Below are 56844 nucleotides of genomic sequence, written 5' to 3'. Positions count from 1 at the left end.
AGAACCGGACATTCAACCGGACATCCACCCTCCGCCCGGCGTTGTCAGTGCCTCTCGCTAGTCTCCCGGCATACCGCAGCTCAGGGGGGCTTTGACCCCGCTGTCAGGGCTGCGCGCGAACAGTCGGGACATTCGGGGAAAGGGTGCGGGCCGATGGCATGGCTGGCGGCGGGCGAGGGGTACGAGATCGCCCTGATCGAGGGGCGGGTGGCGGCGCGGTCCACCACCGGCCGGGCGGCGGGACGGCAGTTGAAGACCCTGCCCAAGGGACTGAAGGACCATCCCGAGGTGGACCGGCTGCGCCGGCTCTCCGCATGGCTCGACCGGCACGCCGCGGCCTGCGTCGCACAGGTGGACACCTGGATGGTCTCCTCGCTGCCGGTGCCGACCGCGCTGCTCGCCCGGCTCTGGCCGGACGAGGCCTGGCAGAGCGCCCTGCGCGACCTGGCCGTCGTCGGCGAGGACCCCGACGAGGTGGGCTTCCTGCGGGACGCCACCGAGACCGGTGAGCTGAAGGTGGTCAACCTCGACGGCGAGACCGTACGGCTCTCCCCGCGCACGGTGACCCTGCCGCACCCGGTGCTGCTGCCCGACCTCGACGACGTACGGGACTTCGCGGCCGAACTGGGCATCACCCAGCGCGTCGAGCAGATCCACCGTGCCACCTGGCACAAGCCCGACGGGCTGACCGCCACCGCCACCGAGGTGCGCGACTACGCCGGCGGGGTCTTCCCCACCCGCTTCAGCCTCGCGGCCCGGGCCACGGGCCTCGGCTACCGGGTCTCCGGCGGCTACGCCACCTGCAAGGTCCGCGACGGAGGCCGCGGGACGGAGGCGGCGGTGTGGATCGGCGAGCCCTACTACGAGGACGAGGCGACCACCGGCGCCCTGAACTGGCAGGACGAGGAAGGCCGGGTGGTGCGGCTGGCCGAGGTCGGACCGGTGGCCTGGTCCGAGGGAATGCGGATGGCCGCGGCGCTGTACGCCGGGCGCAAGATCGAGGAGGGCAAGGACGCATGAGCACGGACCTGGACACGAACGGCGCGGCGACGGCCGACACGAACGGCACCGGCACCGGCGGCGCGCACGGGGCCGGCGAGTCTTCCACTGGCACCGGTGAGGCCGGCGTGCACGGGGTCGGCGTGCAGGGGACCGGCGAGTCTGCCGCCGGCACCGGCACCGGCGAGGGCGCGGGCGGCGTTAAGGGCATCGGAGGGTCCGCGACCGGTATCGGCCGGCCCGCCGGCCGTGAGGCCGAACTGCTGCTCAAGGCGGGCGCGGTACTTCCGCTCGGCACCCCGGGTGCCGGGCCCCATGCCGTCGACCTGACCGCCCGCTCCTACCGACACCCCGCCCTCGGCGACGACCGCGTCGTCGTCCGGCTCGCCGCCGCCGAACTGGGCGCGGCCGAGGACCTCGCCGCCGGCTTCCTCGGACTCGTCCTCGACGAGGGGGAGCCGCCCGTGGTCGGCCTCGGGCAGCGCCAGGCCCTCGGATTCCCCGAATGGGTCCTCGTGCACCACCCCGAGGACGGCCACCACGCCCTCGCCGTGGTCCCCGAGCTCGATCGGATCGCCCACCAGGCCAAGACCAAGCCCAAGGCCGCCCTCGACGCCTGCCTCGAACTGGCCGGCCGACTCGCCGCCTCCGTCCCGCACTTCCTGCCCGTCTTCCACGAGCAGGCCGCCCGCACCTTCCTCTCCGTCGAGAACACCACCTACGCCGCCCAGCTGTTCGGCCGGGCCCGCACCGCCGAGGCCCAGCACGGACTGGCCGTCGACGAGGACCGCCTCGACGCCGTCTTCCTCGAATTCGCCCTGGCCGGCGCCCTGCCGGTGAAGGTGCTCACCGGCTACGGCAAGCAGCTGGCGCTCCGCGTCACCCCCGCCGAGGCCTACGCGCGCTTCCGCCGCCTGTGCGTGCGCCGCACCGCGGGCGGACTGCCGCCCTCCGCGCAGGCCGCCACCGAACTGCGCCGCCTCGCCCGCGCCGCGGGCCTGACGGGCAGCGAACCCGAGCAGGACTACCTCGCCGAACTGCTGCCCTTGCCCGCCACCCTGCGCGCCGCGACCGGCTGGTGGAAGGCCCACCGCGGTGCACTTGTCGCGCTCGCCCGGCGCGTGCCCGCCGTACGCGGCACTCTCCTCACCCTGACCCCGCCCGGCGGCGGCGACAGCGCCGAGCTCACCGCCCTGTGGCTGGAGCTCCTGGAGGAGTCCGGCGCCACCGCCGGACTGGAATCCGAGGACCTGCCCGCCGAGGAGCGGTGCGCCGACGGCGTCGCCGGCTGGCTCGAACGCTTCCACGCCGCCCGCCACGCCGGCTGGAGCCTGCGCCCCACACCGCCGGGCCTGCTCGGCCTCGTCACCCGCTGCGCGCCCCGCCTGCGTGCCGAACTCGCGCGTCCCGGCCGCGAAGCGGCCCTGCGCGTGGGCGTCGAGGACGCCGACCTCCTCGACCTGCTGCTCACCCTGGACATCCCCGTCGCCGACCCCGATCCGGCGGACCGGCGCCACCGCCACGACCAGCTGAACCTGCGCGACTGGGCCCGCGCCGACCAGCGCCGTGACCTGCTCGCCCTCGGCGCCGACGAGCGCTTCCACCCCGCCTTCCAGCGCGCGCTGAACGCCCTCGGGGACGCCACCAGCGGCACCGACATCATCCGGGCGGTCGCCGCCTCGGCCGGCGGCCGGCCGCTGCTGACCGAGTGGATGCGCGGCGTCGCCCGCGCCTCCCGGTCCGCCGGGCTGCCCGGAATCCCCGACGCCATCCAGCGACTGACCTGGCTGCCCGCCGAAGCCCTCACCCTCGCACCCGAGGAGGTCGCCGACGCGGCCGCCCTCGACCTCGCCGAAACCCTCGCCCGCACCCTGCGCGGCGGCCTCTTCGAGGAACTGGCCTGGCCCGCCTGGGAGAGCGCCGTCGCCGAACTCGGCGGCCATCGCCACCAGCGCCACCAGGGCCTGACCGTGGTGGAGGCCTGGCCGTACCTGATCGTCGCCAACCAGGCCCAGGTCCGGGTCATCGACGCCGACGCCACCGTCCTCACCCACGACCTGCGCGTGCCGACCGGCTCCGGGCACCGCCTCGGATTCCACTACGTAGACGGCGAACTGCTGGTCTTCTGGCACGACTGGAAAACCCGCGAAACCCAGGGCTACTGGCACACCTCGCCCGGCACCGTGCTCACCCTGGACTCCGACGCCAACCACTGGTCGCTGCGGTCCGAGGACATCACCCTGCCGCTGCCCGACGGCGGCCGCGCCACCGGCGCCGGCGTCCTGCACCGCGGCGACACCAAGCTGCCGGCCGAGCGGGCGATGCTGTCCGACGGCACCTCGTACTGGGTGTGGCAGCAGCGGGACGCCGACACCGAGCGCGGCTGGCGCGAGTACGACCCCGCGAGCTCCACCTACGGCCGGCTCTCCCAGCCCGCCTTCCTCACCGACGCCCTGCGCGGCCACGCCGATACGGCCGTGCTCCCCGCGCACAGCGCGTGGCTGCGGCCGGCGCCCACGGTGCCGGGCTCGGTGCTCGGAGCACCCGTCGACGGCTTGCTGGGGTGGCGTACCGTACGCCTCCCCGGGCACGGCTGGCACGGCTGCGACACCGCGGGCCGCAGTGTCACCGTGCCCGAGGGCGGCCACATGCCGGTCGCGGCTCTGGTCTTCCCCGGCGACGACCGGCCGCGAGCCCTGACCACGCAGTGGCGCGAGCTGAGCATCGGCGACCCGGAGGGGGTGGTCACCGCCCGGTCGAGCCGCGACCACCACCAGCTCGCGGCCACCGGCAGCGTGGACCTGCCGCCGCTCTCCCACTGGTACGCCCTGCGTCCCCGCGACCCCGAGGGCTCGGCCGCGCTGCGCACCGCCGACCGGGAGACCGTCGCCGCCCTGCTCAAGGCGGCAGCGGCCACCGAGAAGGCCGCGGACCTGCCCGGTGTGGTGAGTGCGGCGCTGCCGCGGGTCACCGCCCCGAAGCTGATCGGCGGCATCATCGAGGTGCTCCGCTTCACCCTCACCCAGCAGAAGGCCCTCGACGCGGTCGCCGCCCGGCTCCGGCCGGACACCGGCCCCGTCGAGGAGACCGAACAGGGGCCCACCGACCGGCTGCTCGGCGACGCCCTTTCCGGCATCATCGACGACGGCTACTACCGCTGGGGCAGCGACACCGACGCCGCCCACCGGATGCTGCGCGACCTCGCCGCCGCCCGCGCGGACTCGGGTGCCGCCGCGGTGCCCGGGCGACTCCACTTCGACGTCCCGGCCCCGACGTTCTCCACCCTGCCCTGGTCGCCGCTGATCGACCAGGCCGCCGCCGTCGCCTACCGCGCCGCCGGCCCGGTCCCCTCGGACGAGGAGCGGACGGCCCTGTTCACCCTGCTCGCCGCCGTGGACGAACTCGGCATGGACTCGGCCGAGGGATACGCCGGGCACTGGCGCCGGGTCCTGCTCCACCTCGACCGGAGCCACCTGAGCACCCCCGACGGCCGCATGAGGATGCTCCCGCACCAGTGCGTGTTCCCGCTCGGCGGCGGGGCCGTCGTAGCCCTGACCGAGCACAGCCAAACCGTCCCCGACGGGCACGAGTTCGGCGCCCTGCTCCACGACCCCACCGGACGCTTCACCGTCCCCGGCCCCTACACCGTGCGCGGCGAAGCCCCGCTCGGCGACCGCGGGCGCGGCCCCGGCTGGCTGTCCGCCTTCCTCGGCGCGGCCGCCGAGCACGACGGGCCGGCCCCCTTCCGCCCCGAGGCCGCCGAGGAGTTCTCCCGCCTCACCGGAGTCTCCGGCGCCCTCGCCCGGCTGGTCGTCGCGGGGCTCCCGTACCTCGACTCCTGGCAGCGCAACTTCCTGCCCACCGAGCTGCGGACCGCCCTCGGGCTCAAGGCCGCCGACGCGGCCTCGGCCCGCGACGAGCTCAGGAACCTCGACGCCTCGGTGCGCCGGGCCGTGCTCGCCGCCCTGCTGCCCGCCGACCCGGCCCGGCTGTGGAGCGAGGGCCCCGACGCGGCCGCCGCCGCGGAGGTGTGGAACCGGCACGTGGGCCGCCGTACGCCGGTACCCGACTGGCTGGCCACCGAGGCCGCCCGCGCCGTCCGCGGCCACTGGCCCGCCCACCGCTCCCTGGCCGCGCTGCTCGACCCGGCGGCCTCGCGCACCCTCTCCACCGACGTGGCCTGGACGGTGAACGGCGACCACGCGGAACCCCGCGAACCCGCCGAGGAGCCCTTCACCTCGTCCGCCCTGTGCGGGATCCTCGCCACGGCGGCCTGGCTGGCCCACCGGCTGCCCGCGGGCGATCCCGTACGCGCCGCCCTGCCGCCCGCGCTCACCGCCGTACGGCAGCGGCTCGCCGCGCCCGAACTGCTGCTCAGCACCCTCAACCACATCAGCCTGCCCGAATTCCGGAAGGCGGCGGGCAACCCCACCGAGACCGGCGAGGGCTACGAGCGGTACGGCGCGGTCGTCCTGCCCACCCACGACGACCGGCCCCGGCCCGCCCTGCGCCCCACCCTGCTGGACTCCACGGGCTCCGACCCGTACCTGCCGCTGCTGCGCGGCGCCGACCAGGGTCCCCTGGGCGTCGAGGAGGCGCTGCGGGCCGCGCACGACCCGGGCTTCGCCGCCCTGCTGGCCGACCCGGGTGCCCCGGCGGCGGGTGCCGCGGACGCGGACGGCACCTGGTGGCCGCAGGACCCGAGCCGCTCGGTACCGGAGGTCGTGGCGGAGGTCTGCGCCGCCCACGGCCTCGGCGCCGACGCGGCCGCCCTCTACCTCGGGTTGCTCGCCATGCCCGACCCCACCGACCGCAACACCGCGCGGTGGACCGGCTGGAAGCCGGCCCGCCTCAAGGCGGCCCGCGCCGAACTGGCCGCCACTGACCTCGTGGTGACGGCCGACCGGAGCCGGGCCGGGCGCTCGCTGTTCCTGCCCGGCGGGTGGGCCGACATGGCCGCGCCGACGCTGCCCGTGGAGCAGTGGAAGCTCCCGATGTACGGCCGCCTCGGCGTCCTGGTGCCCGGGGAGCCGGCCGCCGAACTCTACCGGCGGGCCTGGCAGCGGGTCCGCGAGGGGGACGCACCGCGCTTCGAGGAGCTCAAGGTGAAGCGCACCCGCCCGCGCCGCCGCTGACCACCACACCACACCCGTACCGCAAAGGACCCGTCATGACCGTCACAGAACCAGCGGCCGCCCCCTCCGCAGCCCGGCAGGTACTCCCCGCCGAGGAGCGCCACGCCGTCGAACTCGCCTTCCTCGCCGCCCAGGACCCCGGCCCCCGCCCGCCCGGCTGGGCGCTCACCCCGCGCGCCGTCGTCACCTTCGTCTGCGGCAGCGACGGCGCCGAACTCGCCCTGCCGGGTCGCCGCCGGGCCGGACTGCCGGCCAAGCTGGCCATCGCCCCCAAGTTCGTCGGCGAACGCGCCCTCGTGGAGCGGTGCGTGGTCACCCTCGCCGGAGAGCGCGGCCTGCTGCTCACCGGTGAGCCCGGCACCGCCAAGTCGATGCTCTCCGAACTGCTGGCCGCCGCCGTCTGCGGCACCAGCGCGCTGACCGTGCAGGGCACGGCCGGCACGACGGAGGACGCCTTCCGGTACGGCTGGAACTACGCGCTGCTGCTCGCGCAGGGCCCGAGTGCGGGAGCCCTGGTCGACTCCCCGGTGCTCTCCGCCATGCGCACCGGGCGGGTGGTCCGCGTCGAGGAGATCACCCGCTGTCTGCCCGAGGTCCAGGACGCGCTGGTGTCGATCCTGTCCGACCGGCGGATCAGCGTGCCCGAACTGACCGCCACCGAGGACGCGGTGGTCTCCGCGGCCCCCGGATTCACCGTCATCGCCACCGCCAACCTGCGCGACCGCGGGGTCTCCGAGATGTCCGCCGCCCTCAAGCGGCGCTTCAACTTCGAGACGGTCGCCCCGATCGCCGACGCGGACGCCGAAGCCACGCTGATCCGCCGCCAGGCGGTGGCGGCCGTGGAGCGGGCGGGCGCGGCCTTCGGGGTCGACGACGCCGTGCTCGACGCGCTCGTCACCGTCTTCAGGGACCTGCGCTCCGGGCGCTCCGCCGAGGGCTGGGACGTGGAACGGCCGGGCACGGTCATGTCCACCGCCGAGGCCGTGCAGGTGGCGGCCTCGCTGGGAGTGTCCGCCGCGTACCTGCCGGGTGGGGACGTGCTGGACCTGCTGCCGGGCCACCTGCTGGGCGTGGTCCGCAAGGACGACCCCGCCGACCACGGCCGCCTCCTCGGCTACTGGGACGGCCCGGTCCGCCGCCGGGCCGAGGACGGCTCGGCGATGTGGCGCCGCCTGTGGGACCTGCGCGGGAGCCTGCGATGACGGCTGCGCCGGGCTCCGACCCGCGTACGGTGGTGGACGCGCTGGCCGCGTCCCGGGCCCCGTACCTCCTGGGCGTACGCCACCACAGCCCCGCGCTGGCCGCGGTGGTGCCGGCGCTGCTGGACGCCTCCGGCGCGGAGGTGGTGTGCGTCGAGCTCCCGGCCGACTTCCAGCCGTGGATCGAGCACCTGGCCGACCCCGAGACCGAGGCCCCGGTCGCCCTGGCCGGCACCGGCTCCGACGGCAGCCTCGCCTTCTACCCGTTCGCGGACTTCTCCCCGGAACTGGCCGCGATCCGCTGGGCCCACCGCTCGGGCGCGACCGTCGTCTGCTGCGACCTCCCGCTGACCGCTCCCGGCCGGACGGCCCGGCCCGGCGCGCCGGCCCCTGGCCCGGCCGCCGGCCAGGCCCCGCTCCCGGGCGCGCGCCCGGCCCAAGGTGCGGATCCTGCCGGGGAGCCGGGCCCGGGCCCGGGGCCGGAACCGCGGGGAGGTTCCTTCGCGGACGCGCTCAGCGCCGCCGGCACCGGCCGGGAGGGCGACGACCTGTGGGACCGTGCCGTCGAGGTGCTCGCACCGGGCTGCACCCCGGAAGCGGTACGCCGTGCGGCGCTCGGCGTGGGATGGGCGCTGCGCGCCGACGCCACCGCCGTTCCGGCGCGGGACCTGGCCCGCGAGGCCCACATGCGCGAGGTGATCGCGGCCGCCACCGCCGGAGGCCACCGCGTGGCGGCGGTGATCGGCGCCTTCCACGCCCCGGCACTCGCCTCCGGCGGGCCGACTGCTGCCGCTGGGGCCACGGGTACCGCCCCGGCGGGCGCCGGCGACACGCCGAAGGTGCCCGCAGCGCGTGGCGCCCACCCCGGGGGCCCGGGAGAGGCGGGCCCGGCACTCGCCGCGGGCGGAGTCTCGCCGAGCGGTCGCCGTGAGGGGGCCGGGTCGGTTTCGGCTGCGGTCGTGGCCGCCCCTGCGGGCGGTGACGGCGAGTCGGGTCCGGGACTCGTCGCAGGCGAAGGCACGGGTCTGGGTCCGGTGCCGGGTGCCGCCGCAGGCGGTGTTTCGCCGGAGCCGTCCGCCGGCGGCGGTACCCGCGCCGGGTGCGGCGGTGAGTCGGGTCCGGTACTCGCCGCGGGCAAGGGCACGGGGATGGGGCCGGCGCCGGGTGTCGCCCCCGGCGGTGGTGGCGAGCCTGGTGGGGCGGCCGGTGCCGGTGGTACCCCACCAGGGGTGCACGGACCCGGGGTTGTGCCCGCCATAGGCGAAGGGGCAGGCGAGGTGGTCACCTCGTTCGTGCCGTACTCCTTCGACCTGCTCGACTCCCGTTCCGGGTACCCCGCCGGGATCCGGGATCCGCTGTGGCAGCAGGCCGTTCTGCGCGCCGGCGGTGACCCCGAGCGGCTGCGGGAGGCGGCCTCCGTCGCCGTCACCGGGGTCTGCCGGGAGCTGCGACGGACCGGGCACACGGCCGGTACCGGCGAGGCCGCCGAGACGCTGAGGCTCGCCTGTGACCTCGCCGTCCTGCGCGGGCTCCCCGCGCCCGGCCGCGGCGAGCTCCTCGAGGCCGTCACCACCGTCCTCGGCCAGGGCGAACCGCTCGGCCGGGGACGGGCCCTGGCCCGTGCCCTGGAGGCCGTCCTCGTCGGGACCGCCCGCGGGCGGATCACCCCGCGCGCCCCCCGCTCCGGCCTCGGCCCCTCCGTCGAGGCCGAGCTGGCGGAACTGCGCCTGCCCGGCCCCGAGGACCCCGCCTCCCGCGAGGTCCGCCTCGACCCGCTGCGCTCCGCCCTCGACGCCCGCCGCGAGGTGCTGCTCCAGCGGCTCCTGGTCTGCGGGGCCTCCTACGGGGACCCCGTCACCGTGTCCGGCACCGGCGACGGCACCGCCCTCGGCACCAAGTGGCGGCTGTCCTGGACCCCTTCCGTCCCCGCCCGGCTGGACCTCGCCGGGGTCCGCGGCGTCACCGCCGCCCAGGCGGCCGCCGGGACCCTCCGCGACACCGCCCGCCGCGCCGCCGCCGAGGGCGGGCCGACCCCGGACCGGATCCTCGCCGGGCTGGCCGCCGCCGCACGGTGCGATCTGCCCGAGCTGGTCGACGTACGCCTCCACGAGGCCGCCGCCACCCTCCCGCAGACCGCGACCCTGCCCGAACTGCTCGACGCCCTCGACCTGTTGGAGGCCCTGCGGCGCGGACACCTCCCCGGGACCTCGGCCGCCGCACGGGCCACCGCCGCCACGCTCACCGGTGACCTGCTCGAAGCGGCCGTACGCTCCCTGCCCGGCCTCGCCGGCAGCGACGACCCCGCCGACGCCGCCGCCCTCGTGGCCCTCGCCGACCGCGCCACCGCCCGCCACCTGGGCCTGCGCACCGACGAGGCCCTCGCCGAACTGGCCTCCTCCGGCTCCCCGTTGATGCAGGGCGCGGCCCTGGCCGTGCGGGTCCTGCTCGACCTCGACCCGGCCGCCCGCCTCGGCGACCGGGCCGCGGGATGGGTCGACGGCGCCACCGCCCCCGACAGCCGGCGCGCCCTGGCCCGCCGGATCGGCGGGGTCCTCACCGCCGCCGGACCGCTCCTCCAGTCCTCCCCGGCCGCCCTCACCCCGCTCCTCGACCGCGTCGAGCACCTCACCGACGAGGAGTTCCTCCACCGCCTCCCCGCGCTGCGCGGCGGCTTCGACGCCCTCTCCCCGGCCGCCCGCGACCGGCTGCTCGACACCGTCGCCGAACGGCTCGGCGACCGCGTCGACCTCGCGCTCGACGCACCGCCCGCGCTGCTCGCCCTCTGGGCCGCCGCCGACGCCGCCGGCCTCGCAGCGCTCAAGGACCTCCCGCTGCCGGGCACGCAGGCACCGGCTCCGGCGCCGGACGCCCCCGATACCGCGCGCGACACGCCGCCCCGCGAGGCCGACGTACCACGACTCGCCCCCGCCGACCGCTGGCGGCTCCTGCTCGGCCGCGAGCGCGACCGGCTCCCCGCCGGCGCCCGCCGCTACGCCCACGCCCTCGACGAGCTGTACGGCGCCGGCCGCGGCGAAGGCGCCTCCGACCTCGACGGCGGCCCCGGCCAGGGCGGCGGCCAGGAGGCCTCCTTCCCCACGGCCCGGGAGTGGTCCGAGGAACTGGAAGCCCTCTTCGGCGCCGACGTACGGGAAGAGGTGCTGGCCGGAGCGGCCGAAGCGGGCCGCACCGACGTACTGGCCCAGCTCGACCCGGCGGCCGTGCGCCCCTCCGTCGAACTGCTGAGCTCCGTACTGTCCCTGGCCGGCGGCCTGCCCGAAGCCCACCTCGCCCGGCTGCGCCCCCTGGTCAGACGGCTCGTCGACGAACTCGCCAAGGAGCTCGCCACCCGGCTGCGGCCCGCCCTCTCCGGCCTCGCCACCCCGCGCCCCACGCGCCGCCCCGGCGGCCGCCTCGACCTGGCCCGCACCCTGCGCGCCAACCTGGAGCACACCCGGCGGCGGCCCGACGGCAGCGTGGTCGTCGTCCCGGAGCGCCCCGTCTTCAGCACCCGGGCGAGCCGCGAGGCCGACTGGCGGCTGATCCTCGTCGTCGACGTCTCCGGCTCCATGGAGGCCTCCGTCATCTGGTCGGCGCTGACCGCGGCCGTACTGGGGGGTGTACCGACCCTGTCCACGCACTTCCTCGCCTTCTCCACCCAGGTCGTGGACCTCACCGACCGGGTTGACGACCCGCTCTCCCTCCTCCTGGAAGTCCGTGTCGGCGGCGGTACGCACATCGCCGCCGGCCTCGCCCACGCCCGCTCCCTCATCACCGTCCCGAGCCGCACCCTCGTCGTCGTGGTCAGCGACTTCGAGGAGGGCGCCCCGATCGGCGGACTCCTCGGCGAGGTCCGCGCGCTCGCCGCCTCCGGCGCCCACCTCTTGGGCTGCGCCGCGCTCGACGACGCGGGCACGCCCCGCTACTCGGTCCCCGTGGCACGGCAACTCGTCGCGGCCGGCATGCCGGTGGCCGCCCTCAGCCCCCTCGCCCTCGCCCGCTGGGTGGGCGACCGTCTCCGTGGAGAGCCCCGTTGAGCCCGCTGCACCCCCCACTGCCGCCCGTGGCCCCCGAGGTGCTCGCCGAAGCCGTCGAGAACCTCACCGCCCGGCTGCGCAAGAAGCTGGACGCCACGACCGAGAGCTGCGCCGCGAACGCCGCCCGCGCGGCGGACGGCAGCGTCACCGTGCGCTTCGGCGAGGACGCCGTCGTCACCCTGAGCCCCGGCCCCGAGGGAACCATCGCCGGAGCCGAACAGGCCGTGTGCAGCTGCCTGTTGGCGCCGCGCTGCCTGCACCGGGCCGCCGCCCTCGGCGCGGCTCCGCTCGCGGACACCGCGCCGGCGTCGGCAGCGGCCGAGCCCGCGGCGGCCGAGCCGGTGACGGCCGAGCCCGCCGGCCCGGCCCCGCTCACAGGGGCCCAGCTCGGCGCCGCGGCCGCCCTCTGGCAGGCGGCCGCCGAGGCCCTCGCCGCCGGAGTCACCGCCGGCGGCGCCGTCGTCCAGGCCGAACTGCTGCGCGCCGCGCACACCGCCCGGCTCGCCGGACTGCCCCGCGCCGAGGCCGCCGCCCTGCGGGTGGTACGGGGCCTGCGCGCGGCCCGGGACCGGCAGGCCGCCCACCGGCTCGGCGACCTCACCACCGCGTTCCGTGAACTCCTGCACACCGCCGGGCTGCTGGCGGCCGGTTCCGCCGACCCCGCGCTGACCGGCACCGCCCGCCGCGCGTACGCGCCCGGCGGCAGCCTCCAGGTGTACGGCCTGTGCCGCGAACCGGTGCTGTCCGCCACCGGATACGGGGGAGTGGTCACCCACCTCCTCGCCCCGGACGGCGCCCGCTACTCGGTCTCCGACGTGCGCCCCGGCGGCCTGGCCCGCGCCCGCGGAGCGGGATCGGCCTCCGTGGCCCTCGGCGGCGCCACCCTCGACCATGCCGGGCTCGCCCGCGGTGGCCTGCGCATCGTCGGCGCGACCGTCTCCCCGGAGGGCCGGCTCGGGGCCGGACGCGAGGTCAGGGCGACCCCGCTGCGCGGCACGCCCTGGACCGGGGAGCCCGCCGCGGCCCTCTTCGCCCGCCCGGCGGCCGAGGCCGTCGCCGAGGCCTTCGCCCGCCGGCAGACCGACCCGGAGGGTGCCGAGGCCGGCCTGCTCGGCTGCGAGGTCACCGTCGTCGGCGCCGCCGGCGAACACCTCCTGGCCCGCGAGGCACGGCCGGGCGCGCCCCTGCTGCGGCTGCGGCCCGCGCACCCCCACCCCGAGCTCCCGCACACCGAGAACCTGCGCCGCCTCGCCTCCTACCCGGGCCTGCGGCTGCGCGTCCTCGGCCGCCCCGACCTGGACCGGGCCGCCACCCTGCGCCCCCTCGCGGTGGGCCCCGTACCGGATGCGGAATACACCCTGCGGCTGCCCGCGGAGTGGCTGGACCGCGCGGACCTCGGCTACGACCGCCTCCAGGGCGCCCACTTCCCGCCCCGGCGGGCCGATCCCGCCCCGGAGGGGGCACCGGCGGCTCCGGACCCGCTCGCCGACTCCCCGCTGTGGCGCGTACGCCGCCTCCTGGAGACCGGGGTCGCCGGCGGCCGGCGGGCCGTGGCCGAAGCGGCGCGCGGCACCGAACCCCTCGCCGCGTACGGTCCGCTGCGCCGGGCCGGGCTCACGGCGGCCGCCGAGCTCGCGGCCGCTCTCGCCGCCGAGGCCGACCGCCGCCCCCGCGATGCCTTCGGCCGCCTCGCCGACCCCTCGGCCGACGCCTACGCCTGGGCCTGGCTCGCGTCGGCCACCCACCTCGCGGCGGCGGAACGCTCCCTGGTCGCCGCCTCCTGGGACTGACGGCCGCCGCACCACGCCCACAGCGCACCGAAGTCCGCATCGGTCAGTCCCCGGCCGGCATCCACCCGGTGGAGGAGGGCCCGGCCGGGATGCCGGGCGGCCACCCACGCCCGGTCGGCGCCGGTGATCTCGTCGTCCACCCAGACGAAGTCCCGGCCCGCCGCGTGCGCGAGGAGGGCGGGGGTCTTCCAGTGGATCCCGCCCAGCACCTCCTCTTCGGAGGGCTCCGGCCAGGCCACCAGGGGCAGCTCCGGCAGGCCGAGCAGGGGCGCGACGCACTCGTTCGCCTCGTCCCCCCAGGTCGTGGCCCACACCAGCTCGCACGGCAGTGCCGCCAGCCGGGGCCCGAGCGCCGGATCGATGCGGGCGAGCAGGGGGTTGGTGTCGTCCCCGGGCGGGTACGGGCCCGCCCCGAACGGGATGAGCGGCCCGTCGACGTCGAGGAAGAGCAGCGGGCGCGCCGCGAAGGCGGTCATGACGCCACCGTAGCCCCGTGCGAGGGAACCGCGAGCGGTGAGATCCCCTCTTTGTGACCAAGGGGGATGACCATGACGAAGGCAGCGGTGTCCGGGACGGCGGGGCGCGCGGTGGTGGCGGGGCTGCTGTGCGCCCTGCTGGCGGCGTGCGGGACCACGCGTGCGGGGCAGTCGGCGGGGCCGGCTCCCGTACCGACCCTCACCCCGACGAACTGCGGACTCGACCACACGACGGACGAGACGACGGACGAGGGCGGCGGTGGCCACGCGGGCCCGCCGACGGACGAGGAGACGGGCGGCTACGCCGGACCTCCGACGGACGAGGAGACGGGCGGCTATGCCGGGCCTCCGACGGACGAGGAGACGGGCGGCTATGCCGGGCCTCCGACGGACGAGGAGACGGGCGGGTACGCCGGGCCTCCCACCGACGAGGAGACGGGCGGCTACGCGGGCCCGCCCACCGACCAGGAGACCGACGGCAACGCCGGTCCGCCCACCGACGGCGAGGTGACCAACGGCGGCGGTCCCTGCGGTCCGGCCGACTGGTTCGACATGACCCGGGACTTCACCACCTACTACGCCAAGCACCGGCGCGAGGAGGACTCCGACCTGTCCTCCGACTCGGTCAAGGAGGTACGCGTCCGCAAGGTGCACACGGTCGGAGAGGCGAGGATCACCTTCTCCACCCGAGCCGTGGGCAAGGGCCGCGGGGACGACGCCCGTCGGCTGGCCGGGATCTTCGCCGCCTGGCGGCAGGAGGTCTACGGGGACAAGGGCACGGTGACGCTGCGGACCACGGACGGCTCGGTGATCGTCACCGAGCCGTGGTGACCCCCGGCCACCGCGCGTCCCAGAGCGCGCAGTGGTGCGCGGCCCGCGCGTCCACCGTCCTGACCCCGTCCGGTCCCGGCGCCAGGGACAGCACCGAGCCCGGCGCCCCGTAGCGCGGCCAGTCGGGGGCGCCCGCCGCCCCCGGGACACCGGTCCGGGCGAAGCGCGTCCAGTAGCCGGTCATCCGCTCCGCGAGCCCGCGCTGAGGGTCCGTCAGGGGCGCCAGCGCGAAGAGGTAGGGCAGTTCGAAGCCGTGCGAGGCGCCGTACGGCAGCCCGGCCACCTGAGGCAGACCGGTGAAGTTGGGCGCGTCACCGTCGCTGAACAGGTAGGCGTACGTCGGCACGTGCCGGGCCAGCGCGTCGCTGTCCCGCAGCGTCGGGCAGGTGAACGAGGCGTCGGACAGCACGGCCGACCACGCCGCCGCCGGAGTCGGGTACCCGGACACCGGATAGGCCGTCTCGACGGCCCGCGCGGTCCCGGCTCCGAACGACCCCTCCAGCCGGGCCCGATAGGCGGCCGCGTCGCGGATCGGGTCCTGCGCCAGGGTCTGCCCGACGAAGATCCGCATCTCGTCCCGGGTGGTGCCCTGCATCACCGGCACCCGGTGGAACCGCCCGGCCTCCAGCGCCCGCCGGGGATCCAGCGGCAGCAGGGCGGTGCCGTAGGAGAGGGCGGAGAAGGTCTGGGTCAGCTCCCGGGTGGCCAGCGTCCGCGCGTCCAGCCGGCGCAGGCAGTCCAGTACGCCCGCGGTGTCGCCGCAGCCGAGCCGGGCCGCCGCCGCGATCCCGTCGGCGACGGTCCGCGACTGCGGCGCGAAGGGCTCGTAGGCGCCGCTCCCGGGCAGCACGGACCGGGGCGGCATCGTGGTCGAGCACGATCCGCTCTGCACGATCGCCCGCTGGAAGAGGCCCGCCGACGAGGGGGAAGTGAGGTGCGCGCAGACGCTGAGGCCGCCCGCGGACTCGCCGAACACGGTGACGTCGTGCGGATCGCCGCCGAAGCGGCCGGCGTTCGCCCGCACCCAGCGCAGCGCCGCCTGCTGGTCGGCGAGCGCGAAATCGGGCGCCCCGCCGAGCTCCGGATGGCCGAACAGGCCGAGGACGCCCAGCCGGTAGTTGACGGTCACGACCACGGCGTCGCCCTCGGCGGCCAGCCGCTCGGGCCGGTACTGATCGCCCCAGCCGTTCACGAATCCGCCGCCGTGGAACCAGACCATGACCGGCCGTGCCCCGCTCCGGCCGATGCCGCCCGTGGGCGCGGTGACGTTCAGGTGGAGGCAGTCCTCCGAGCCGCTCGGCCCGCCCGGCCCGATCGCGGGCAGCTGCACGCAGCGCGCGCGGGGAGCCCCCGCCTCGCGCAGGCCCTCCCAGTGCGGCGCCGGTTCCGGGAGCCGCCAGCGTCGTGCGCCGACCGGGGGAGCGGCGTACGGGATGCCCTCGAAGGTGGTGTACGCGCCGTGGGTCCGCCCTCGCACCCGCCCCGCGTCGGTGTCCACGACCGGCCGGGTCGGCCCGGCGGCCCCGGCGACGAGCAACAGGACGACGGGCAGCGGCAGCACGCACCGGCGCCGGAACTCGCGCATCTCGGGCACGGTTGACGCCCTTTCGCCGTGGAGCCCCGGGCGGCCCCCCGTTTGCCCGCCCCGAATGGCGCAGTGGACGGAATTGGCACTAAATGTAACAAAGCGTGCGCTTCCCATGACGCACGATGACCGGCGCGCATTGTGTAGACCCGCGTGTCGGCGAACGGAGCTTTTCATGAATGACCCCATCACCCTCGCGGCGACGAAACACCCGGACCGCCAAGGGATCCCCGACACCCCCGCACCCGGCGCACTCGGCGCTCCGCGCACCCGCCCCGTACACACCCTGCTGGAAGAGGCGGCCACCTGCCGCCCGCTCGAAGAGGTCACCGCCCTGGTGAGCCTCCTCACGGAGTCCGGCCAGCTGCCCAATCCCGGACACGAGGCGCTGCGCGCGGCAGCCGTGACCCGGCCGGTGCACGAAGTGCAGCGGATGGTCGCTCTCCTGGGCGAGCCCCCGCACCGGGTGGTCGAGGCGGACATCACCCTGCGCGCCGCCGCCGTCGGACGGCCCATCGAGGACGTGGCCCTGCTGGTGACCATCCTGGGCACCGAGGAGCAGCGGCTGGAACAGAAGGAGGACGAGCGGCGGACGGCTGATTGGACGGCTGAACCGACGGCGGAGGAGCCCGAGATGGACGAGGAGCCGTACGCGCCCCCGTACCGGGAGCTGTACGACGCACCCTACGCCCCGTACGAGGAACCGCGCGGGCGCACCGACCCCGAGGCGGAACCGGCCGGCACTCCGCTGCTGCGGCACCTGCTGCGCTGGTCCGTGGTGCTGGCCCTGCTGGTCAGCGGCGCCCTGCACCTGCCCCGGGACCTGACGGTCCCGCCGACGGCGGCGCCCGCCGACCTCCTGCCCCTCCTCGCCACCGTGCTGTGCCTGGGGTTCGGCATGCTGCTGGCGGTCCGGGACACCACGATGGTGTGGCGGGCCGGGGCGGCCACGGCCGTCGGTGTCGTCGCCCTGCACGTGCTGGGCGGCGCGGTGGACTTCGACCCCCTGGCCGGGGCGGTGGGCGGTTCACAGGCCTGGGCCGGCGTCCTCGCGATCCTGTGCGCGGCGACCGGCGCCGTCCTCGCGGGCCTGGCGCTGAGGAGCCGTCAGGAGGACTCGGCCTGATCGGGCCATGACCCCGAGCGGCACCCCGCGCCCGGCGCGGGGTGCCGCCGCATGTGACGGTCAGGTACCCGCGAGGAGGTTCACCGCCCCCGTGAAGACCCGCGGGAGCCCGGCGGCCAGGGGCACGATCCGCCGGGCGAGCGGGGGCCGGTGACGCGCCCACAGCAGGGACGCGGTGAGCGCGCGGTAGCTGCGCGACAGCTCGCGCCAGGCCCGCTCGTACGCCTCCGGCCGGTCCGCCCGTACGCAGCGCACCAGCTCGCCCGCCGCCGTCACGGCCAGGGTCAGGCCCTCCCCGGTCAGCGCGTCCACGTACCCCGCCGCGTCCCCGACGAACAGCACCCGCCCCGCCACCCGTACGCGAGCCCCTTGCCGCAGCGGCCCGGCCCCGCGCACCGCCGCACCGGCGGACGCGGGCAGCCGGGCCGCCAGCAGCGGGAAGCGGGCGAGCAGTACGTCGAAGGGGGCCTGCTCCGAGGTCAGGACGGCCACGCCGATCCGGTCGGGCCCGAGCGGGGTGATGTAGGCCTCGCAGCGGGCCGACCAGTGGACCTCGACCAGGTCGCTCCACGGCCCGACGGCGTAGTGGCGGCGCAGGCCGTAGCGCGCCGGCCGGCCGGGCGGGGCCGGCACGGACAGGCCGAGGCCGCGGCGGACGGGGGAGTGCAGGCCGTCCGCGGCGACGAGGTAGCGCGCGGTGAGACCGGCGGCGTGGACGCGCAGTTCGTCCTGGCGGACCTCCTCGACGCGCCGGCGGACCACCCGTACGCCCAGCTGCTCGGCGCGTCCGGCCAGCGCGGCCTGGAGCGCGGTCCGCCGGACGCCGAGCCCGGGGCCGGAGCGGAACACCCCCTCCGCGCGGCGCCCGTTCGCTCCGTCGACGTAGCGGATGCCGCGGAAGGGCTGCCCGGTCACGGGCACGCCCAGCTCGGTCAGACGGCGTACCGCACCCGGCATCAGGCCCTCCCCGCAGGCCTTGTCGATCGGGGTGGGCCGGGGCTCCAGGACCACGACCTCCAGGCCGGCCAGGGCGCCGTGGATGGCGGTGGCCAGACCGGCCGGACCGCCGCCCGCGATCAGCAGGTCGATCACCGCCGGGTGCCCGACGCGTGGAAGGAGGAGGGCGCGCGCAGGCGTCCGCCGTCCGTGAGCGCGGCCTCCTCGCAGCCGATGCGTACGCGCAGCAGTGCCAGGTTGAGCACGGTGAAGCCGAGCGCGGTCAGCCAGGCGGTGTGCACCAGCGGCAGCGCCAGCCCCTCCATGACGACCGCCACGTAGTTGGGGTGGCGCAGCAGCCGGTACGGGCCCCGCTCCACCAGCGGCAGGCCGGGCACGATGAGCACCCGGGTGTTCCAGCGCGGTCCGAGGCTGGCGACGCACCACCAGCGCAGGGCCTGGGCCGCCACGACCACGGCGAGGGCCGACCAGCCGAGCACGGGCACGAACGGCCTGTCGGCGGCCAGGGGTTCCACCACACAGCCCACCAGCAGCGCGGTGTGCAGGGCGACCATGGCCGGATAGTGGCCGCGGCCGTACTCGCGGCCGCCCTGGGCCAGGCTCCACGCCCGGTGGCGGCGGGCCGTGACCAGCTCGGCGAGCCGTTCGAGCACGACGAGGCCGATCAGCAACAGGTACCAGGTCATGGAGGCGGGCAGGGCGTCGAGCCCGGAGAGGGGCACGGACACGGACAGAGGCAGGGGCACGGGCATGGACATGGACATGCGATCACCAGTCGTCGGTCACCAGCGGAGCAGGACGAGTTCGGAGGCGAAGCCCGGCCCGAAGGCGAGCATCAGCCCGACCGAACCGGGCGGCGGTGGCCCCGCGGTCTGGACGCCGCCCAGGATGTGCAGGACCGAGGCCGAGGAGAGGTTGCCGACGGCCGCCAGCGAGCGCCGGCTCGCCGCGAAGGCCGCCTCGGGCAGCCCCAGCGCGTCCGCGAGCGCGTCGAGGATCTTGGGGCCGCCCGGATGGCAGATCCACGCGTCGACGTCCGCGGGCTTGAGGTCGTGCGCGGCGAGGAAGGTCTCGACCTCCTCGGCGACGTGCAGCCGGACCAGGTCCGGGAGTTCACGGCCGAGGAGCATGCGCAGCCCCCAGTGGCCGATGTCCCAGCCGAGCAGGTGCGCGGTGCCCGGGTAGAGGCGGCTGCGCGTGGCCACCACCTCGGGTCCGGATCCGGCGCCGTGCAGGGGGTGGTCGCGGCCCACCGCCAGCAGGGCGCCCGCGCCGTCGCCGAAGAGGGCCCCGGCCACCAGGTTCGCCATCGAGGTGTCCGCGGGCTGGAGGGTGAGCGAACAGAGCTCGGTCGACAGGAGCAGCGCCGCGTGGCCGGTCCGGCCCGTCAGGTAGTCGTGGACGTGGCCGACACCGGCGGCGCCGGCCGCGCAGCCGAGGCCGAAGAGCGGCACCCGCTTCACGTCCGGGCGCAGACCGGCGCGGTCGGCGAGGCGGGCCTCCAGCGAGGGGGTCGCGAGCCCGGTCACCGTGGTCGACATGACGAGGTCCAGCTCCCGCGTGTGCAGGCCGCCGTCGGTCAGGACGAGTTCGAGGACCGCGGCGCCGAGCTCCAGCGCCCGCTCGGCGAAGAGCGCGTTCGTCGTGCCGAAGTCGTTCGACGGCCCGTACCGCTCCAGCGGGAGCGCGAGATGGCGGAACTCCACGCGGACGGAGGAGTGGACCCGGCGCAGGAGGGCCCGGTCGGCGTCCGACGGGAGGAAGCGGGCCATCGCCGCCGTGATCTCGGACTGGGGGTGGCGATGGGGCGGGAACACGCTGCGCACTGCCAGGACACGTGTCATTGATTCACCATAGGAAATAACTGACACATCGTTATGAATCAGGAATACCGGGCGCGGCGCCGCATAGCGTGACGCCGTGCCCGCGCGAACCGCAAAGACCCGCCAGTCGCCCCGATCCGCACCCGTACCGTGCGGCAGCACGACGACGGTGGCGGGCCTGGCCGCCGCATGCCATCCGGTCCCGGCGGCCGCCGTGACCCTGCTCGCCGCCGCGCTCGCGACCGCCGCCGGGCGCGGCCTCGCGGGAGGCGCCGCCGCCGTGGGCGCGGTGGCCGCCGGTCAGCTCTCGGTGGGCTGGTGCAACGACCGGGTCGACCTGCGGCGCGACCTGACCACCGGCCGCCGGGGCAAACCCCTGGTGGCCGGTACGGTGTCACCCGCCGCCGTGTCCCGGGCGGCGGCCCTGGCCCTGCTGGTCTGCGTTCCGCTCTCGCTGGCCGGCGGGCTGCTCGCCGGCGCCGCGCACCTGACCGGCGTGGCGGCCGCCTGGGCGTACAACCTGCGCCTGAAGGCCACGGCCGTGTCCTGGCTCCCGTACGCCCTGGCCTTCGGCCTGCTGCCCGCCTTCGTCACGCTCGGCCTGCCCGGCGCGCCCTGGCCGCCGCCGTGGCTGACGGCCGCCGCGGCCCTGCTCGGCGCGGGCGCGCACTTCGCGAACGTGCTGCCCGACATCGAGGACGACCTGGCCACCGGGATCGTCGGCCTGCCGCAGCGGCTCGGCCGCCGGTGGGCGGCCGCGCTGGCGGGGCTCCTGGTCCTCGCCTCGGCCGCCACCCTGGTCGTGGGGCCGCCGGGACCGGTGACACCGTACGGCCGGCTCCTGCTGGCCGCGACGACGGCAGCGGTGCTCCTCGCGTCCCGCCGCCCCGCGGGCCGGCTCCCGTTCCTGGCGGTGCTGGCCGTCGCCGGAGCCGATGTCCTGCTCCTGCTGGTCCACATGCGCGGTTGGGCGGGCCGCGGGTCGTGATCGCTCCGCGTGCGGTCGAACGTGTCACCCGGTAGCGTCGAAATGTGCGTTCCGCCCACATCGCTGCGGCTTGACCCGGCAGGGCCGCCGCCTCTGCCGGCAGGGGAACGAGATCACATGCCAAAGCACAGCATCCACGCGGGGACCGCCGCGGCCGCCCTGGTCTGCCTGGCAGCCTTCGGCCTTACACCAGGCTCCGCGGCAGCAGCAGCCGCCCAGCCCAGCCCGGCAGCGCCGTCCCGGTTCGTACCCGGCCCCTGTCCGAAGCCGCCCGAGCCCATCGAGGCGCTGAGCAACGCACGGTGCGGCTTCCTCGAGGTCCCCGAGAACCGCTCCCGCCCCGGGAGTCGCACCATCAAGCTGGCCGTGGCGGTCGTTCCGGCCGTCTCGGCGAAGCCCGCCGCAGACCCGGTGGTGTTCATGGCGGGCGGCCCGGGTGGCGATACGTACGACGACCTTCCGTTCGTCGTCGACTCCGGCCTGAACAAGGACCGCGAACTGATCATCATGGCCCAGCGCGGCAACCTCTACGACCAGCCGAGCCTGACCTGCCCCGAGGTGGACCGGTTCAACGAGCGGTCCGTGGGCCTGGGCTACGACGCACAGCCGGCGGAGCAGGGCTTCCTGAAGGCGGTGACGGACTGCAGGGCGCGTCTCGTGGCCGACGGCGCCGACCTGGGCGCCTACAACTCCACGGAGAACGCCGCGGACTTCGCCGACCTGCGGAAGGCCCTGAACATCCCCCTGTGGAACGTCTACGGGTACTCCTACGGCAGCGACCTGGCCCTCACGTACATGCGCCTGTACCCCGAGGGGATCCGCGCGGTGGCGATCGACTCGATCACCCCTCCCCAGACCGTGAACCTGCCGTGGACGTGGGCCAGCACCAGTGAGGGCATCCGCAACATCTTCGAGGCGTGCGCGGCACAACCCGCCTGCAAGGACCGGTACCCGGACCTTCCCCAACTGCTGACGGACCAGGTGCGCAGGCTGGAGGCACAGCCCCTGACGCTCAACGTCACGCCGCCGGACGGTGGGAAGCCGGTCAAGACCGTCCTGGACGGGGGCGCGCTGCTGAACCTGATCGTCGCCTTCAACCCCCGGCCCAAGGACATCCCGGCGGCGCTGGAGGAACTGGGCAACGGAAACCCGGAGCGCTTCGCGCAGGCCCGCGCGGCCGGCTCGGTCCCCAAGAAGATCAGCCACTCCTCGCACGGCCTGACGAACTCGATCGCGTGCGCCGAGTGGGCGCCGGGGTATTCGGAACCCGACGTGCTGGCCGCCGGGCGCAAGGCCTACCCCGAATGGCCGGACTCGGTCCTGGCCCAGCCGCCGCAGCTGCCCTTCCAGTACCCGGCGTGCGGGATCTGGAACGTTCCGGACCGCGCGAAGATCCAGCGGGTGGCCACGGTCAGTTCCCTGCCGGCGCTCGTCATCTCCGGCACGTTCGACGTGAAGACCGCGGTGAGTTACGCGCAGGGCGTCATCAAGAACCTGTCGAACTCGACCGCCATACAGGTCCCCGGAATCGGCCACTGGGTGGTCCCACAGTCGCCGTGCGCGCAACGCGTGCTGGCCTCGTTCCTCGCTCGCCCGACCGCGCCCGACACCGGTTGCGTGGACGATCTCGAGCCCGAACCCTTCACGATCATCCCGAAGTAACCGGGAGAGCAGATGACACGCCATCACGCGCCCCGTCGTCGGCGCACCGTACGACGACTCCTGGCCCCATCGGCCGGCATGGCCGCGGGCCTCCTGGCCACCGGCCTGCTCGCGGCGCCCGCCCATGCGCAGCCGAGCCCCGACACCACGTCCGGGGCGCCGATCGGCACGGTCGCCGGGACGGCGGGCGACGCCCGCTACGAGCCGGGCCCCTGCCCCAAGACGGCGGAACCGATCGAGGCGCTGAAGGAGGCCCGCTGCGGAACGCTCACGGTGCCGGAGAACCGCACCAAACCGAGGGGCAAGACGATAGAACTCGGTGTCGCGATCGTGCCCGCCGCGGCCGCCACACCGAAACCCGACCCCATCGTGTGGCTCGCGGGCGGACCCGGAGACGACTCCGTGGGCGAGGCGAAGATGGCGATCGACGGCGGCCTGAACCGCGACCGTGACGTGATCTTCATGTCCCAGCGCGGAACGTACTCGGCCGACCCGGCGCTCCTCTGCCCCAACATCGACGAGTTCAACGCACGCGTGGGCCTCGCCTTCGACGCTCCGTCCACCGGGCGCCTGAGCGCCGAGGCCACGAAGGCCTGCCGCGACAAGCTGGCGGGCACCGGGGCCGACCTCAGTGCGTACAACGACACCGAGAGCGCCGCCGACTACGCGGACCTGCGCACGGCGCTGGGCGTCGAGCAGTGGAACGTGTTCGGCATCTCCTACGGCACCGACCTGGCGCTCATCTACATGCGCCTGCACCCGGAGGGGCTCCGCTCGGTGGGCATCGACGGCATACTCCCGCCGTCCAAGGCCGGGTCCGCCGTGGCCTGGTCCGGCTTCCGGCAGGGCGTCAACGGCCTGTTCAAGGCCTGCGCGGCCCAGCCGGCGTGCAACGAGCGCTATCCGAACCTGCCGGCCACCTTCGAGAAACTCGTCAGGGACCTCGAAGCCAAACCGGTCACCACCACCGTCACCGTTCCCGGCGACGACAAGCCGGTGAAGGTCGTACTGGACGGCGGAGCCCTGGTGACCTGGCTGGCCACCGCGACCCACGTGGCGGAGGGCGTACCCCGCTCCCTCGACGAGCTGGCGAACGGCAACCCGCAGCGGATCGCCCAGCAGTGGGCGGGCTGGAGGACCAACCCCAAGGCCATCGGGGTGGCGTCGCACGGTCTCGCCCACGGCATCTTCTGCAGCGAGTGGACACCGTACGAGAGCAAGGACGCGGCGATCCAGGGCGGACAGGCAGCGTACCCGTCGTTCCCCCGCTCGGTGCAGGCCCAGGCTCCGCAGCTCCCCTTCCTCCATGAGGCCTGCGACGTCTGGAAGGTCCCCCCGGCCGCACCCTCGATCCGGGACGTCACGCGCAGCGACCTCCCCACCCTCGTCGTGTCCGGTGCGTTCGACGCCCAGACCGGGGCGGACAACGGAACGTACGTCGCCCGTACGCTGAGCAAGGCCAAGGTCGTCACGGTCCCCTACGAGCCGCACGTCGTGTTCGCCACGTCGAAGTGCGCCCAGGAGATCACCGTCTCGTTCTTCGACACCCCGGACGCACCGAAGACCGAATGCCTGAAGAGCCTCGAGGCGCCCGAGTTCGAGATCGGGTCCTGACCCCGTGGCCCCGACCTGGGACCCACCTCCCCAACGCCGCTCCGGGCCCTCGCTCCTGCCGGTCCTGCTCCCCATCGCGCTCCTGATCGTGGTGGCGGTGGCCGTGGGGTCGTGGCTGCAGTTCAGCGAGCGGCAGGCGCTCGACACGGTCCACACGGTCGGATCCGGGGCCCCCGACCGGGTGGACGTGGAGGCCACCGTCCAACGCGTGGACGCCGCGGCCAGAGAACTGCTCCTGCGGGTCCGGGTCACCCCGCGCGGGACCCTCGGCGAGGAGGAGGGGACCGCGCCGGTGGCCGATCTCAGCCTCCAGACCTCCAAGGCGACCCTCGGCGACCTCGCGTTCAAGGCGCACGAGCGGCTCACGATCAGGGACGTGCAGGTCGCGATCACGGGTGGATCGATCAGCGACTACCCGTTCGACACCTACGAGACCGACATCGAGTTCTCGGCACTGCTGGACGGCAAGCAGGTGCCGGTGCGGATGTGGTTCTCCAACAACGACACCCTCTTCTCGGTCTCGTCGACACCCGCGGCCTCCCCGCAAGAGGCCGCCCTGGAGCTGGCGCTGGCCCGATCGGGCAGCCTGCTCGTCTTCGTGGTCTTCATGATGCTCGTGATGTGGGCGCTGGCGGCGTCCGTGCTCATCGCGACCTGGTACCTGACGACCCGCCGTCAGGGCCTGGTCTGGCCCGCGCTGGCCTGGATGGCCGCCACCCTGTTCGCCCTCTCGGCGTTCCGCAACAACGCCCCCGGCACACCCCCGATCGGCTGCGTGCTGGACTGGTTCGCCTTCCTGTGGGCGGAGACCGTCATCGCCCTGTGCCTGATCGCCGTGGTCGTCATCGGCGTCCGCACCGCCCTCCGATCGGACGACCCGTAGGCTCTACGGCGTACGCCGGGTGCGGGTCCAGGTCAGGAGCTGCTGCGCCGGCCAGGTGTTCACGATGCGTTCCGGGGGCACGCCGCATTCCACGGCCCGCTCGCAGCCGAGGATCTGCCAGTCCAGCTGCCCCGGAGCGTGCGCGTCCGTGTCGATCGAGAACAGGGTTCCGGCCGCCACGGCCAGGCGCAGCAGCCGCCGGGGCGGGTCCAGCCGTTCCGGCCGGCTGTTGATCTCCACCGCGGTCCCGGCACGCGCGCACGCCGCGAAGACGGCCTCGGCGTCGAATTCCGACTCGGGCCGGGTCCGCCCGGTCACCAGCCGCCCCGTGCAGTGGCCCAGGACGTCCATGAGGGGGTTGGACACGGCCGCCAGCATCCGCCGGGTCATCGCGCGGGACTCCATGCGCAGCTTCGAATGGACGGAGCCGACGACGAGGTCCAGCTGTTGCAGCAGCTCCGGTTCCTGGTCCAGCGATCCGTCGTCCAGGATGTCGCACTCGATGCCGGTGAGGAGCCGGAAGGGCGCCCAGGTCTCGTTGAGCTCGGCCACCACCCGCAGCTGTTCCCGCAGCCGCTCCGGGGGAAGGCCCCTGGCGACCGTCAGCCTCGGGGAGTGGTCGGTGAGTACGGCGTACTCGTGCCCCAGCGCGGCCGCCGCCCGCCCCATCACGTCGATCGGGGAGCCGCCGTCCGACCAGTCCGAGTGGACGTGGCAGTCCCCGCGCAGCGCGGCCCGCAGCGCGGTGGCGGCGGGTGTGGCGGCCGGGCCCTCGGGGAGGGCCGCGGCCTCGTCCTCCAGTGTCCGCAGATAGGCCGGCACCGACCCGGCCAGGGCTTCGCGTACCACCTGGGCGGTTTTCGGGCCGATGCCCTTGACGGCTTCCAGGGATCCCGCACCGGCCCGTTCGGCCGTCTCGCGCTCACCCATCCGTACGAGGGCGGCCGCCGCCGTGCGGAAGGCCCGCACCCGGTACGTGGGCGCCTGCGCGCGCTCCAGCAGGAAGGCGATCCGGTCCAGCGCCGCCACCGGGTCCATCGCGTACCTCCTGGTCCCAGTGTGGCAAGGGGGCCGGGCGGCGTCCTGTCAGGCGGCGTCCTGCGGAACGGCGGCGTCGAGGGCGGCGGTGAGGCGGTTCAGGCGGGCCTGGAGATCCAGGATCTCGGCCAGGTCGAAGCCGGTCGCGGTGGCGATCCGCCGCGGCACCTCGACCGCGCGGGCGCGCAGCGCCGCACCCTCCTCGGTGAGGTGGGCGTGCACGGACCGCTCGTCCGCGGTGCTGCGCTCGCGGCGCACCAGGCCGGCCGCCTCCAGCCGCTTGAGCAGCGGGGACAGCGTTCCCGAGTCCAGCCGCAGGTGCTGCCCGATCTCCTTGACCGGCAGCTCGCCGTGCTCCCACAGCACCAGCATCACCAGGTACTGCGGGTAGGTGAGCCCGAGGTCCTTGAGGATCACGCGGTACAGGCCGCCGAAGGCGCGGCTCGCGGCGTTCAGCGCGAAGCAGATCTGGCCGTCCAGGCGCAGGAAGTCCTGGTCGGGGTGGGTGGCGGTCGGCTGCTCGGTCATGACGGCCAGTGTACCCGGGGTGGACTTGCGAGGCATTGAATTGTGCACAACTGAATTGCGTGCTCTACTGGTGGGGCGCGGTCGACCACCGGCCGCCGCACCGGTTCATTTCTGCGAGAGGACCTCCCATGGACGCGCTGTACACCGCTGTCGCCACCGCCAACGGCCGCGAGGGCCGCACCGTCAGCTCCGACGGCCAGCTCGACCTCGCCCTCGCCATGCCCCCGGCGCTCGGCGGCAACGGACAGGGCACCAACCCCGAGCAGCTCTTCGCCGCCGGCTACGCGGCCTGCTTCGCCAGCGCCCTCGGCCTCGTCGGCCGCCAGGCCAAGGCCGACACCAGCGAGGTCTCGGTCACCGCGGAGGTCTCCATCGGCAAGGACGGTGCCGGCTTCGGCCTGGGCGTCGTCCTGCGCGTCGAGCTCCCGGAGTCCCTGGCGGGCGAGACCGGCACCCTGCTGGTCAAGCAGGCGCACGAGGTCTGCCCGTACTCCCGCGCCACGCGCGGCAACATCGAGGTCGACCTCGTCATCGAGTAGGGCGCGAGCAGGCCCGGCGTGCCCCTCCGAAGGTGCCGGACGCCGGGCCGGCGGCCACGATGGAGGAACACCGACCCGTTCGGGGGCCGCACGCCGGGCGGCGCCCATGGCGCACGCCTACGCAACGGACGTACTGATCGCCGGCGCCGGCTCGGTCGGGCTGACCGCGGCCGCCGAGCTGCGCAGGCGCGGCGTCTCCTGCCGGATCGTCGACCGCCTGCCCGCCCGGCTCCCGTTCGCGAAGGCCGTGGGCATCCAGCCGCGCACCCTGGAGATCTGGGACCGCATGGGACTGGTCCGCGCCGCCCTCGACGCGGCCGTCCCGCTGCGCGGGCAGCTGACGTACGTCAACGGCGCCGAACAGCCCCGCCTCGACCTCGTCCTGCCGCCCGAGGTCCCGTACGGGTTCGCGGCCCTGCCGCAGTACGAGACCGAACGCATCCTCGGCGAGTTCCTGGCCCGCTTCGGGACCGAGGTCGAACGCGGCACCGAGCTGGTGTCGTTCGTCCAGGACGCCGACGGCGTGACCATCCGGGTCCGTACCCCCTCCGGAGCGGAGGAGGAGGTACGGACCCGGTTCCTCGTCGGCTGCGACGGCGCGCACAGCATCGTCCGCAAGGGGCTCGGGCTCGGCTTCGAAGGAGGGGCCTTCCCCGACGAGTTCATGCTCGCCGACGTGCGGGTCGACTGGGACCTCCCGCACGAGTACGGCGTGCGCTCCATGCACCGCGACGCCTCCGGCACCGTCGACGACACCCTGGTGTGCATCCCGCTGCCCGGACCGGGCCGCTACCGGGTCTCGACGACGGTGCCGCCCGGACTCTCCGCCGCCCGGGAGGGCGAAGTGGCCCCCGAGGGCGTCAGCCACGGGCTGCAGAGCACCCGCGCCCCCGAACTGCCCGACATCCAGACCGTCCTGGACCGGCTGTCGCCGCGCCCGGCCACCGCCTCCGACATCCGGTGGGCCTCGGTGTTCCGCATCAGCCACCGCATCGTCGACCGGTACGGGGACGGCCGGGTCTTCGTCGCAGGGGACGCGGCGCACATCCACCCACCGACGGGCGCCCAGGGCATGAACACCGGCATCCAGGACGCCTGGAACCTGGCGTGGAAACTCGCCCTGGCGGTCGAGGGGGCCGCCCACCCCGCCCTGCTCGCCAGCTACGACGCCGAACGCCGACCCGTCGGCGAGGAGGTCGTCGGCCGCACCGTGCGCCACGCCGCCCAGGGAGTCCAGGCCGACACGGACGACCCGGCGACCCTGCTCCTGCGCGAGGCCCAACTGCTCGTCGGCTACCGGGGCGGCCCGATCACCGACCCGCCCGGCGAGGGCCCGGGACCCCGGCCCGGCGACCGCGCACCCGACTGCGCCGGCCTCACCCGGCCGATCACCGCCTACCCGCTGCGGCTGTACGACCTCCTGCGCGACCGCGGACCCCTGCTGCTGCTCTACGGGGACGGCCAGGGCGTACACGAACTCGCCGAAACGGTACGGGAGTGCTCCGGAGGCCGGATGGAGGCCTGCGCCCTGCTCGCCGCCGACGCCCCGCCGGCCCCCGACGGGCTGCCGGCCTACCGCGACAGCGCCGGCGAGTTCGCCCGCCTCTACGCGGCCCGCGGGCCCACGGCGTTCGTCATACGCCCGGACGGCCACCTCGGCGCCCGCCTCTCCCCGCCGACCCCACAGGCGCTGCGGGCGCACCTCGCGGGCACCTTCGCCGCGCCCGGTCAGGGCCCGTCATGAGCGGCCGTCGCCCCGGGCGGCCTTGGCGGCCTGCTCGCGGCGCTGCCGCTTGCCCAGCGGAGCCATCGACAGGTCCTCCGCCTGGGACTTGAGCTGCTTGAACCCGTAGCCGCGCTCCGTCAGCCAGCCCTCCGCGGCCAGCTCGGCACGGGCCGTCGCGTCGAGGATGTCCTCCTCGGCCTCGCCCGAATCCAGGAAGCGGAAGGTGAAGAAGGGCCGGGTCGCGAGGTCGTACGACAGGTTCCCCTCGGCGGTGAAGGTCGCGTGCAGCATGTCGTGCTCGGGCGCGGCGGCCAGCAGCTCGGCCCGCTGGGCGGGCGTGAGCCCGTCGAAGGAACCGCGGACGGTGATGCGAAAAGTACGGGAACTCATCCCGGCACCCTAGATCGCACCCTTCGTCCCCGCACCCGGTTATCGGGCCCCACGAGCCCCCGAGCCCCGGGTGGAGGGCGCGGGGACCGTCCGAAAGCCGGTGCTCCGAGCCCGTTTTGGATTGGCGGACGATCCTCAATACGATCCGGCGATGATCACAAGAAAACGGCTGGCGGCCCGGGCGTGCGGCCTGCTCGTCGCCCTGGCCGTCGGGCTCCTCCCGGCGAGCGCCACCGCCGCCGACGGACCGACGGCGAAGGAACCCCCGAAGGTCGACCTCGTCCTCGACGTCAGCGGCTCCATGCGCGCCACCGACATCGACGGCCAGTCCCGGATGGCCGCCGCGAAGCAGGCCTTCAACGAGGTCATCGACGCGGTACCCGACGAGGTCCGGCTCGGCATACGGACCCTCGGGGCCACCTACCCCGGCGAGGACAAGGCACTCGGCTGCAAGGACACCAAGCAGCTGTACCCGGTCGGGCCGCTGAACCGGACGGAGGCGAAGACCGCCGTCGCGACCCTCGCCCCCACCGGCTGGACGCCGATCGGTCCCGCCCTGCTAGCCGCCGCCCAGGACCTCGACGGCGGTGACGCCACCAAGCGGATCGTGCTCATCACCGACGGCGAGGACACCTGTGCCCCGCTCGACCCCTGCGAGGTGGCGCGCGACATCGCCGCCAAGGGCATCCACCTGGTCATCGACACCCTGGGCCTGGTCCCGGACGCCAAGACCCGCGCCCAGCTCACCTGCATCGCCGAGGCCACCGGCGGCACGTACACCTCCGTGCAGCACAAGGACCAGCTCTCCAGCAGGGTCCGCCAACTGGTCGACCGGGCCGCCGACCCCGTCGTCAACCCGGTGGCCACCGAGGGCGCGAAGCAGTGCGCGAACGCGCCCCAGCTCAAGCCCGGCCTGTACAGCGACCGCGAGACCTTCGGCGAACACCGCTGGTACCGCGTCGACGTCCTCCCCGGCCAGGAGCTGCGCGCCTCGGTGAGCATCGCCGCCGACCGCGCCGTCAACAACGACTACGGCGTCCTGCTGCGCGCCACGACCGTGCACGGCCGCGAGATCGTCCGCGGTTCGGAGGCCGGTGACGGACGTACCGACGTCCTCTCCACGGGCCTGCGCTACCCGAAGGCCGAGAATGACGGCGTGGATCAGGACGGGGACGCGAAGCCGGCGCCGGAGACCGTCTGCATCCAGGTCAGCAACTCCTTCTCCGCGCCCGCCTCCGTCAAGACCACCCCGGGCATGCCCGTCGAGCTGACCATCGAGCTGGTGGACGGCCCCGACGAGGCCTCCGACGCCGCCGCCTTCGGCCTCGGGCGCGGCTGGTGGCTGCTGGCCGCCCTGGCGCTCGTCGGACTGCTGGCCGGTCTGGTGTGGGGCTGGATCTCGCGCTGGCGCATCTCCGTCTGGAGGACCAACTGATGCGTACCGTACGCACCCTGACCGCCGCCCTGCTGGCCGCGACCGCCGCCCTCGCGGTGGCCGGCACGGCCGCGGCGGCCGGCTCGTCGGCGAGCTCCACCCCCAGCACGGGCCAGAGCTCCGGCAAGGGCGATCCCGCTCCGACCGAGGCGGGCACAGGCTTCCGCACCGCCACCCCGTTCCGACCGGGCCAGCAGGCCACGGCCGGCGCGTCCACCGGCGACTACCTGTACTGGGTGCTCCCCGTCGACGCGCAGCAGCGCGTCACCGTCAACGCCAAGGTCACGCTGCCCGAATCCGCCTTGCGGCACGGCGCCGCGACCTGGCGCCTCGACGTGTACGACGGCCTGCGCCGCCGCCAGGCCTGCGCCTACGGCACCCAGAACCGGGCGGCCGCCAAGGAAGCCGCCTCGGTCGAACTGTCCTGCACCCTGCGCACGGTCCGTGCCGCGGCCGAGCCCTGGGCCAACGATCCGCTGCCGGGCAGCTACTACGTCCGCCTGACGGTCACCGACCTTCCGGAAGAGGACCTGGGCCTGCCGGTGCGCGCCGCCGTCGAGGCCGCGGTGAAGGAGACCGGCGGCGCCCACGCCGTGGACGGCTCCCTCTCCGCGCCGCTGGTCCCGGCCACCGTCACCGGATCCCTGCGCGAGCCGGAGGACGGCTGGTCCGGCGGCTGGTGGTCGGACCGCTGGCTCTGGACCGCGGCCGGCGGGGTGCTCGGCGCCCTCGCGGGCATCCTCGGCTACTCCCTGACGCGCGGCTCGGGCCGCCCGTCGCGGGTGCCGCCCCGCGGCTGAACCGGCAGGCGGGCACGGCCGCGGGACGATTCCCGACCGGTTGTGCCCGCCCCGGCGCGGACCCGGCCCCGGACCTGTAGCCCGTACGGGTGGATCTGAGAGGAGCCGGTGGGGGCGCGGCGTACGTCTTGCGGCGGAGAGGGGCAATCCTTTCTGCGGTCGGTACGACCGACCGCAGACCGGGACGTCCGGCGTTGGGCCATGTGACGGTGGCCCCTCAAGTCGCGCCCGCGGCGGACCCGATGGAGAGGGTGGCCGCGCCCGGCGCACCTGAGAAGGGGGCGGCCGCCTCGTGAAGACCGACCCTCTCCCAGGGAGTTCCTCCATGCGCATGCTCGCCCGCCTGACCACCGCGGCCCTGATCGTGATGACGCCCGCACTCGCCGGGGCGGCGTTCGCGGTGGGGCCGGAGCCGACCCCGGTCCCGCTGTACGTATCGCCCAACGCCCTTCCCGGCAAGTACATCGTGACCCTCGACAAGGGCGTGGACGCGGCCAAGCTGGCGGGGCGGCTGAAGCTGAAGCCGACGTTCGTCTACGGGTCCGCGATGAACGGGTTCGCGGCGCCGCTGACCCAGCAGCAGCTGGACGGCGTCCGCCTGAGCCCCGGGGTGAAGTCGGTGGAGTCCGACGCGCAGGTCTTCGCCCCACCGATGAAGCCGGCCACCCCCACCACGGTCAAGGCGCCCGCCTCGACCTGGGGTGTCGACCGCATCGACCAGGAGGATCTGCCGCTCGACGGCAACTTCACCCCACGGGGCAACGGCGCCGGGGTGACCGCCTACATCCTGGATACCGGGATCGACTACTACCACACGGAGTTCGGCGGGCGTGCCACCTTCGGGTTCGACGCCATCAAGGACGGCCGCAACGGGGCGGACTGCCAGGGCCACGGCACGCACGTCGCGGGGACGGTCGGCGGGAAGACGTACGGGGTGGCCCGCAAGGCCAACCTGGTCAGCGTCCGGGTGCTCGGCTGTGACGGCAGGGGCGAGTTCTCGGGGATCATCGCCGGGCTGGACTGGGTGGCCAAGAACGCCAAGCAGCCGGCCGTCCTGAACGCCTCCTTGGGCGGGGACCGGTCGGAAGCCCTGAACAACGCCGCGGACGCCCTGACGGACGCCGGCGTCCTCCCGGTCATCGCCGCGGGCAACTCCTCCAAGGACGCCTGCAACGTCTCCCCGGCCTCCGCCACGCGGGTGGTCACGGTCGCGGCGAGCAACCACTGGGACGAGGAGACCGACTTCTCCAACTACGGCCCGTGCGTCGCCCTCTACGCACCGGGCGAGCAGATCGACTCCGCCAGGATGGGCGGCGGCGCGGTGGCCCTGAACGGCACCTCCATGGCCGCCCCGCACGTCACCGGCGTCGCCGCCCTCTACAAGGCGGAACATCCGACCGCGGCCCCGGCGGAGGTCGCCGCCTTCCTCGACGGGCAGTCGACCAAGGACGTCATGACCAGCGTCAGCCCGGGCACGCCCAACAAGCTGCTGAACACCGGGGGCCTCTGACCGGTCGGGGCCGGGCAGGGCCGGGTCTCCCGGTCCTGCCCGGACGTCCTCAGCCGAGGCGGGTGAGCCTGGCCCCGAACGAGGGCTCGATCAGCTCCCCGCCCACCGCGACCGGCACGCTCTTCGCCCCGTCCCCGTCGCCCACCGTCACCACGCCGACCTCGGCGCCGGCCTTCGCGGTGTGCGGCAGCCCCTTTGTTCCGGGGGCGAGGGAGATCCGCAGCGGCTGGCCCGGTACGCCGACCGTGTTCAGGTCCTTCGTGGCCACGAGGGGGGTCCGGCCGCCGAGTCCGTCGTCCACGTACCCCACCGTCTGGCCCTTGCGGACGACCGGGGCCGCCGCGAGTGCCTCCCGTACCGCCTCGATGATCTTCTTGCTGTTGGCCTTCACCAGGAGCAGGCTGTTCGCGCCGTCCGGGTCCGGGCCGTCCACGTGCTGGTCCATCAGCGTGCCCAGGATCAGCGGGGTCTCGTCGCCGACGGACTTGTACGCCGCCCACATCAGGGTGCCGCCGGCGGGCGTGCTCGAACCGGTCTTGATGCCGCGGATGCTGAGGCCGCCCGCGGTGAGCAGGTCGTTGTTGTTGTAGATCGGTTCGGGCAGCCCCTTGATCGTGGCGTTGGGCATCGCGACGACGGTACGGAACGCCTCGTCCTTCATGACCGCCTCGGCGAGCTTGAGCTGGTCGGCGGCGGTGCTGACCGTGCCCGCGTCGAGGCCGCTGGGGTCGGTGTAGGTGGTGTCCTTCATGCCGAGTTCCCGGGCGGCGGCGTTCATCTTCTCGACGAAGGCCGTCTCGTTGTCGCTGCCGGTGTCCCAGCGGGCCAGTAGCCGGGCCACGTTGTTGCCCGACGGGATCATCAGCATCTTGAGCATGTCCTGCTGGCTGAACTTCGTCCCGGCGGTCAGCCCCTTGATCCGGGACTCGTGCTCGGCGGTGCCGTCCGCCACGGCCTTCGCGTCGACCGTGATGTCGGGGCCGGGATCGGACTTGCGCAGCGGGTGGCCCTTGAGGACGACGTAGGCCGTCATCACCTTGGCGACGCTGGCGGTCGGGACCGGCTTCTGCTCGCCGAAGGTGCCGATGTCGCCGGAGCCGGGGACCTGGACGGCGCCCTGCCCCTTGGCGGGCCACGGGACGGCGAACTGCCCGGGGAGCGTGTGCACGGTCTCGGCGGCCACGAGCCGCGGGGTGGGCAGGGGTCGCAGCATCTGTGCCCCGGCGACGGCCCCGGCGAGGAGCACCAGGATCGGCGTCCACACCTTGACGCGGCGCAGGACGGTGCGGCGGGGGGTCTCGGGCGGGGGAGCGGTGTTGGTGAGCTCGGCCAGCAGCGCCAACGCTGCCGCGGGCTCGGCGGGTTGCGGGTGCGCGGCCGGCCCCCCGGCCGCCGGTACGGGAACCCCGGGCGCGGGGGTTGCCCCGACGAGCGCCGAAGTCGCCCCGGCGGGCACGGAGGCTGCCCCGCCGGGCGCGGCTGCCCCGGCTGCCCCGGCGGGCGCGGCGGACGCGCGGGCCGCGGGGGTTGCGGAGTCCGCGGGGGTTGCCGCAGGTGCGGCGGCTGTGCGGGCCGCGGGAGTCGCCGAAGGCTCGGCGGACTCGCGGGCTGCGGGCTCCGCCGGGGTCGCAGGGGCTGCGGAGGATGCGCGGGCTGCGGGGTCCGCGGGGGCCGCAGGGGTTGCGGAGGATGCGCGGGTTGCGGGGTCCGCGGGGGCTGCAGGGGTTGCGGGATCGGCCGGGGTCGCAGGGGCTGCGGCGGCTGTGCGGGCCGCCGGAGTCGCGGATGGTTCGGCGAGCTCGCGGGCTGCGGGCTCCGCCGTGGTTGCGGCCGCTGCGGAGGACGCGCGGGCAGCGGGAGCTGTTGCCGGGGTTGCGGCGGATGTGCGGGCCTCATTGGCCGCGGGTGTCGCGGGAGCCTCGGGGTGCGCGGGGAGCCTCGGGGTGTCCAGATCCTTCAGCGCTACGAACTCACTCGTCCGCTCGGCATCGCTCTCGACCTCCCGCGCCCAGGAGGGGACCTTCCGCCCACCCCCGGCCGCCCGCGCCCCGGCGGTCAACCGAGCTGCGCCATCGGCCGCTTCCTCGCCCCCGCCGCCCCCTTCCACCGCCGTGCCCACGGCTTCGGCAGCCGCCTGCGCGCCGTGCCCGGGATCCGCGTCCGCCTCCGTGGGTTCGTCCTGCGCGGTGTCCGTCGCGATTCCGCTTGCCGATTGCGGTGTGCTGTCGGCTGTTTGGTCGGCCTCGGTGGCCGCTTCCGCCGCCGTGTCCACGGTTTCGGCCGTGGCCGGGGTGTCGCGCTCGGGACCCTTGCCGGCCTCGGCCGGTTCATGCTGCGTGGTGTCGGGCACGGTTCCGCCTGCCGATTGCGGTGTGCTGTCGGTTGCTTGGTCGGCCTCGGTGGTCGCTGCCGCTGCGGCCTGGGTGTCGTGCTCGGGAGCCTCGCCCGCCCATGCGGGGTCGGTCGCCGCCGACTGCGGTGCGGTGTCGGGTACTTCCGTGGCCGGGGGCGCGGCCTCGTCCGTGCCGTCGGTCTCCGGGCCGGCCGGATCCGCGGCCGGGGTTCCGGGCCGGGGGCCGGGTTCGGCCGGGTTCCGCCGAGCGGGAGCGGACACCGCTTCGGGGTCCGTCTCCGGGGTGTCCGAGGAACCGCCCGCCACCGATACTGCCTTCATCCCAGCCCCGCCTCGCCCTTCGCATCCGGTGGCCACCCAGGCGGCCTGCCGGTCTTGCCGATCCGTCCGGTGGGGCCCCCAGCGGCGCCCACCGGATTCCTAGATGTCCGCCGTGCCCCATCCGTTCCCGCCGCCGGAACCTGTGACAGTTCGGTCATACTCCCCGCGGTTGGGCACGGCGCCGCGCCGCCGGTGAGTACCGCTACTCATGCCCGCGCCCACCCGCCGGCCGACGATGGACCGCACCAACACCGCGCCACCCGAACGGGGTCGTCCATGCTCAGCCGAATCGCCGCCACCGTCGTCCCCGCCTGTGGCCGACTGACGGTCACCGCCGACCCCGGGGCGCGGCCCGCCGCGGGCAGTATCTTCGTCGCCAACCACACCTCCCTCGCCGATCCGGCCGTCGTGGTCGCCGCGCTGCGCCGGTGCGGGATCGACCCCGTCATCCTGGCCACCAGCGGCCTGTGGCGGGTGCCGCTGCTCGGGGCCGCCCTGCGCCGCGAAGGCCACATCGCCGTCCACCGCGGCACCGCCCGCGCCGCCGACTCCCTCGACGCGGCGGCCGTCGCCCTCGCCTCAGGCCGCAGCGTGCTGCTCTACGGCGAGGGCCGGCTGCCGGGGCGCCGCGACGCGGGCGAGTCCGCTCCGGGCCCCTTCCGCAGCGGCCTGGCCCGGCTCGCCGCCGCGACGGGCGCCCCCGTCGTACCCGTGGGCCAGGCCGGCGCCCGCCGCCTGTGCTCGGGCAGCCGCGCCAAGCAACTCGCCGGAGCCGCCACCGCCCCGCTGCGCAGACCCGGCCTCCACGTGCACATCGGCGCCCCGCTCCGCCTCCCTGATGGGGTGTCCGAGGCCACGGACCGCGCACGCGAGGCCGTCACCGCCGCCTGGCGGACGGCCGCCCGCGCCCTCGGCGAGCCGGTACCGACCCGTTAGCGCCGGTGCAGCGTCTGCAACGCCTCCACCAGCACCTTGGGGTTGTGCTGCCCCTTGTAGACGGGAGGCGGCTGCCGGTCCAGCCCGAGCAGCCCGGCCACCGCCGTCCACGCCGTGCGTACGGAGTACTCCACGGTGAAGACCACGTCGTCCGGCACCTCCGCGTACTGGCCGATGAAGGCGAGGTTGGTCGACCCCTCCGGCACCACCCGCGGCCGGTCCCCCTGCGAGCGCACCAGGAACTGGCTGGTGATGTAGGGCATCAGCGCCGGGATCACGACGGACTGTTCGAGGATCTGGGGACGCTGCTCGAAGCCCAGGTGCCGGAGCACCTCGTCCAGGATCTCCCGTCCGGTGCACTGTGACATGGGCTTCTTGACGTAGTCCCCGTCGCGCCCGGGGAACAGCGCGTACCCCCACCACACGAAGGTGTCCTCGGGCTGACCGCGGAAGTGCGGCTGGTGGTTGAGCACGATCGTCAGCAGCCAGTTCGAGTCCTTGAAGGTGATCAGGCCCCCCTTCCCGGCCTCGCTGCCGCTGAACTCCTGCATCAGCTTGAAGAAGGTCGGGTCCTTGGTCGTCACCGTGAAGGACTCCCAGGTGGAGTCCTCGACGGAGGAGTCGAAGACCGAGGGGTTGCCGAGACCGGGCCGCCTGGCGGCGAGGGCCTCCCACAGCCGCCAGGAGCCGGACCCCCGGGAGGTGTCCGGGACGGGCGGCGCCGCGTCCGTGGTGCCCAGCGTCGAGTCCGCGGTCATCGAGCCGTTGGTCACCATCACGAGGTCGTCCGGGCCCACGTCGGTCCGGCCGCTCCGCCCGTCGCGCTGCCATTCGACGGCCTCGACGGTCAGGGCCTCGCCCGCGGCCAGGCGCAGGTCGGTGACCCGGGTGCCCAGTTGCACGGTCACGCCCTGGTCGGTCAGCCACTTCAGCAGGGGCCGCACGATGGAGTCGAACTGGTTGAACCTCGTGCGGTAGATGCCCGACATCGTGTCGAAGTTCTTGAAGAGGTGGACGAACCGGTTGAGGTAGCGCCGGAACTCGATGGCGCTGTGCCACGGCTCGAAGGCGAAGGTGGTGCACCACATCCACCAGAAGTTCGTGGTGAAGAACCCCTCGCTGAAGCAGTCGGTGATGCGCTTGCCGTCGAGCTGGTGCTCCGGTGTCGCGACGCAGCGGACGAGTTCGAGGCGGTCCCGCTCGGAGAAGGTCATCGAGTGGGCGCGGACCACCGTGCCCGCGGCGTCGACCAGGCGGGCGTGATCGTCCCAGGCGAATTCCTCGTGGAAGGCGAAGGTGTCCTCGGTGACCGACTTCGAGGGGTCGTCCAGGGACGGGATCGATCCCAGCAGGTCGTACGTGCAGTCGAAGTGGATCTCGAACATGCGGCCGCCGCGCATGGTGTACCCGTCCTCCGGCGAGCCCGCCGCGTCCAGACTGCCGCCTTCGCGGTCCTGTTCCTCCAGGATGACGATGTCCCGGCCGTCGAAGCCGCCGTCACGGATCAGGAACGCCGCCGCGGACAGCGAGGCGATCCCGCTCCCCACCAGATAGGCCTTGGCCATCCCGGTACCTTTCTCGACCGCCAGGGGAATCCTGGACGGCTCAGACAGTACCGATTCATCACCTTCTGCGGGTGTATGACGCGTCGGGCCCGGACGGGTCAGCGCGTGCTGTGCGGGAGGACCACGTGGGACGCGACCTCGTGGTCGGCGTCGGTGTCGATGAAGGACACCACCAGTGGGGTGCTGCCCGTCGCCCCGCCCGCGGTCGCCCGCAGCCGGTACCGCTCGACGCGCACGGTCTCGAGGGCGAGCGGAGCCCCGCCGGTGTACATGGACTCCGGCATGCGGTCGTTGGCGATGCGCAGGGCCGCCGCGCGCCAGCCGCCCGAGGCCGGGTCGAAGCGCTCCAGGACGAATCCGGGTCCGCTGCCCGGCCGGTCGCCGGGTTCGCCGACGAGGATCTCCATCTGGAAGGCGACCAGCAGATGCCCGTACGCGGCGGAGTTCCCGTTCCGCAGCGTGACGGTGAACTCCTGCGCCGCCCCGCCCCGTACGAGGGAGAGCGCTTCGCCCCGGGTGTCGACCGCGACCGTCAGCCGGGTCGGGGCGGGAGGCGGCGTCGTGGCCCGGGCCGTGGGCGTGGCCGGCGGCGCGGAGGACACGGCCGCGGACGCGGGAGCGGTGGGCGACGCGGACGCGGAGGCCGGGGCGGACGGCGAAGGGGACTCCGCGACCGTGCCCGACGGGGACGCCGCGACCGAGGCGGCCGCCGGGGCCTTGCCGTCCTTGTCGGCGCATCCGGTCAGGCCCGCCAGCAGGACGGCGGCCGCGGCCGCGGCGGACAGCACCCGGAGGGGTGCGGCAGGTGCGGGCATGAGAACGGTTCCCCCAAGGTCGGCTGAGGCAGGAAACCTAACAACCCCGCGCCCCGCCGACGAGCCCGTTCGGGCCTCGGAGCGGCGACGGTTCGGTCACGGCCGCGCCGCCGCGTGGCGGGTCGGCCGCTCAGACGTTCAAGGTCGCCTCCAGGACCGTGACCGCATGCCCGGTCAGGTGGACCCGGTCACCGTGGAGCGCGGCCCGGACCAGGCCCGTCCGCGCGGAGGCCTGCAGGCCGGTCAGGGTGTCCCGGCGGCCCAGCCGCGCCGCCCAGTACGGGGCCAGCGCGGTGTGGGCGCTGCCGGTGACCGGATCCTCGGGGATGCCCTCGGCGGGGGAGAAGAACCGGGAGACGAAGTCGTACTCCGCGTCCGCGGAGGCCGCCGCCGCGGTGACGATGATCCCGCGCAGCTCCTCGCGCCGGGTCAGCTCCGCGAGCGCCGCGAGGTCGGGCCGTACCGCGCGGACGGCGGCCTCGTCGGGCAGCACCGTGAGCAGATCGCCCAGCGCACCCGTACGCAGCGCGGCCTCGGGCCGCACCCCCAGGGCCTCGGTGAGCCCCCGCGGAACGGGAACATCGGTGCCGGGAGCGGCCGGGAAGTCCAGCGTGATGCTCCCGTCCGCTTCCGGGCGGGCGGCGAGCATGCCGCTGAACCGGCTGCGGAACCGCACCGGGCCGGTCAGCAGCCCTTCCCGGCGCATCGTGTGGACCGTGGCCAATGTGGCATGGCCGCACAGATTGGTCTCGACGAGCGGGGTGAACCAGCGGATCTCCCAGTCGGCGTCGCCGCCCGCCGGAAGCGGGAGGGCGAAGGCCGTCTCCGAGTGGTTCACTTCGGCGGCGATCTGCCGAAGCCGCAGGTCGTCCGGCCACTCCCCGGCCGCGAGCAGACAGACCCCGGCAGGGTTTCCGGCGAAGGGGCGAGTCGTGAAGGCGTCTACGATCTGGATACGCATGCCGCGAACGTAGCCGGGCCAATCACGCCCCCGGGAAGGCCAATCTCCGACAAGTGGCCTGCCTGTCGGTGCCGGGGGTGATCAGGTCAGGGGCTTCTCGAAGCTGAAGGCGGTCACGGCCAGCCGCTCGCGGAAGTAGAAGCGGTGGGCATCGGTCCGCTGGGTGCCGGAGTCCAGGGTCAGAGCGGTGCAGCCGGCGGCCCGGGCGTGCTCCTCCAGGTGGGCGAGCAGCGCGTGGCCGACCCCGCCCGAACGGGCGGCGGCGGAGGTGACCAGGTCGTCCACGTAGAGCTTGCGCACCAGGGCGGTGTTGGCGACGACGCGCCAGCCGGCCGCGCCCACGCACGCACCGTCCGCGTCGTACGCGGCGGTGAAGCGCAGGCCCTGGCTCTGACCCTCCGCGAGGACGGAGAGGAACAGTTCCTCGGTGAGGTGGGGGCGGAGCTCGGTCAGCACGGGGAGCAGGTCTTGCGTCAGCCGCGCATCGCCGGGCTCGAGGTCGATGATCTTCATGAGGTCAGCGTAAGGGGGCCTTTCGTGCCCGCCGGGAACCGGGCCCGCACCCGCAGGCCGCCCTCCGGGCGGGCCTGCGCCGTCACCGCGCCGTGGTGGGCCACCGCGATCGAGCGGACGATCGCCAGCCCCAGACCGTGCCCCGCCCCGACCCGCGGCCGCGCCCGGTAGAAGGGCTCGAAGAGCCGGTCGATGCCGGCCGCGTCCACCGCGGGGCCGGTGTTCTCGACCTCCAGGACCGGACCGGCGTCGTCCCGGTGGACGGTCAGCCGGACCTCCCCGCCCGGAAGGTTGTGGCCGGTCGCGTTGTCGAGCAGGTTCGTCACCAGCCGGCGCAGCAGCACCGCGTTCCCCGCCAGGAGGGCGTGCCCCTCCGCCCGCGTCCGTACGGTCACCCCGCGTTCCGTGGCCGAGGGCTCGGCCTCCCGCACCACCTGCCGGACCAGCGCGGCCAGGTCCACCGGATCGGCGTCGAAGTCGGCGTGCTCGGCGGCCGCGAGCTCCAGCAGGGCTTTGACCAGGCCGATGTTGCGCTCGTTGGTCTCGCGCAGCATCGGCGCGAGTTCGGCCAGCTCCTCCCCGCTGCTGTCCTCGGCGGCGATCTGCAGGATGGCCCGGGTGGTGGCCAGCGGCGTGAGGAGTTCGTGCGAGGCGTTCGCCGCGAACCGCCGGTGCGCCGCGAAGGACTCCTCCAGCCGTTCCAGCATGGCGTCGAAGGTGTCGGCCAGCCGCCGGAGTTCGTCGTCGGGGCCGTCGGCGTGGATGCGGTAGGCCAGGTCGCCGTCGCGGGCCTTCGCGGCCGCCCGGCTCACCTCGTCCAGCGGGGCGAGCAGACGCCGCGTCACGATCCATCCGGCGCCCAGCCCCACCGCCATGATGACCAGCACCCCGCCCGTGGAGACGGCGAGCACCGCCGCCCACACGTCCTGTTTCGTACGGACCAGCTTGGTGGTGGCGGCGCCCTCGTACGGGCTGCCCTTCGCCGGGGTCTCCGGCTGCCGGTCCGCCGGCAGCGCGCCGCCGGCCCGGGGCGCCACGGTGCCCGCCGGGTCCTGGCGCACGGGGATGTCGTACGTCGGTACGTAGCGGATGCCCGCGTAGATGAGGGCCACCATCAGCGCGGCGCACACGGCGAGCGCGCCGGCGAAACCGGCGAACAGCCGCCCGCGGATGCCCAGTCGGCGCATCCGCGGGCCGCGCCACCGGATCCGCGGACCACGCGGCCGGCTCACGCTTCGCCGAGGTGGTAGCCGGCGCCCACCGCCGTCCGGACGAGCTGTGGCTCGCCCAGCTTTCTGCGCAGCGTGTGCACCACCAGGCGTACGGCGTTGGTGAAGGGATCGGTGTGCGCGTCCCACGCCTTCTCCAGCAGCTGCTCGGAGCTCACCACCCCGCCGTCGGCCCGCATCAGCAGCTCCAGCACGGCGAGTTCCTTCGGCGTCAGCCGGATCTCCGCGCCCGCCCGCGCCACCCGCCGCCGGTGCGTGTCGAAGGTGACGTCCGCGAAGGCCAGCACGGGCGCGTACGCGAGGGGGCTGCGCCGGTACAGCGCCCGCAGCCGGGCCACCAGCTCGGGGAAGTCGAAGGGCTTGGCCAGGTAGTCGTCGGCTCCGAGCGACAGCCCGGACACCTTGTCGCCCAGCCGGCCCGCCGCCGTGAGCATGAGGATCCGGCAGCCGGGATCGAGGGTCTGCAGGCGCCGGCACACCTCGTCGCCGTGTATCCCGGGCAGGTCGCGGTCCAGGACCACCGCGTCGTAGTCGTGGACGGCCAGATGGTCCAGGGCGGCCTGCCCGTCGTGCACGACGTCGACGGTCATGGCCTCGCGGCGCAGCCCGATCTCCAGGACCCGGGCCATGTACGCCTCGTCCTCCACCACCAGTACGCGCACGTGCCCGCGCCTCCGTCCGACCGTCCGTCTTCGTCCTCGACTCCGTCACCGATCTGGATATCAGAGCACGTATTCGAGCGGTGTTTGATTCCGGCCCGATGGCCCCCGCCGAGCGAAACGCGGCTCAAATCCCCGGGAATCTAGCGTGGTTCTCCGCTGCCGCGAAGTGAATTCGGGCAGCCGTCGGAAGGATGAGAAAAGAATGAATTTCCTGAAACGGGCGTGGTGGCGGCTGGCGTCCCAGCTCGGCAAGACGGTCATGCTGACCGGGCTCTTCTTCGTGATCTGCACGCTCGTACTGTCCGGATTCCTCATCCAGGCCGCGGCGGCGCGCGCAGCCGAGAGCGCCAAGCGGAGCGTGGGCGCGGTCGCCACCATGCAGCTCGATCTCAATGCCCTGCTCAATTCCGGCAAGGGCTCCAAGAACGCCGGCGCGAGTCCCGGACTCATCGGCCCCGGCGGCGATCTCCACCGCGATCTGGTCGACCGGATATGCGCCTCCTCCGTCGTCGCGCAGTGCAACTACAGCACCGACTCCGGCGCCGCGCCCACCGACCGGATGAAGCTCTACAAGCCGGTGCCGCTGCCCGCCGGGCAGAAGGACGACGGCCTCGACTTCTTCAAGGCCGAGGGCATCCGCGACCTCGACGCCCTGCCCTCCTTCCGCAACGGCGACGACAGGCTGGTCTCGGGCAAGGGCATCAAGCCGGACAGCGCGGGCGACATGGTCGTCATCGAGGAACGCCTGGCCGCCGCGAACCACCTCGCGGTCGGCGACCGGATCAGCCTCCAGGTGGGCAACGCGCCCGCTCCGGGCCAGGAACCGGACAGGCGGCGGTTCGAGTTCGTCGTCGGCGGCATCTACCGGAGCGGCACCCCCGATTCCGGACGGTACGTCCCCGCGATGATGGACCCCGCCAACCAGATCTACGTGACCCCCGAGGGCGGCAGCCGCCTCCTCGGCAAGGACCCCGGGGCCGACGGCGGCGTGGTCAAGTCGGCCACCTTCACCCTGCGCAGCCCCGCCGACCTCGACCGGCTCAAGGCCGACGCCGAGGCGGCCGGGGCGGACCTGGACGTCTTCCCGCTGACCGTCAACGACAAGGCGTACAGGACGCTGGTCGGCCCGATCACCAAGACCGCCTCCTTCGCCACCGTCACCGTATGGCTCGTCGCCCTGGGCGGCACCGCGATCCTCGCCCTGATCGTGGCCTCGAACCTGCGCGAGCGGCGGGGGGAGCTCGGCATCCTCATGTCACTCGGCGAGAAGAAACCGAAACTGCTCGCCCAGCACCTCGTGGAGGTCGCGGCCTGCGCCGCTGTCGCCATCGGCCTCGCGGCGGCGGGCAGCCAGTTCCTCTCCCAGGCCATCGGCGACAAGCTCCTCGCCGGCGAGGTCGCCTCGGCCCGGGACCAGGCCGCCTCCGACCGGCAGGGGCCGGACCCGAGCAACTCGACGGGCGGACCGAAGTCAGCCGGCGCCGACGGCGAGAAGGTCGAACCCATCGACCGGATGGACATCCGCATCGGCCCCGCCGACATCGGCAGGATCGGTGCGACCGGCCTCGGCATCGCCGCACTCGCCACCCTCGTCCCCGGCATCCGCGTGCTGCGCCTCACCCCCCGCGACATCCTCTCGAAGGGCAACTGACCATGGCGGCGATCCTCGAACTGGCCGATGTGAGCTACACCTACCGCTCCGGAACCAGCCGGCGCACGGTCCTCAAGGGCATCGACCAGGCCTTCGAAGCGGGCCGAATGTACGCGGTGGTAGGCCCCTCGGGCAGTGGCAAGACCACCCTGCTGTCGCTGGCCAGCGGCCTGGACACGCCCACCGCGGGCACCGTCCGCTTCGACGGCCGCGACGTACGGGAGCTCGGACTCGGCACGTACCGCAACCGGCATGCCGCGACCGTCTTCCAGTCCCTGAACCTGCTGACCTACATGACGGCGGTTCAGAACATCACCTCCGCCATGGAGATCACCGGAGTGAAGGGCGGCCACGACAAACGGCGGGCGGTCGAACTCCTGGACCTCCTCGGCATCGACCGGGCCGACCGGCACCGCCGCACCCTCCAGCTCTCCGGCGGGCAGCAACAGCGCGTCGCCATCGCCCGAGCGCTCGCCTGCGAGGTGGACATCCTCTTCGCCGACGAACCCACCGGCGCCCTCGACCACGAGACCGCCGCCGACATCATCGAGGTGTTCCGCGAGCTCGCGCACGACGAGGGCAAGTGCGTCATCGTCGTCACCCACTCCCGGCAGGTGGCCGCGGCCTCCGACGAGATCCTCCGCCTCAAGCGGGGCAAACTCACCCGTCAGTAGATCCGGCACGCGCCCTCCCACCGTCCGCATGACGGACACCCGCCACGGTTGTCAGACCCCCCACCTAGTCTTGATCACGTGAGTCCGACCCCCGAACGTCCCCTCGCCGAGATCAACGCCGACATCCGCGGCCTCTTCGCCCGCGCCGAAGGCCGCCTGTCGGACGCTGAGCGCGTCCGACACGCGGCGCTCCTGGAGGAGTGGGCCGCGGCCATGAAGGCCTCGGTCGTCCCCGCGGCGTAGCGGCCGCGCGCGTAACGCGTCGTACGGCGCCGTGTCGGACCGATGAATGCGCGCACCGGCGGCAGTCTTCCTTACGGGCAACCGCGCCGGCCCCGTTCTTCCGGCGCCGCACGCACGCGAAGGTGGACCATGAGCGATCTGCACAGCCTCCTGAAGGACCGTGTCGACGACGGCTCGCTGCCCGGCGCGGTGGGCCTCGTGGCCCGCGGCGAGGAGGTCGAGGTGGCGGCCGTCGGCTCCCTCGACACCGCCGGCACCGCCCCCATGGCACGCGACTCGCTCTTCCGGATCGCCTCCGTCACCAAGCCGGTGACCGCCGCGGCCACGATGACGCTCATCGAGGACGGCCTGCTCTCCCTCGACTCCCCGGTGGCGCGCTGGCTGCCGGAACTCGCCGCGCCGATGGCCGTCCGCACCCCGTCCTCGCCCGTCGACGACGTGGTCCCGGCCGACCGCCCGATCACCGTCGACGATCTCCTCACCTTCCGGGCGGGCTACGGCTTCCCCTCAGACTTCTCCCTGCCCGCCGTGGGCCCGCTGTTCAGCGAGCTGAAGCAGGGCCCGCCCCACCCCGGGCAGGTCGAGGACCCCGACGCGTGGATGGCGATCCTGGCCCGGATCCCGCTCCTCCACCAGCCGGGCCGGGCCTGGCTCTACAACACCTGCTCCGACATCCTCGGAGTCCTCCTCGCCCGCGCCACCGGGCAGTCCCTCCCGGACCTCCTGGCCGAGCGCGTCTTCGAGCCGCTCGGCATGCGGGACACCGCGTTCGCCGTGCCGCCGGGCCGGCTCCACCGCTTCACGAGCCGCTACCGGGCCGCCGGGGACGGCGGAGCCCTGGAACTCGTCGACGCACCCGACGGGCAGTGGAGCGCCGTGCCCGTATTCCCCTCCGGGGCGGGCGGTCTGGTCTCCACCGCCGACGACCTGCTCGCGTTCGGCCGGATGCTGCTCGCGGAGGGCGCGTACGAGGGCGGGCGGCTGCTCGCGCCGGAATCCGTACGGCAGATGACCACGGACCACCTCACCGCGGCGCAGCGCGCGGAGGGGGCGCTCTTCCTGGAGGGCCAGGGCTGGGGCTTCGGCGGCTCCGTCGACATCGCCCGCACCGACCCCTGGAACGTACCGGGCCGCTACGGCTGGATCGGGGGCACCGGCACCGCCGCCCACGTGGTCCCCGCCACCGGAGCCGTCACCGTCCTCCTCACCCAGCGGGAGATGACCGGCCCGACCCCGACCGACATCATGCGGGAGTTCTGGACCTACGCGTCCACGCCCCGCACCTGAGGCCCACTGCCGCGCGTTCCGGGGGCCCGGCATCATGGACGGCATGACGACCGACTCCCGTGCTCGTTCGTTCAGTTCCGCGGCCGCGCGCTATGCCGACCACCGGCCCTCCTACCCCGCCTCGCTCTTCGCCGCCCTGGCGGAACTGGCCGGCTTCCCGCTGGCCGGGGCCCGGGTGGCCGACGTGGGGGCGGGAACCGGGATCGCCACCGCCCTGTTGGAGGCCTGCGGGGCCCGGGTGATCGGGGTGGAGCCGGGGGAGGGCATGGCCGCGGAGTTCCGGCGGCGCAATCCGCGAACACCGCTCGTGCGCGGGGACGGCAACCGGCTGCCCCTCGCCTCCGGCGGCACGGACCTGCTGACCTACGCGCAGTCGTGGCACTGGACCGATCCCGCCCGCTCCGTACCCGAGGCACTGCGGGTGCTGCGCCCCGGCGGCGCGCTGGCGGTCTGGTCGAACGACCCGGACGTCTCCGTCGGCTGGATCGCGGATCAACAGGCCCGCATCGAGCGGCGCTTCGGCCCCGGCTGGTACATCAACGAGCGGGCCCGCTCGCAGGAGGGGCTGCGGTTCACCACCCGCCGCCTGCCGTGGTCGCGCCGGGTCCCCGTCGACACGCATCTGGCCAAACTGTCCACGCATTCCCTCTTTCTCATCGGCGAACCCGGCACGGACGCCTTCCTCGCCGAGGAACGCGCCCTCCTCATGGACCGTTTCCCGGGCGGCCGGGTGGACGAGCACTACGTGGTGGATCTGAGCGTGGCCGTGCGTGCGCAGGGCTGATCGGGTGAAGCAGCGGAACCCGGCGGGGATCCGGCCGTTGATCAAAGCGCTTACCACCGTGCACTCGTGCAACAGAAGGACAATGATGATCAAGAAGATGATGGCCACCGCCGCCGCCACCGCCTCCATCGTCGGCGCGGGTGCCGCAATGGCCGCCCCGGCCATGGCCATCGGCAACGACCACGGCATCACCACCATCAACGGCAACGGGTCCCAGCAGATCTACGGCAACCAGAAGACCCACGGCGAGATGAGCCCGCAGCTCTCCCTGGTCCAGGGCACCCTGAACAAGCCCTGCATCGGCCTGCCGGCGAAGGTCAACGCCGAGTCGATCCTTGCCATCGTCAACGTCGGTGTCCAGGACATCAACGTCCTGTCCAACCCGCAGAACCAGCAGTGCACCGAGAACTCCACCCAGGCCAAGGGCGACGAGGCCCTCTCGCACATCCTGGACAACATCCCGATCCTGTCGGGCAACGTCTCGGCCAACAGCTGACACTGTTCCCCCTGCGAGCCGGGGCCTCCGACGCCTGCGCGAGTGCCCAAGGGGGCCCCGGCTTGTCCTCCGCGGATCCACGGGTCCGCACCTTCCGCAGGCGTAAGCCGCCGGCCGCGAGGTCGGCGGATCCGGCACCGGTCCTCACGTCACAGAGCCTCCCGTCAGCGCGGACGGGAGGCTCTCTGGCATGCCGTACGGGCGGCGACCTCGGTGACGCCCCCGGTCGGGATACCGCCCGGTCCGGCCGCGTGCTGTTGCACGCCCGCAGTGACGGTGTCAGCGTCGGGACATGACCACCGACCCACAGCGCTTCGAGATCCTGCTGGTCCCCGAGCACGTCAAGAACCGGCCCGGCGCCCCCCGGCCGGACCGTCCCCTGCGGTCGGCCGTGGTCGAGGCGACGGGCGAGACGGGCGCCTCCGGCTACCCCCGCTACGTCGGCGAGGGCATGGAGGCCGACATCGACCCCGCCACCCGTACGGTCGAGAAGCTGCTCGTCGACGGCTCCGAGCTGGACCCGGGGCTGACCGCACTGATCGCCCCCGACCCCGCGAAGGGGACGGAGCGGCGGCAGTAGGGCCCGCCGGCGCAGGGGGCGCTCCCCGCCGGTCCGGGCCCCGCCGCCGTGCCGCGGGCGGCGGGCCGCCTCACCCCGGGACGGCCGAGGCCGCCGGGGCGATGCGCCGCCCGCCCGCGTACACGTTCATGGAGTCGCCGCGCAGGAACCCCACCAGGGTCAGGCCCGCCTCGGCGGCCAGGTCGACGGCCAGGGAGGACGGGGCGGAGACGGCCGCCAGGATCGGGATCCCCGCCATCACCGCCTTCTGAGCCAGCTCGAAGGAGGCCCGCCCCGACACCAGCAGGACGGACTCGGACAGCGGCAGCCGCCCGTCGCGCAGCGCCCGCCCCACGATCTTGTCGACGGCGTTGTGCCGGCCCACGTCCTCCCGTACGTCGATCAGCTCGCCGGCGGGGGAGAAGAGCGCGGCGGCATGGAGCCCGCCGGTGCGGTCGAAGACCCGTTGCGCCGCCCGCAGCCGGTCGGGGAGGCAGGCCAGCAGCGCGGGCGTGATCCGCACCGGCGGGCCGTCCGTGAGCGCGAACCGGGACGCCGTACGCACGGCGTCCAGGCTCGCCTTCCCGCACAGACCGCAGGAGGAGGTGGTGTAGACGTTGCGCTCCAGGGTGATGTCGGGGAGCGCGACCCCGTCGGCGAGGGCGACGTTCACCACGTTGTAGGTGTTGGAGCCGTCCGCGGTCGCGCCCGCGCAGTAGCTCACCGACCGCAGCTCGTCGCCCCGCCCCAGCACCCCCTCGCTCACCAGGAATCCCACGGCGAGCGCGAAATCGTCCCCCGGCGTGCGCATGGTGATGGCCAGCGGCTTCCCGTTCAGCCGGATCTCCAGGGGCTCCTCCGCCACGAGGGTGTCCGGGCGCCGGTCCTGGCGGCCGCCGCGGATGCGGAGCACGGGGCGGCGCTCGGTGACCCGGCCCACGGCTCACTCCACCCCCTGTCCCTGGACATGGGTGAAGCCGAACCGGCCCTTGATGCACAGGTTCCCGTGCGTCACCGGATTGTCGTGCGGGGAGCTGACCTTGACGATCCGGTTGTCCTGGACGTGCAGCGTCAGATTGCACCCGACACCGCAGTACGCGCACACCGTGGTCGTCTCCGTCTGCGCCGACTCGTCCCAGGTACCGGCCTCCCGCATGTCGAACTCGCTGCGGAAGGACAGCGCTCCGGTCGGGCACACCTCGATGCAGTTCCCGCAGTACACGCACGCCGACTCGGGCAGCGGGGCCGCGTACTCCGTGGAGATCCGGGCGTCGAAGCCCCGGCCGGCGACCGTGATCGCGAAGGAGTTCTGCCATTGGTCCCCGCACGCGTCCACGCATTTGTAGCAGAGGATGCACTTGCCGTAGTCCCGGACGTACAGGTCGTTGTCCTTCTTCGGCGCCTCGTTCACCCGGGCCGCGTCCGGACCGAAGCGGTCCGGCTTGGCCTCGTACTCCTTGAGCCAGCCGGCCACACCCGGTGTCGTCGACAAGTCCACGGAGGAGGCGAGGAGTTCGAGGACGAGCTTCCTGCTGTGCCGGGTGCGGGCCGTGTCCGTACGGACCAGCATGCCCGGTTCGGCGCGGCGGGAGCAGGCCGGGGCGAGCGTACGGGCCCCCTCGACCTCGACCACGCAGACGCGGCAGGCGTTCTTCCGGGTGAGGGTGTCCCCGTGGCACAGGGTCGGCACGTCCGTCCCCCGCGCCCGGCAGGCGTCCAGGAGGGTGGAGCCCTCCGGCACCCGCACCGGGGTGCCGTCGAGCGTGAACTCCACCAGCCTGCGCGGCGGTCCGAGCGGAATCGCGGTCATCGGTAGACCCCCAGACGGTCGATGGCGGACTCCACGGCGTTCCACGCGGTCTGCCCCAGACCGCAGATCGAGGCGTCGCGCATGGCCGCGCCGACCTCGCGGAGCAGGGTGATGTCCCCGGCCGCGGCCGCGCCGGTGGCGTCCTTGATGCGGTGCAGCGCCTCCTCCTGGCGGACGGTGCCGACCCGGCAGGGCACGCACTGGCCACAGGACTCGTCGCGGAAGAACTCGGCGATGCGCAGGAGGACGCGGGGGAGTTCGACGGTGTCGTCGAGGACGAGCACCACTCCGGAGCCGAGGGTGGTGCCTGCCGCCCGGGTCCCCTCGAAGGTGAGCGGGATGTCCAGCTCGTCGGCCCGTACGAAGCCCCCGGCCGCCCCGCCGAGCAGTACGGCCCGCAGTGCCCGGCCCTCGGGGACGCCGCCGGCGAGCTCGTACAGCTCGCGGAGGGTGGCGCCGAAGGGGAGTTCGTACACGCCGGGGCGGCGGACGTTGCCGGAGACGCAGAAGAGTTTGGTGCCGGATCCGTAGGCCGCCGGGCCCTGGAGCAGGATGGGCAGCACGTTGACGAGGGTCTCGACGTTGTTGACGGCGGTGGGCTTGCCGAAGAGGCCCTTCTCGACGGGGAAGGGCGGCTTGGTGCGGGGCTCGCCGCGGTACCCCTCGATGGAGTTGAAGATCGCGGTCTCCTCGCCGCAGATGTAGGCGCCGGCGCCGCGCCGGATCTCGATGTCGAAGGCGTAGCCGTGGCCGAGGACGTCGGGACCGAGGAGTCCGCGGGTGCGGGCCTGGAGGATCGCGTGCTCCAGGCGGGCGAGGGCGCGGGGATACTCGCCGCGGAGGTAGAGGTAGCCCTGGTGGGCGCCGGTCGCGTAGCCCGCGATGGTCATCGCCTCGATGAGGGCGTACGGGTCGCCCTCCATCAGGACCCGGTCCTTGAAGGTGCCGGGCTCGCTCTCGTCGGCGTTGCACACGAGGTAGTGGGGGTGGTCCGGCTGGGCCGCCGTCGCGGCCCACTTGCGGCCAGTGGGGAACGCGGCCCCTCCTCTGCCGAGGAGGCCGGCGTCGGTGACGTCCCGGATGACTCCGGCGGGGCCGAGCTCGAAGGCCCGGCGCAGGGCCTTGTACCCGCCGGTGGCCCGGTAGGCGTCGAGGTCGGCGGGGTCGACGACCCCGACCCGCCCCAGCAGGCTGAGCCCCGCCTGCCCGGCCTGCGGCACGGCTGCCGCAGGCTCCGCCTCCGGCTCGGTGCTCAGGGGCTCGGCGGCGGCCGCGGCCACGGCGGCGGCGGTGGCCGGCGCCACCACGGCCGCGGCCCGGGGGCCCGGCACTGCGGGTCTCTCCCCCACCCCGCCCTTTCCCGAAACTCGGGGCTCCGCCCCAAGACCCCGTTCCCGGGGCTCCGCCCCGGACCCGGCGGGGGCTCCGCCCCCGGACCCCCGAGCCTCAAACGCCGGCGAGGCTGGATTTTCAGCCCCTCCGGCGCTTGAGGAGTGGGGGTCCCCCCAGCGGTAGCTGGGGGAGGGTCTGGGGCGGAGCCCCAGTTCGGGAAGGGGCGGGGTGGGGGAGAAGCTCCCGGCAGGGGGGCCGGCCCGCAGGATCAGGGCCGCCGGGGCGCGTTCGCAGAGGCCGAGGCAGGGGGACTCCGAGTACGGGGTGCCCGCCTCGGACAGGGCGGCGCACAGGTCTGCCGCGCCGGAGGCCCCGCACGCCAGGTCCGTGCACACGTGTGCCACCGTCGCCGGGCGTGGCGTCACCGAGAGGAGGGAGTAGAAGGTCGCCACCCCGTACGCCTCCGCGGGAGGGACCGTGAGGCGGCGGCACACGTAGTCCAGCGCGCCCGGGCTGATCCACCCCACCCGGTCGTTCACCGCGTGCAGGGCGGGGAGGAGGAGGTCCCGCCGGTCGCGGGCGGCCGCCGCGCCGCCCCGGGCCCAGCGCAGGTCGTCGGGGGTGCGGACCTCCCCGCCCTCCCACGGAGTCTCCGGCGGGCCCAGCAGCGCGTCCACCGCGCCCCGTTCCTCCGCCGAAGGGGCCGCCGTCCCGGAGAAGGTCAGGTCCATCAGCCCACCACCGCCAGCTTCTCGATCCGTACCGCCGAGGCCTTGAACTCCGCCGTCCCCGCGATCGGGCAATTGGCCTCGATCGTCAGCTGGTTGGTGTCCACCTCGTCCGGGAAGTGCATCGTCATGAAGGCCAGGCCCGGCCGCAGCGCCGGGTCCACCCAGACCGGCGCGGTCACCGAGCCCCGCCGCGAGGAGATCCGCACCTGCTCGCCCACCCGCACCCCGTACTCCTCCGCGTCCTCCGGGGACAGTTCGATGAACTCGCCCCGGCGTAGCGGGGAGGCGAAACTGCCGCTCTGGACGCCGGTGTTGTACGAATCCAGGCGCCGGCCCGTCGTCAGGCGGAGCGGGTAGACGTCGTCGGTCAGGTCCACCGGCGGGTCGTGGCGGACCAGCCCGAAGGGGGCCCGCCGGCCGCGCGCCGTCTCGTCCTCCGCCCAGAGCCTGCCGTGGAGGTAGGAGAGGGGGAGTTCCTCCGTCGAGGGGCACGGCCACTGGAGGCCCTGGTGTTCCTCCAGCCGGTCGTACGTCATCCCGAAGTGGTCGGGGGAGAGGGAGCGGAGCTCGTTCCACACTGCTTCGGCGCCGCTGAACTTCCAGTCGTGGCCGAGGAGTCGGGCCAGTGCACAGATGATGTCGATGTCCTCGCGGGCCTCGCCGGGCGGGGTCAGGGCCGCCCGTACCCGTTGGACCCGCCGTTCGCTGTTCGTGGACGTCCCGTCCGTCTCCGCCCACGCGGCGGTGGCGGGCAGGACCACGTCCGCCAGTTGGGCGGTCTTCGTCAGGAAGATGTCCTGGACCACCAGATGGTCCAGGGTCCGCAGGCGGCGCAGTGCCTGCTCGCTGTCGGCTTCGGACTGGGCCGGGTTCTCTCCGATGCAGTAGACCGCCCGGAGCGATCCGTGCTCCATCGCCTCGAACATCTCCGTCAGGGTCATGCCGTAGCGGGGAGGGATGACGGTGCCCCAGGCCGTCTCGAACCTGTGCCGTGCGGCGGGGTCGAGGAGGTCGTGGAAGCCGGGCAGCCGGTTGGGGATGGCGCCCATGTCGCCGCCGCCCTGGACGTTGTTCTGGCCGCGCAGCGGCTGGACCCCCGAGCCCCAGCGGCCCACGTGCCCCGTCAGCAGCGCCAGGTTGATCAGCGCGCGGACGTTGTCGGTGCCGTTGTGGTGCTCGGTGATGCCGAGGGTCCAGCACAGCTGGGCCCGCTCGGCGCTCGCGTAGGCGTGGGCGAGTTCGCGGATCGCGGGGGCCGGGACGCCCGTCACCTTGGACGCGGCCCGCAGGGTCCACGGCTCCACCAGCTCCGCGTACTCCTCGAAGCCGCTCGTCGCGCGGTCGATGAAGGCCCGGTTGGCCAGCCCCGCGTGGATGATCTCGCGGCCGATGGCGTGCGCGAGGGGGATGTCGGTGCCGACGTTGGGCCCGAGCCAGCTCTCCGCCCATTCGGCGGTGGAGGTGCGGCGCGGGTCGACGGCGTACATGCGGGCGCCGGCCCGGATGCCCTTCAGGACGTGCTGGAAGAAGATCGGGTGGGCGAAGCGGGCGTTGGAGCCCCACATCACGATGAGGTCGGTGACCTCCACCTCCGCGTAGGAGGAGGTGCCGCCGCCGGAGCCGAAGGCGGCGGTCAGGCCGGCGACGCTCGGCGCGTGGCAGGTGCGGTTGCAGGAGTCCACGTTGTTGGTGCCCATCACCACACGCGTGAACTTCTGTGCCACGTAGTTCATTTCGTTCGTGGCGCGGGCGCAGGAGAGCATCGCGAAGGCGTCCGGGCCGTGCTCGTCCCGGGCGCTGCGGAAGCCGACGGCCGCCCGGTCCAGCGCCTCCGCCCAGCTCGCCCGCCGCAGTTCCCCGTCGGATCCGCGCACCAGCGGGTGGGTGAGACGTTCGTACACCACGGGGGTGCGCTTCCTGCGTCCGTTCTTCCGTCCGTTCATCGGGGTCCCTCCCCTGAGGTGGTCGTGGCGAGCAGGTCGGCGAGCGCGTGCACGACGCGCAGGGTCGGTACGTCGGTCCCGGTGAGCGACGCGAGTTCCACCACGGCGGCGAGCAGCACGTCGAGTTCGAGCGGTTTGCCCTTCTCCAGGTCCTGGAGGGTGGAGGTCTTGTGGTCGCCGACCCGCTCGGCCCCCGCGATCCGGCGCTCGACCGAGATCTCGGGGTGGCAGCCGACGGAGGCGGCGACCTCGAGGGTCTCCCGCATCATCGACTCGACCAGGGCCCGGGTGCCGTCGTGCCGGCAGATCCGGGCCATGGTGGCCCGTGCCAGCGCGCTGATCGGGTTGAAGGAGATGTTGCCGAGCAGTTTGATCCAGATGTCGTTGCGCAGGTCGGGCTCCACGGGGCACTTGAGCCCGCCCGCCTGCATGGCCCCGCTGAAGTCGAGGCAGCGGCGCGAGACCGACCGGTCCGGCTCGCCGATGGAGAAGCGGGTGCCCTCCAAGTGCCGGACCACGCCCGGGGCTTCGATCTCGGTGGCCGCGTACACCACGCACCCGACGGCCCGCCGCGGCGGCAGGGTCGCGCTGACCGCGCCTCCCGGGTCCACGCTCTCGATGCGCCGTCCCCCGTACGGTCCGGGGAGTCCGTGGAAGTACCACCAGGGGATGCCGTTCTGGGCGGCGATCACCGCCGTCTCCCGGTGGAGGAGCGGATGGACCAACGGCCCGCTGTCGGCGTAGGAGTTGGCCTTGAGGCCGAGGAAGACGTAGTCGACGGGGCCGACCTCGTCCGGGTCGTCGGTGACGGGGGGCCGGGCGGTGAAGTCGCCCCGGGGGCTGAGGACGCGCACGCCGCTCTGGCGCATGGCGGCCAGGTGGGGTCCGCGGGCGATGAGATGGACCTCGGCGCCCGCGCGGTGGAGTGCGGCGCCCACATATGCGCCGATCGCGCCGGCGCCGACTATTGCGACTTTCACTGGGCTCTCCGTTCGGGGCCACACGATGTGTCGACTGAATATTGTCTACAGTATTCGCCCATGGCGGTCAATGGATCGGTAGACTGCATACGAAAGCCAATTCGCAGAGGGGGTAGGGATGTTGACCAACGGACTGCCGAAGGGGACCGTTCCCAGGCTGGAGCGGCCAGGTCCACTGCGCGAGCGGGTGTACGAGGCCCTGCTCGAACTGATCACGACCCGGGCGCTGCGTCCCGGCCAGCACCTGGTGGAGAGCGAGCTGGCCGGCCATCTGGGCGTCTCCCGGCAGCCCGTACGGGAGGCCCTCCAGCGGCTCGACACCGAGGGCTGGGTCGATCTGCGGCCCGCCCAGGGGGCGTTCGTGCACGAGCCGACGGAGGCCGAGGCCGACCAGCTGCTCACCGTACGGACGCTGCTGGAGGCCGAGGCGGCCCGCCTCGCCGCGGCCAACGCCACCAAGGCGGGCATCACGGCGTTGGAGAAGCTCTGCGAGAAGGGCGAGGCGGCCGTGGGGGCCGATGACGTGGACCTCGCGGTGGCCACCAACGCGGCCTTCCACGCCAAGGTCATGGAACTGGCGGGCAACAGCGTGCTGGCCGAGCTGGCCTCGCAGGTGGACCGCAGGGTCCGCTGGTACTACACCCCGGTCGCCCGGCTGCGCGGCCGCCAGTCCTGGATCGAGCACCGCGAGCTGATCGCCGCCGTCTCGGCGCGGGACGAGGCCGCGGCCACCGCGGTGATGCGCGCCCACACCGAGCACACCCGCACGACGTACCACGAGCAGGCCCAGGAATAGCGCAAGGGGTGAGGGCCGGGATCCGGGGATCGCCCGGAGCCCGGCCCTCGCGTCGCGCCTACCCGGCGTCGCGGCTGATCGGCCGCGGATTCGGCACGATCTGCGCCCGCCCCGGCTGGCGCAGGAACAGCGCCAGGAACGCCGAGGCGATTCCCACGCAGCCCGCGATCACGAAGGCGCCCCGGTAGTCCCAGGCGGCCACCACCACCGCGCCCATCCCCGAGCCCACCAGCCCCGAGATCAGCTTCGAGCTGTAGACGATCCCGTAGTTGGAGGCGTTGTTGTTCTCCCCAAAGTAGTCCGCCGTCATGGCGGCGAAGAGCGGGAAGATCGCCCCGCCGCCGAATCCGGAGACCATCGAGCAGAGCAGGAAGAAGGGCATGCTTCCCATCGACCCGGAGACCAGCACCCCGAACTGGGCGCTGCCCAGCACCAGGCAGACGATGATCAGCGTGTTCCGTCTGCCGCAGCGGTCGGAGATCCACCCGATCACCCCGCGCCCCGTGCCGTTCACGATGGCCTTCAGCGACATCGCCGTGGCGACGATGCCGTTCGCGAAGCCCATGTCCTTGCCGAACGGCACCTGGAAGGCGATCCCGAAGATGTTGATCCCCGCCGTGCAGAGCAGGCAGAACCACATCGCCCACAGCACGGGCGTCCGTACCGCCTCGCGCGGCGTGTACTGCTTCACCGCCGGCGGGTTCTTCTCCAGGGCCCGACGGATCTTCGGGTCCTGCGCCGCCTTGAGCGGATCGACGTCGGCCGGCCACCAGTTCTTCGGCGGGTCCTTGAAGAACCAGCCCGCGACCGCGACCAGTACGCACAGGCCCATGCCCACCGACACCAGCAGCACCTGGTAGTTGCCGAGGTCCAGGACCGAGGTGAAGAGGAAGACGAAGGGCACGGAGCCGTAGGCGAAACCGCCGTTGACGAAGCCGGTCTTGCCGCCCTTGCGCTCCGGATACCACTTGCCGACCATGTTCACGCAGGTCGCGTACACCAGCCCGGCGCCCATACCGCTGAAGGCACTGAACCCGATGTACGCGACGACCACATGGGGTGCGTACGCGAGGGACAGATAGCCGAGCAGCGTGCCCAGCGCCCCCAGCATCATCGCGTTGCGCGCCGGCAGCCT

The 56844-nt window shown here is 74.1% G+C and carries 46 protein-coding genes (1 of these 46 running past the window's edge); 25 read left to right on the top strand and 21 right to left on the bottom strand.

Annotated elements, in window-relative coordinates:
* Positions 1 to 153: 153 nt before the first annotated feature.
* From ACGFYU_RS07300 to ACGFYU_RS07280, 5 genes are read left to right on the top strand one after another with little or no spacing between them, the layout of a single operon-like run.
* A complete protein-coding gene (locus tag ACGFYU_RS07300; protein ID WP_393826279.1) occupies positions 154 to 1020 on the top strand; it encodes a DUF4132 domain-containing protein in 867 nt (288 codons plus the stop codon).
* Positions 1017 to 6134, top strand: coding sequence for a DNA-binding protein (locus ACGFYU_RS07295; protein ID WP_393826278.1), 5118 nt, complete (start codon positions 1017 to 1019; stop codon positions 6132 to 6134). The genes ACGFYU_RS07300 and ACGFYU_RS07295 overlap by 4 nt, the downstream gene beginning before the upstream one ends.
* A 35-nt stretch (positions 6135 to 6169) precedes the next feature.
* A complete protein-coding gene (locus ACGFYU_RS07290; RefSeq protein WP_393826277.1) occupies positions 6170 to 7336 on the top strand; it encodes an AAA family ATPase in 1167 nt (388 codons plus the stop codon).
* Positions 7333 to 11367, top strand: a complete 4035-nt coding sequence (locus ACGFYU_RS07285; RefSeq protein ID WP_393826276.1) for a DUF5682 family protein — start codon at positions 7333 to 7335, stop codon at positions 11365 to 11367. Before ACGFYU_RS07290 ends, ACGFYU_RS07285 begins: the two co-directional genes overlap by 4 nt.
* 5 nt (positions 11368 to 11372) lie before the next feature.
* Positions 11373 to 13157, top strand: coding sequence for a hypothetical protein (locus tag ACGFYU_RS07280; protein WP_393826414.1), 1785 nt, complete (start codon positions 11373 to 11375; stop codon positions 13155 to 13157).
* On the opposite strand, the gene ACGFYU_RS07275 is transcribed toward ACGFYU_RS07280, so the two are convergent.
* A complete protein-coding gene (locus ACGFYU_RS07275; protein ID WP_393826275.1) occupies positions 13079 to 13633 on the bottom strand; it encodes an HAD domain-containing protein in 555 nt (184 codons plus the stop codon). The genes ACGFYU_RS07280 and ACGFYU_RS07275 overlap by 79 nt on opposite strands.
* A gap of 72 nt (positions 13634 to 13705) precedes the next feature.
* On the opposite strand from ACGFYU_RS07275, the gene ACGFYU_RS07270 reads away from it, so the two are divergent.
* The gene (locus tag ACGFYU_RS07270) at positions 13706 to 14464 is read left to right on the top strand and encodes a hypothetical protein (protein ID WP_393826274.1); all 759 of its coding nucleotides are present in this window, start codon (positions 13706 to 13708) and stop codon (positions 14462 to 14464) included.
* On the opposite strand, the gene ACGFYU_RS07265 is transcribed toward ACGFYU_RS07270, so the two are convergent.
* Positions 14448 to 16049 carry a carboxylesterase/lipase family protein gene (locus ACGFYU_RS07265; RefSeq protein ID WP_393826413.1) on the bottom strand — a complete coding sequence of 534 codons (1602 nt, stop codon included), beginning with the start codon at positions 16047 to 16049 and terminating at the stop codon, positions 14448 to 14450. The genes ACGFYU_RS07270 and ACGFYU_RS07265 overlap by 17 nt on opposite strands.
* 175 nt (positions 16050 to 16224) lie before the next feature.
* On the opposite strand from ACGFYU_RS07265, the gene ACGFYU_RS07260 reads away from it, so the two are divergent.
* Positions 16225 to 17175, top strand: coding sequence for a hypothetical protein (locus ACGFYU_RS07260; protein ID WP_393826273.1), 951 nt, complete (start codon positions 16225 to 16227; stop codon positions 17173 to 17175).
* Positions 17176 to 17235: 60 nt separating this feature from the next.
* Here ACGFYU_RS07260 and ACGFYU_RS07255 read toward each other — a convergent pair whose 3' ends face one another.
* The 3 genes from ACGFYU_RS07255 to ACGFYU_RS07245 form a co-directional block, all read right to left on the bottom strand.
* Positions 17236 to 18267 (bottom strand): NAD(P)/FAD-dependent oxidoreductase, encoded by a 1032-nt coding sequence (locus ACGFYU_RS07255; RefSeq protein ID WP_393826272.1) that lies wholly within the window; start codon positions 18265 to 18267, stop codon positions 17236 to 17238.
* On the bottom strand, positions 18264 to 18818 hold the full coding sequence (locus ACGFYU_RS07250) for an isoprenylcysteine carboxyl methyltransferase family protein (RefSeq protein ID WP_393826412.1): 555 nt from the start codon (positions 18816 to 18818) through the stop codon (positions 18264 to 18266). Before ACGFYU_RS07250 ends, ACGFYU_RS07255 begins: the two co-directional genes overlap by 4 nt.
* A gap of 96 nt (positions 18819 to 18914) precedes the next feature.
* The gene (locus tag ACGFYU_RS07245) at positions 18915 to 19976 is read right to left on the bottom strand and encodes a type III polyketide synthase (RefSeq protein WP_393826271.1); all 1062 of its coding nucleotides are present in this window, start codon (positions 19974 to 19976) and stop codon (positions 18915 to 18917) included.
* A gap of 76 nt (positions 19977 to 20052) precedes the next feature.
* Between ACGFYU_RS07245 and ACGFYU_RS07240 the strand changes: the two genes are divergently transcribed.
* From ACGFYU_RS07240 to ACGFYU_RS07225, 4 genes are all read left to right on the top strand, one after another.
* Positions 20053 to 20943, top strand: coding sequence for a UbiA family prenyltransferase (locus ACGFYU_RS07240; protein ID WP_393826270.1), 891 nt, complete (start codon positions 20053 to 20055; stop codon positions 20941 to 20943).
* Between the two features lie 117 nt (positions 20944 to 21060).
* Positions 21061 to 22605 (top strand): alpha/beta fold hydrolase, encoded by a 1545-nt coding sequence (locus ACGFYU_RS07235; RefSeq protein WP_393826269.1) that lies wholly within the window; start codon positions 21061 to 21063, stop codon positions 22603 to 22605.
* Positions 22606 to 22617: 12 nt separating this feature from the next.
* Positions 22618 to 24219 (top strand): alpha/beta fold hydrolase, encoded by a 1602-nt coding sequence (locus ACGFYU_RS07230; RefSeq protein ID WP_393826268.1) that lies wholly within the window; start codon positions 22618 to 22620, stop codon positions 24217 to 24219.
* Between the two features lie 4 nt (positions 24220 to 24223).
* Positions 24224 to 25102 carry a DUF4436 family protein gene (locus ACGFYU_RS07225; RefSeq protein ID WP_393826267.1) on the top strand — a complete coding sequence of 293 codons (879 nt, stop codon included), beginning with the start codon at positions 24224 to 24226 and terminating at the stop codon, positions 25100 to 25102.
* Between the two features lie 3 nt (positions 25103 to 25105).
* On the opposite strand, the gene ACGFYU_RS07220 is transcribed toward ACGFYU_RS07225, so the two are convergent.
* Together ACGFYU_RS07220 and ACGFYU_RS07215 are read right to left on the bottom strand one after the other, a co-directional pair.
* Positions 25106 to 26140, bottom strand: coding sequence for a PHP domain-containing protein (locus tag ACGFYU_RS07220; protein WP_393826266.1), 1035 nt, complete (start codon positions 26138 to 26140; stop codon positions 25106 to 25108).
* A 48-nt stretch (positions 26141 to 26188) separates the two neighbouring features.
* The gene (locus tag ACGFYU_RS07215; protein ID WP_393826265.1) at positions 26189 to 26668 is read right to left on the bottom strand and encodes a MarR family winged helix-turn-helix transcriptional regulator; all 480 of its coding nucleotides are present in this window, start codon (positions 26666 to 26668) and stop codon (positions 26189 to 26191) included.
* Positions 26669 to 26796: 128 nt separating this feature from the next.
* Here ACGFYU_RS07215 and ACGFYU_RS07210 point away from each other — a divergent pair, with 128 nt between their 5' ends.
* Positions 26797 to 27207 carry an organic hydroperoxide resistance protein gene (locus ACGFYU_RS07210; RefSeq protein WP_384578983.1) on the top strand — a complete coding sequence of 137 codons (411 nt, stop codon included), beginning with the start codon at positions 26797 to 26799 and terminating at the stop codon, positions 27205 to 27207.
* Between the two features lie 106 nt (positions 27208 to 27313).
* Positions 27314 to 28951: an FAD-dependent monooxygenase gene (locus ACGFYU_RS07205; protein ID WP_393826264.1), complete on the top strand. Its 1638-nt coding sequence runs from the start codon at positions 27314 to 27316 to the stop codon at positions 28949 to 28951.
* Here the strand turns inward: ACGFYU_RS07205 and ACGFYU_RS07200 are convergent.
* Positions 28946 to 29323, bottom strand: coding sequence for a DUF6204 family protein (locus ACGFYU_RS07200; protein WP_393826263.1), 378 nt, complete (start codon positions 29321 to 29323; stop codon positions 28946 to 28948). The two genes, ACGFYU_RS07205 and ACGFYU_RS07200, sit on opposite strands and share 6 nt — an antisense overlap.
* Before the next feature lie 151 nt (positions 29324 to 29474).
* Here ACGFYU_RS07200 and ACGFYU_RS07195 point away from each other — a divergent pair, with 151 nt between their 5' ends.
* The 3 genes from ACGFYU_RS07195 to ACGFYU_RS07185 all read left to right on the top strand — a co-directional run bounded on the left by ACGFYU_RS07195 (position 29475) and on the right by ACGFYU_RS07185 (position 33068).
* Positions 29475 to 30758, top strand: coding sequence for a VWA domain-containing protein (locus ACGFYU_RS07195; protein WP_393826262.1), 1284 nt, complete (start codon positions 29475 to 29477; stop codon positions 30756 to 30758).
* Positions 30758 to 31558: a hypothetical protein gene (locus tag ACGFYU_RS07190; protein ID WP_393826261.1), complete on the top strand. Its 801-nt coding sequence runs from the start codon at positions 30758 to 30760 to the stop codon at positions 31556 to 31558. Before ACGFYU_RS07195 ends, ACGFYU_RS07190 begins: the two co-directional genes overlap by 1 nt.
* Before the next feature lie 325 nt (positions 31559 to 31883).
* Positions 31884 to 33068, top strand: coding sequence for a S8 family peptidase (locus ACGFYU_RS07185; RefSeq protein WP_393826260.1), 1185 nt, complete (start codon positions 31884 to 31886; stop codon positions 33066 to 33068).
* A gap of 49 nt (positions 33069 to 33117) precedes the next feature.
* Here the strand turns inward: ACGFYU_RS07185 and ACGFYU_RS07180 are convergent, their stop codons facing one another.
* Positions 33118 to 35742 (bottom strand): serine hydrolase, encoded by a 2625-nt coding sequence (locus ACGFYU_RS07180; protein ID WP_393826259.1) that lies wholly within the window; start codon positions 35740 to 35742, stop codon positions 33118 to 33120.
* 276 nt (positions 35743 to 36018) lie between these two features.
* Between ACGFYU_RS07180 and ACGFYU_RS07175 the strand changes: the two genes are divergently transcribed.
* Positions 36019 to 36678 (top strand): lysophospholipid acyltransferase family protein, encoded by a 660-nt coding sequence (locus ACGFYU_RS07175; protein WP_393826258.1) that lies wholly within the window; start codon positions 36019 to 36021, stop codon positions 36676 to 36678.
* On the opposite strand, the gene ACGFYU_RS07170 is transcribed toward ACGFYU_RS07175, so the two are convergent.
* From ACGFYU_RS07170 to ACGFYU_RS07145, 6 genes are all read right to left on the bottom strand, one after another.
* The gene (locus ACGFYU_RS07170; protein ID WP_393826257.1) at positions 36675 to 38243 is read right to left on the bottom strand and encodes an oleate hydratase; all 1569 of its coding nucleotides are present in this window, start codon (positions 38241 to 38243) and stop codon (positions 36675 to 36677) included. The genes ACGFYU_RS07175 and ACGFYU_RS07170 overlap by 4 nt on opposite strands.
* 98 nt (positions 38244 to 38341) lie before the next feature.
* Positions 38342 to 39058, bottom strand: a complete 717-nt coding sequence (locus ACGFYU_RS07165) for a hypothetical protein (protein ID WP_393826256.1) — start codon at positions 39056 to 39058, stop codon at positions 38342 to 38344.
* A 130-nt stretch (positions 39059 to 39188) separates the two neighbouring features.
* A complete protein-coding gene (locus ACGFYU_RS07160) occupies positions 39189 to 40019 on the bottom strand; it encodes a PhzF family phenazine biosynthesis protein (RefSeq protein WP_393826255.1) in 831 nt (276 codons plus the stop codon).
* An 81-nt stretch (positions 40020 to 40100) separates the two neighbouring features.
* The gene (locus ACGFYU_RS07155) at positions 40101 to 40532 is read right to left on the bottom strand and encodes a GNAT family N-acetyltransferase (RefSeq protein ID WP_393826254.1); all 432 of its coding nucleotides are present in this window, start codon (positions 40530 to 40532) and stop codon (positions 40101 to 40103) included.
* A complete protein-coding gene (locus tag ACGFYU_RS07150; RefSeq protein WP_393826253.1) occupies positions 40529 to 41719 on the bottom strand; it encodes a sensor histidine kinase in 1191 nt (396 codons plus the stop codon). The genes ACGFYU_RS07155 and ACGFYU_RS07150 overlap by 4 nt, the downstream gene beginning before the upstream one ends.
* Before the next feature lie 41 nt (positions 41720 to 41760).
* On the bottom strand, positions 41761 to 42423 hold the full coding sequence (locus ACGFYU_RS07145; RefSeq protein ID WP_393826252.1) for a response regulator transcription factor: 663 nt from the start codon (positions 42421 to 42423) through the stop codon (positions 41761 to 41763).
* Between the two features lie 202 nt (positions 42424 to 42625).
* Between ACGFYU_RS07145 and ACGFYU_RS07140 the strand changes: the two genes are divergently transcribed.
* The 7 genes from ACGFYU_RS07140 (at position 42626) to ACGFYU_RS07110 (ending at position 48138) form a co-directional block, all read left to right on the top strand.
* Complete coding sequence (locus ACGFYU_RS07140; protein ID WP_393826251.1) at positions 42626 to 44074, top strand: ABC transporter permease; 1449 nt, start codon at positions 42626 to 42628, stop codon at positions 44072 to 44074.
* Positions 44075 to 44076: 2 nt separating this feature from the next.
* Entirely contained in the window at positions 44077 to 44748 is a 672-nt protein-coding gene (locus ACGFYU_RS07135; RefSeq protein ID WP_393826250.1) for an ABC transporter ATP-binding protein, read from the top strand.
* A gap of 78 nt (positions 44749 to 44826) precedes the next feature.
* A complete protein-coding gene (locus ACGFYU_RS07130) occupies positions 44827 to 44991 on the top strand; it encodes a hypothetical protein (RefSeq protein ID WP_393826249.1) in 165 nt (54 codons plus the stop codon).
* A 129-nt stretch (positions 44992 to 45120) separates the two neighbouring features.
* Positions 45121 to 46278 (top strand): serine hydrolase domain-containing protein, encoded by a 1158-nt coding sequence (locus ACGFYU_RS07125; protein WP_393826248.1) that lies wholly within the window; start codon positions 45121 to 45123, stop codon positions 46276 to 46278.
* Between the two features lie 43 nt (positions 46279 to 46321).
* The gene (locus ACGFYU_RS07120) at positions 46322 to 47062 is read left to right on the top strand and encodes a class I SAM-dependent methyltransferase (protein ID WP_393826247.1); all 741 of its coding nucleotides are present in this window, start codon (positions 46322 to 46324) and stop codon (positions 47060 to 47062) included.
* Between the two features lie 85 nt (positions 47063 to 47147).
* A complete protein-coding gene (locus tag ACGFYU_RS07115; RefSeq protein ID WP_393826411.1) occupies positions 47148 to 47558 on the top strand; it encodes a rodlin in 411 nt (136 codons plus the stop codon).
* A 292-nt stretch (positions 47559 to 47850) separates the two neighbouring features.
* Positions 47851 to 48138, top strand: a complete 288-nt coding sequence (locus tag ACGFYU_RS07110; protein WP_393826246.1) for a hypothetical protein — start codon at positions 47851 to 47853, stop codon at positions 48136 to 48138.
* Between the two features lie 70 nt (positions 48139 to 48208).
* On the opposite strand, the gene fdhD is transcribed toward ACGFYU_RS07110, so the two are convergent.
* From fdhD to ACGFYU_RS07085, 5 genes are read right to left on the bottom strand one after another with little or no spacing between them, the layout of a single operon-like run.
* On the bottom strand, positions 48209 to 49057 hold the full coding sequence (gene fdhD, locus ACGFYU_RS07105; protein ID WP_393826245.1) for a formate dehydrogenase accessory sulfurtransferase FdhD: 849 nt from the start codon (positions 49055 to 49057) through the stop codon (positions 48209 to 48211).
* 3 nt (positions 49058 to 49060) lie between these two features.
* Complete coding sequence (locus ACGFYU_RS07100; RefSeq protein ID WP_393826244.1) at positions 49061 to 49927, bottom strand: 2Fe-2S iron-sulfur cluster-binding protein; 867 nt, start codon at positions 49925 to 49927, stop codon at positions 49061 to 49063.
* Positions 49924 to 51990 carry an NADH-ubiquinone oxidoreductase-F iron-sulfur binding region domain-containing protein gene (locus tag ACGFYU_RS07095; protein WP_393826243.1) on the bottom strand — a complete coding sequence of 689 codons (2067 nt, stop codon included), beginning with the start codon at positions 51988 to 51990 and terminating at the stop codon, positions 49924 to 49926. The genes ACGFYU_RS07100 and ACGFYU_RS07095 overlap by 4 nt, the downstream gene beginning before the upstream one ends.
* On the bottom strand, positions 51990 to 53933 hold the full coding sequence (locus ACGFYU_RS07090) for a molybdopterin oxidoreductase family protein (RefSeq protein WP_393826242.1): 1944 nt from the start codon (positions 53931 to 53933) through the stop codon (positions 51990 to 51992). The genes ACGFYU_RS07095 and ACGFYU_RS07090 overlap by 1 nt, the downstream gene beginning before the upstream one ends.
* Positions 53930 to 54913 carry a 2-dehydropantoate 2-reductase gene (locus ACGFYU_RS07085; protein WP_393826241.1) on the bottom strand — a complete coding sequence of 328 codons (984 nt, stop codon included), beginning with the start codon at positions 54911 to 54913 and terminating at the stop codon, positions 53930 to 53932. The genes ACGFYU_RS07090 and ACGFYU_RS07085 overlap by 4 nt, the downstream gene beginning before the upstream one ends.
* Before the next feature lie 118 nt (positions 54914 to 55031).
* Between ACGFYU_RS07085 and ACGFYU_RS07080 the strand changes: the two genes are divergently transcribed.
* Positions 55032 to 55709, top strand: a complete 678-nt coding sequence (locus ACGFYU_RS07080; protein WP_393826240.1) for a GntR family transcriptional regulator — start codon at positions 55032 to 55034, stop codon at positions 55707 to 55709.
* Positions 55710 to 55767: 58 nt separating this feature from the next.
* Here ACGFYU_RS07080 and ACGFYU_RS07075 read toward each other — a convergent pair whose 3' ends face one another.
* Positions 55768 to 56844, bottom strand: partial view of an OFA family MFS transporter gene (locus tag ACGFYU_RS07075; protein ID WP_393826239.1) — the 3' portion only. Its footprint extends 306 nt past the window's final position; 1077 of the gene's 1383 nt are visible here — the last part of the coding sequence; its start codon lies off the right edge, out of view — the gene reads right to left on this strand; the stop codon is at positions 55768 to 55770.

Source organism: Streptomyces sp. NPDC048337 (assembly GCF_043201175.1).
Classification (GTDB): Bacteria; Actinomycetota; Actinomycetes; order Streptomycetales; family Streptomycetaceae; genus Streptomyces.
The sequence above is the reverse complement of the archived record's forward strand: the minus strand, read 5'-3'. Positions and strand labels throughout refer to the sequence as shown.

Coding starts and splice junctions, on each gene's coding strand:
- ACGFYU_RS07205 (WP_393826264.1), top strand. CDS start 27,314: ATGGCGCACGCCTACGCAACGGACGTACTGATCGCCGGCGCCGGCTCG.
- ACGFYU_RS07155 (WP_393826254.1), bottom strand. CDS start 40,532: ATGAAGATCATCGACCTCGAGCCCGGCGATGCGCGGCTGACGCAAGAC.
- ACGFYU_RS07080 (WP_393826240.1), top strand. CDS start 55,032: ATGTTGACCAACGGACTGCCGAAGGGGACCGTTCCCAGGCTGGAGCGG.
- ACGFYU_RS07110 (WP_393826246.1), top strand. CDS start 47,851: ATGACCACCGACCCACAGCGCTTCGAGATCCTGCTGGTCCCCGAGCAC.
- ACGFYU_RS07195 (WP_393826262.1), top strand. CDS start 29,475: ATGATCACAAGAAAACGGCTGGCGGCCCGGGCGTGCGGCCTGCTCGTC.
- ACGFYU_RS07230 (WP_393826268.1), top strand. CDS start 22,618: ATGACACGCCATCACGCGCCCCGTCGTCGGCGCACCGTACGACGACTC.
- ACGFYU_RS07140 (WP_393826251.1), top strand. CDS start 42,626: ATGAATTTCCTGAAACGGGCGTGGTGGCGGCTGGCGTCCCAGCTCGGC.
- ACGFYU_RS07095 (WP_393826243.1), bottom strand. CDS start 51,990: ATGGACCTGACCTTCTCCGGGACGGCGGCCCCTTCGGCGGAGGAACGG.
- ACGFYU_RS07175 (WP_393826258.1), top strand. CDS start 36,019: ATGCTCAGCCGAATCGCCGCCACCGTCGTCCCCGCCTGTGGCCGACTG.
- ACGFYU_RS07260 (WP_393826273.1), top strand. CDS start 16,225: ATGAATGACCCCATCACCCTCGCGGCGACGAAACACCCGGACCGCCAA.
- ACGFYU_RS07265 (WP_393826413.1), bottom strand. CDS start 16,049: ATGCGCGAGTTCCGGCGCCGGTGCGTGCTGCCGCTGCCCGTCGTCCTG.
- ACGFYU_RS07185 (WP_393826260.1), top strand. CDS start 31,884: ATGCGCATGCTCGCCCGCCTGACCACCGCGGCCCTGATCGTGATGACG.
- ACGFYU_RS07295 (WP_393826278.1), top strand. CDS start 1,017: ATGAGCACGGACCTGGACACGAACGGCGCGGCGACGGCCGACACGAAC.
- ACGFYU_RS07090 (WP_393826242.1), bottom strand. CDS start 53,933: ATGAACGGACGGAAGAACGGACGCAGGAAGCGCACCCCCGTGGTGTAC.
- ACGFYU_RS07100 (WP_393826244.1), bottom strand. CDS start 49,927: ATGACCGCGATTCCGCTCGGACCGCCGCGCAGGCTGGTGGAGTTCACG.
- ACGFYU_RS07270 (WP_393826274.1), top strand. CDS start 13,706: ATGACGAAGGCAGCGGTGTCCGGGACGGCGGGGCGCGCGGTGGTGGCG.
- ACGFYU_RS07235 (WP_393826269.1), top strand. CDS start 21,061: ATGCCAAAGCACAGCATCCACGCGGGGACCGCCGCGGCCGCCCTGGTC.
- ACGFYU_RS07300 (WP_393826279.1), top strand. CDS start 154: ATGGCATGGCTGGCGGCGGGCGAGGGGTACGAGATCGCCCTGATCGAG.
- ACGFYU_RS07165 (WP_393826256.1), bottom strand. CDS start 39,058: ATGCCCGCACCTGCCGCACCCCTCCGGGTGCTGTCCGCCGCGGCCGCG.
- ACGFYU_RS07200 (WP_393826263.1), bottom strand. CDS start 29,323: ATGAGTTCCCGTACTTTTCGCATCACCGTCCGCGGTTCCTTCGACGGG.
- ACGFYU_RS07125 (WP_393826248.1), top strand. CDS start 45,121: ATGAGCGATCTGCACAGCCTCCTGAAGGACCGTGTCGACGACGGCTCG.
- ACGFYU_RS07160 (WP_393826255.1), bottom strand. CDS start 40,019: ATGCGTATCCAGATCGTAGACGCCTTCACGACTCGCCCCTTCGCCGGA.
- ACGFYU_RS07220 (WP_393826266.1), bottom strand. CDS start 26,140: ATGGACCCGGTGGCGGCGCTGGACCGGATCGCCTTCCTGCTGGAGCGC.
- ACGFYU_RS07150 (WP_393826253.1), bottom strand. CDS start 41,719: ATGCGCCGACTGGGCATCCGCGGGCGGCTGTTCGCCGGTTTCGCCGGC.
- ACGFYU_RS07135 (WP_393826250.1), top strand. CDS start 44,077: ATGGCGGCGATCCTCGAACTGGCCGATGTGAGCTACACCTACCGCTCC.
- ACGFYU_RS07120 (WP_393826247.1), top strand. CDS start 46,322: ATGACGACCGACTCCCGTGCTCGTTCGTTCAGTTCCGCGGCCGCGCGC.
- ACGFYU_RS07250 (WP_393826412.1), bottom strand. CDS start 18,818: ATGACCTGGTACCTGTTGCTGATCGGCCTCGTCGTGCTCGAACGGCTC.
- ACGFYU_RS07275 (WP_393826275.1), bottom strand. CDS start 13,633: ATGACCGCCTTCGCGGCGCGCCCGCTGCTCTTCCTCGACGTCGACGGG.
- ACGFYU_RS07215 (WP_393826265.1), bottom strand. CDS start 26,668: ATGACCGAGCAGCCGACCGCCACCCACCCCGACCAGGACTTCCTGCGC.
- ACGFYU_RS07245 (WP_393826271.1), bottom strand. CDS start 19,976: ATGACACGTGTCCTGGCAGTGCGCAGCGTGTTCCCGCCCCATCGCCAC.
- ACGFYU_RS07210 (WP_384578983.1), top strand. CDS start 26,797: ATGGACGCGCTGTACACCGCTGTCGCCACCGCCAACGGCCGCGAGGGC.
- ACGFYU_RS07170 (WP_393826257.1), bottom strand. CDS start 38,243: ATGGCCAAGGCCTATCTGGTGGGGAGCGGGATCGCCTCGCTGTCCGCG.
- ACGFYU_RS07285 (WP_393826276.1), top strand. CDS start 7,333: ATGACGGCTGCGCCGGGCTCCGACCCGCGTACGGTGGTGGACGCGCTG.
- ACGFYU_RS07115 (WP_393826411.1), top strand. CDS start 47,148: ATGATCAAGAAGATGATGGCCACCGCCGCCGCCACCGCCTCCATCGTC.
- ACGFYU_RS07290 (WP_393826277.1), top strand. CDS start 6,170: ATGACCGTCACAGAACCAGCGGCCGCCCCCTCCGCAGCCCGGCAGGTA.
- ACGFYU_RS07190 (WP_393826261.1), top strand. CDS start 30,758: ATGCGTACCGTACGCACCCTGACCGCCGCCCTGCTGGCCGCGACCGCC.
- ACGFYU_RS07180 (WP_393826259.1), bottom strand. CDS start 35,742: ATGAAGGCAGTATCGGTGGCGGGCGGTTCCTCGGACACCCCGGAGACG.